General features: G+C 54.4%; 55 protein-coding genes (2 of these 55 only partly in view). 6 read left to right on the top strand and 49 right to left on the bottom strand.

The features are described from left to right. From ACFSW5_RS23050 to ACFSW5_RS23060, 3 genes are all read right to left on the bottom strand, one after another. Positions 1–8: the 5' portion of an SMI1/KNR4 family protein gene (locus ACFSW5_RS23050; protein WP_379278568.1), read on the bottom strand. Its footprint begins 514 nt before the window's first position; only the first 8 of its 522 coding nucleotides appear in the window; it begins with the start codon at positions 6–8; its stop codon lies beyond the left edge, outside the window. A 72-nt stretch (positions 9–80) separates the two neighbouring features. After that, entirely contained in the window at positions 81–650 is a 570-nt protein-coding gene (locus tag ACFSW5_RS23055; RefSeq protein WP_379278570.1) for an HNH endonuclease signature motif containing protein, read from the bottom strand. After that, positions 631–939: a hypothetical protein gene (locus ACFSW5_RS23060; RefSeq protein WP_379278572.1), complete on the bottom strand. Its 309-nt coding sequence runs from the start codon at positions 937–939 to the stop codon at positions 631–633. The genes ACFSW5_RS23055 and ACFSW5_RS23060 overlap by 20 nt, the downstream gene beginning before the upstream one ends. 486 nt (positions 940–1425) lie before the next feature. Here ACFSW5_RS23060 and ACFSW5_RS23065 point away from each other — a divergent pair, with 486 nt between their 5' ends. After that, positions 1426–2142: a hypothetical protein gene (locus ACFSW5_RS23065; RefSeq protein WP_379278574.1), complete on the top strand. Its 717-nt coding sequence runs from the start codon at positions 1426–1428 to the stop codon at positions 2140–2142. Between the two features lie 167 nt (positions 2143–2309). Here the strand turns inward: ACFSW5_RS23065 and ACFSW5_RS23070 are convergent, their stop codons facing one another. The 29 genes from ACFSW5_RS23070 to ACFSW5_RS23210 all read right to left on the bottom strand — a co-directional run bounded on the left by ACFSW5_RS23070 (position 2310) and on the right by ACFSW5_RS23210 (position 34205). Beyond that, positions 2310–3824 (bottom strand): MDR family MFS transporter, encoded by a 1515-nt coding sequence (locus ACFSW5_RS23070; RefSeq protein ID WP_379278577.1) that lies wholly within the window; start codon positions 3822–3824, stop codon positions 2310–2312. Beyond that, positions 3815–5098, bottom strand: coding sequence for a macrolide family glycosyltransferase (locus ACFSW5_RS23075; RefSeq protein WP_379278580.1), 1284 nt, complete (start codon positions 5096–5098; stop codon positions 3815–3817). Before ACFSW5_RS23075 ends, ACFSW5_RS23070 begins: the two co-directional genes overlap by 10 nt. Positions 5099–5135: 37 nt before the next feature. Beyond that, positions 5136–5843, bottom strand: coding sequence for an NAD(P)-binding domain-containing protein (locus tag ACFSW5_RS23080; protein ID WP_379278582.1), 708 nt, complete (start codon positions 5841–5843; stop codon positions 5136–5138). Further along, on the bottom strand, positions 5840–8335 hold the full coding sequence (gene uvrA, locus ACFSW5_RS23085; protein ID WP_379278584.1) for an excinuclease ABC subunit UvrA: 2496 nt from the start codon (positions 8333–8335) through the stop codon (positions 5840–5842). The genes ACFSW5_RS23080 and uvrA overlap by 4 nt, the downstream gene beginning before the upstream one ends. A 14-nt stretch (positions 8336–8349) precedes the next feature. Further along, a complete protein-coding gene (locus ACFSW5_RS23090) occupies positions 8350–8985 on the bottom strand; it encodes a hypothetical protein (protein ID WP_379278586.1) in 636 nt (211 codons plus the stop codon). Position 8986: 1 nt separating this feature from the next. After that, the gene (locus ACFSW5_RS23095; RefSeq protein WP_379278588.1) at positions 8987–9670 is read right to left on the bottom strand and encodes a class I SAM-dependent methyltransferase; all 684 of its coding nucleotides are present in this window, start codon (positions 9668–9670) and stop codon (positions 8987–8989) included. 36 nt (positions 9671–9706) lie between these two features. After that, positions 9707–10807, bottom strand: a complete 1101-nt coding sequence (locus tag ACFSW5_RS23100) for a BtrH N-terminal domain-containing protein (protein ID WP_379278590.1) — start codon at positions 10805–10807, stop codon at positions 9707–9709. Between the two features lie 13 nt (positions 10808–10820). Continuing rightward, entirely contained in the window at positions 10821–11909 is a 1089-nt protein-coding gene (locus ACFSW5_RS23105) for a BtrH N-terminal domain-containing protein (protein WP_379278593.1), read from the bottom strand. A 13-nt stretch (positions 11910–11922) separates the two neighbouring features. Further along, positions 11923–12177, bottom strand: coding sequence for an acyl carrier protein (locus tag ACFSW5_RS23110; RefSeq protein WP_379278595.1), 255 nt, complete (start codon positions 12175–12177; stop codon positions 11923–11925). A gap of 21 nt (positions 12178–12198) precedes the next feature. Then, a complete protein-coding gene (locus ACFSW5_RS23115) occupies positions 12199–13230 on the bottom strand; it encodes a beta-ketoacyl synthase N-terminal-like domain-containing protein (RefSeq protein WP_379278598.1) in 1032 nt (343 codons plus the stop codon). Further along, positions 13231–14427: a beta-ketoacyl-[acyl-carrier-protein] synthase family protein gene (locus ACFSW5_RS23120; RefSeq protein ID WP_379278600.1), complete on the bottom strand. Its 1197-nt coding sequence runs from the start codon at positions 14425–14427 to the stop codon at positions 13231–13233. After that, the gene (gene fabZ, locus ACFSW5_RS23125) at positions 14420–14866 is read right to left on the bottom strand and encodes a 3-hydroxyacyl-ACP dehydratase FabZ (RefSeq protein WP_379278603.1); all 447 of its coding nucleotides are present in this window, start codon (positions 14864–14866) and stop codon (positions 14420–14422) included. The genes ACFSW5_RS23120 and fabZ overlap by 8 nt, the downstream gene beginning before the upstream one ends. A 16-nt stretch (positions 14867–14882) precedes the next feature. Further along, on the bottom strand, positions 14883–16373 hold the full coding sequence (locus ACFSW5_RS23130) for a class I adenylate-forming enzyme family protein (protein WP_379278606.1): 1491 nt from the start codon (positions 16371–16373) through the stop codon (positions 14883–14885). A 13-nt stretch (positions 16374–16386) separates the two neighbouring features. Then, entirely contained in the window at positions 16387–17415 is a 1029-nt protein-coding gene (locus tag ACFSW5_RS23135; RefSeq protein ID WP_379278626.1) for a zinc-dependent alcohol dehydrogenase, read from the bottom strand. Positions 17416–17500: 85 nt separating this feature from the next. Further along, complete coding sequence (locus ACFSW5_RS23140) at positions 17501–18820, bottom strand: TrpB-like pyridoxal phosphate-dependent enzyme (protein ID WP_379278628.1); 1320 nt, start codon at positions 18818–18820, stop codon at positions 17501–17503. Between the two features lie 142 nt (positions 18821–18962). Next, positions 18963–19796 (bottom strand): carbon-nitrogen hydrolase family protein, encoded by an 834-nt coding sequence (locus ACFSW5_RS23145; RefSeq protein ID WP_379278630.1) that lies wholly within the window; start codon positions 19794–19796, stop codon positions 18963–18965. Positions 19797–19831: 35 nt separating this feature from the next. Next, positions 19832–21202, bottom strand: coding sequence for a phenylacetate--CoA ligase family protein (locus ACFSW5_RS23150; protein ID WP_379278632.1), 1371 nt, complete (start codon positions 21200–21202; stop codon positions 19832–19834). Beyond that, positions 21199–22386 carry a tyrosine decarboxylase MfnA gene (mfnA, locus tag ACFSW5_RS23155; RefSeq protein ID WP_379278634.1) on the bottom strand — a complete coding sequence of 396 codons (1188 nt, stop codon included), beginning with the start codon at positions 22384–22386 and terminating at the stop codon, positions 21199–21201. The genes ACFSW5_RS23150 and mfnA overlap by 4 nt, the downstream gene beginning before the upstream one ends. Continuing rightward, positions 22383–23474 (bottom strand): BtrH N-terminal domain-containing protein, encoded by a 1092-nt coding sequence (locus tag ACFSW5_RS23160; RefSeq protein ID WP_379278638.1) that lies wholly within the window; start codon positions 23472–23474, stop codon positions 22383–22385. Before ACFSW5_RS23160 ends, mfnA begins: the two co-directional genes overlap by 4 nt. Then, entirely contained in the window at positions 23471–24211 is a 741-nt protein-coding gene (gene fabG / locus ACFSW5_RS23165) for a 3-oxoacyl-ACP reductase FabG (protein ID WP_379278640.1), read from the bottom strand. The genes ACFSW5_RS23160 and fabG overlap by 4 nt, the downstream gene beginning before the upstream one ends. Then, a complete protein-coding gene (locus tag ACFSW5_RS23170; RefSeq protein ID WP_379278643.1) occupies positions 24204–25076 on the bottom strand; it encodes a class I SAM-dependent methyltransferase in 873 nt (290 codons plus the stop codon). The genes fabG and ACFSW5_RS23170 overlap by 8 nt, the downstream gene beginning before the upstream one ends. Next, entirely contained in the window at positions 25073–25903 is an 831-nt protein-coding gene (locus ACFSW5_RS23175) for a sugar phosphate isomerase/epimerase family protein (protein WP_379278647.1), read from the bottom strand. The genes ACFSW5_RS23170 and ACFSW5_RS23175 overlap by 4 nt, the downstream gene beginning before the upstream one ends. Continuing rightward, the gene (locus ACFSW5_RS23180; RefSeq protein WP_379278649.1) at positions 25887–27050 is read right to left on the bottom strand and encodes a 3-dehydroquinate synthase family protein; all 1164 of its coding nucleotides are present in this window, start codon (positions 27048–27050) and stop codon (positions 25887–25889) included. Before ACFSW5_RS23180 ends, ACFSW5_RS23175 begins: the two co-directional genes overlap by 17 nt. Positions 27051–27468: 418 nt before the next feature. Further along, positions 27469–27918, bottom strand: a complete 450-nt coding sequence (locus ACFSW5_RS23185; RefSeq protein ID WP_379278652.1) for an RDD family protein — start codon at positions 27916–27918, stop codon at positions 27469–27471. Between the two features lie 322 nt (positions 27919–28240). Beyond that, complete coding sequence (locus ACFSW5_RS23190) at positions 28241–29881, bottom strand: S-layer homology domain-containing protein (protein ID WP_379278655.1); 1641 nt, start codon at positions 29879–29881, stop codon at positions 28241–28243. A gap of 17 nt (positions 29882–29898) precedes the next feature. Then, on the bottom strand, positions 29899–31995 hold the full coding sequence (locus ACFSW5_RS23195; RefSeq protein WP_379278657.1) for a choice-of-anchor I family protein: 2097 nt from the start codon (positions 31993–31995) through the stop codon (positions 29899–29901). Between the two features lie 251 nt (positions 31996–32246). After that, positions 32247–32690: a cupin domain-containing protein gene (locus ACFSW5_RS23200; RefSeq protein WP_379278659.1), complete on the bottom strand. Its 444-nt coding sequence runs from the start codon at positions 32688–32690 to the stop codon at positions 32247–32249. A gap of 93 nt (positions 32691–32783) precedes the next feature. Next, positions 32784–33758: an aldo/keto reductase gene (locus ACFSW5_RS23205; protein WP_379278661.1), complete on the bottom strand. Its 975-nt coding sequence runs from the start codon at positions 33756–33758 to the stop codon at positions 32784–32786. Between the two features lie 63 nt (positions 33759–33821). Beyond that, positions 33822–34205, bottom strand: a complete 384-nt coding sequence (locus ACFSW5_RS23210) for a DUF2255 family protein (RefSeq protein WP_379278664.1) — start codon at positions 34203–34205, stop codon at positions 33822–33824. A gap of 204 nt (positions 34206–34409) precedes the next feature. Between ACFSW5_RS23210 and ACFSW5_RS23215 the strand changes: the two genes are divergently transcribed. Next, positions 34410–34955: a TetR/AcrR family transcriptional regulator gene (locus tag ACFSW5_RS23215; RefSeq protein WP_379278666.1), complete on the top strand. Its 546-nt coding sequence runs from the start codon at positions 34410–34412 to the stop codon at positions 34953–34955. A gap of 234 nt (positions 34956–35189) precedes the next feature. On the opposite strand, the gene ACFSW5_RS23220 is transcribed toward ACFSW5_RS23215, so the two are convergent. Next, positions 35190–35978, bottom strand: a complete 789-nt coding sequence (locus ACFSW5_RS23220) for a TrmH family RNA methyltransferase (RefSeq protein WP_379278670.1) — start codon at positions 35976–35978, stop codon at positions 35190–35192. 6 nt (positions 35979–35984) lie between these two features. After that, positions 35985–36650 carry a potassium channel family protein gene (locus ACFSW5_RS23225; protein ID WP_379278673.1) on the bottom strand — a complete coding sequence of 222 codons (666 nt, stop codon included), beginning with the start codon at positions 36648–36650 and terminating at the stop codon, positions 35985–35987. A gap of 268 nt (positions 36651–36918) precedes the next feature. Between ACFSW5_RS23225 and sspI the strand changes: the two genes are divergently transcribed. After that, a complete protein-coding gene (gene sspI, locus ACFSW5_RS23230) occupies positions 36919–37146 on the top strand; it encodes a small acid-soluble spore protein SspI (RefSeq protein WP_379278676.1) in 228 nt (75 codons plus the stop codon). 131 nt (positions 37147–37277) lie between these two features. Here the strand turns inward: sspI and ACFSW5_RS23235 are convergent, their stop codons facing one another. The 10 genes from ACFSW5_RS23235 to ACFSW5_RS23280 all read right to left on the bottom strand — a co-directional run bounded on the left by ACFSW5_RS23235 (position 37278) and on the right by ACFSW5_RS23280 (position 50575). Next, positions 37278–38882, bottom strand: a complete 1605-nt coding sequence (locus tag ACFSW5_RS23235) for a response regulator (protein ID WP_379278678.1) — start codon at positions 38880–38882, stop codon at positions 37278–37280. Next, positions 38857–40782, bottom strand: a complete 1926-nt coding sequence (locus tag ACFSW5_RS23240) for a histidine kinase (RefSeq protein ID WP_379278680.1) — start codon at positions 40780–40782, stop codon at positions 38857–38859. Before ACFSW5_RS23240 ends, ACFSW5_RS23235 begins: the two co-directional genes overlap by 26 nt. 203 nt (positions 40783–40985) lie before the next feature. Further along, a complete protein-coding gene (locus ACFSW5_RS23245) occupies positions 40986–42659 on the bottom strand; it encodes an extracellular solute-binding protein (protein ID WP_379278682.1) in 1674 nt (557 codons plus the stop codon). 27 nt (positions 42660–42686) lie between these two features. After that, positions 42687–43568: a carbohydrate ABC transporter permease gene (locus tag ACFSW5_RS23250; RefSeq protein WP_379278685.1), complete on the bottom strand. Its 882-nt coding sequence runs from the start codon at positions 43566–43568 to the stop codon at positions 42687–42689. 121 nt (positions 43569–43689) lie between these two features. Next, entirely contained in the window at positions 43690–44757 is a 1068-nt protein-coding gene (locus tag ACFSW5_RS23255) for an ABC transporter permease (RefSeq protein ID WP_379278688.1), read from the bottom strand. Positions 44758–45905: 1148 nt separating this feature from the next. After that, complete coding sequence (locus tag ACFSW5_RS23260) at positions 45906–46367, bottom strand: GNAT family N-acetyltransferase (protein ID WP_379278690.1); 462 nt, start codon at positions 46365–46367, stop codon at positions 45906–45908. A 20-nt stretch (positions 46368–46387) separates the two neighbouring features. Beyond that, positions 46388–47488 (bottom strand): Gfo/Idh/MocA family protein, encoded by a 1101-nt coding sequence (locus tag ACFSW5_RS23265; protein ID WP_379278692.1) that lies wholly within the window; start codon positions 47486–47488, stop codon positions 46388–46390. Positions 47489–47600: 112 nt separating this feature from the next. Then, the gene (locus ACFSW5_RS23270) at positions 47601–48332 is read right to left on the bottom strand and encodes a ThuA domain-containing protein (RefSeq protein WP_379278695.1); all 732 of its coding nucleotides are present in this window, start codon (positions 48330–48332) and stop codon (positions 47601–47603) included. Between the two features lie 50 nt (positions 48333–48382). Then, positions 48383–49543 (bottom strand): Gfo/Idh/MocA family protein, encoded by a 1161-nt coding sequence (locus tag ACFSW5_RS23275; protein WP_379278697.1) that lies wholly within the window; start codon positions 49541–49543, stop codon positions 48383–48385. Between the two features lie 15 nt (positions 49544–49558). Continuing rightward, a complete protein-coding gene (locus ACFSW5_RS23280; protein ID WP_379278699.1) occupies positions 49559–50575 on the bottom strand; it encodes a LacI family DNA-binding transcriptional regulator in 1017 nt (338 codons plus the stop codon). A gap of 356 nt (positions 50576–50931) precedes the next feature. Between ACFSW5_RS23280 and ACFSW5_RS23285 the strand changes: the two genes are divergently transcribed. After that, the gene (locus tag ACFSW5_RS23285; RefSeq protein WP_379278702.1) at positions 50932–51273 is read left to right on the top strand and encodes a TM2 domain-containing protein; all 342 of its coding nucleotides are present in this window, start codon (positions 50932–50934) and stop codon (positions 51271–51273) included. 9 nt (positions 51274–51282) lie between these two features. After that, complete coding sequence (locus ACFSW5_RS23290; protein WP_379278704.1) at positions 51283–51672, top strand: TM2 domain-containing protein; 390 nt, start codon at positions 51283–51285, stop codon at positions 51670–51672. Positions 51673–51802: 130 nt separating this feature from the next. Here the strand turns inward: ACFSW5_RS23290 and ACFSW5_RS23295 are convergent, their stop codons facing one another. The 3 genes from ACFSW5_RS23295 to ACFSW5_RS23305 form a co-directional block, all read right to left on the bottom strand. Further along, on the bottom strand, positions 51803–53389 hold the full coding sequence (locus tag ACFSW5_RS23295; RefSeq protein WP_379278707.1) for a peptide chain release factor 3: 1587 nt from the start codon (positions 53387–53389) through the stop codon (positions 51803–51805). A gap of 224 nt (positions 53390–53613) precedes the next feature. After that, on the bottom strand, positions 53614–55170 hold the full coding sequence (gene zwf / locus ACFSW5_RS23300) for a glucose-6-phosphate dehydrogenase (protein WP_379278709.1): 1557 nt from the start codon (positions 55168–55170) through the stop codon (positions 53614–53616). Positions 55171–55302: 132 nt separating this feature from the next. Then, positions 55303–56103: a YwmB family TATA-box binding protein gene (locus ACFSW5_RS23305; RefSeq protein WP_379278712.1), complete on the bottom strand. Its 801-nt coding sequence runs from the start codon at positions 56101–56103 to the stop codon at positions 55303–55305. Between the two features lie 113 nt (positions 56104–56216). Here ACFSW5_RS23305 and ACFSW5_RS23310 point away from each other — a divergent pair, with 113 nt between their 5' ends. Further along, positions 56217–56879 carry a hypothetical protein gene (locus ACFSW5_RS23310; RefSeq protein WP_379278715.1) on the top strand — a complete coding sequence of 221 codons (663 nt, stop codon included), beginning with the start codon at positions 56217–56219 and terminating at the stop codon, positions 56877–56879. A 53-nt stretch (positions 56880–56932) separates the two neighbouring features. Here ACFSW5_RS23310 and ACFSW5_RS23315 read toward each other — a convergent pair whose 3' ends face one another. Together ACFSW5_RS23315 and ACFSW5_RS23320 are read right to left on the bottom strand one after the other, a co-directional pair. Next, positions 56933–57607 (bottom strand): response regulator, encoded by a 675-nt coding sequence (locus ACFSW5_RS23315; protein ID WP_379278719.1) that lies wholly within the window; start codon positions 57605–57607, stop codon positions 56933–56935. Between the two features lie 24 nt (positions 57608–57631). Further along, a protein-coding gene (locus ACFSW5_RS23320; RefSeq protein WP_379278721.1) for a sensor histidine kinase crosses the window boundary here: on the bottom strand, positions 57632–57671 show its end. It continues 959 nt past the right edge of the window; the window shows 40 of its 999 coding nt (coding positions 960–999); its start codon lies beyond the right edge, outside the window; it ends in the stop codon at positions 57632–57634.

A 57671-nucleotide genomic window follows, 5' to 3' on the forward strand; every position in this document is an offset into this window, starting at 1 on the left:
GATTTCAATCATATCACACCTTTCTATAAAACAAACGGACAACAAGAGAAGTTGTCCGTTTATTATATCATAAGTTTTAATTAATAGCTGTTCCACCACGGGGTTACTGTATAGATGTGGAAGTTTGCAGGCAATGGAATCAAGTTACTAAAGGCATTCGTTCCTCCGTAAATCAAAGGCCTAATGTGATGAATATGAGTCACAGAACCTGACCAGTTGTACCCATTATTTGGGTATAGCTCACTGTATTTTTTTATGTAAGCCGCTCTATCTGTTGAAGAATCCCAAGTAACTGGATCAGTAACTTTAGTCCAATTAGCGGGCGGTTCCGTCATAACTTTAAGTGAAACCGGATCACGATAATATGGGTATATCATTGCCTTTTTATTAAGCAACGTCTGATTTGTTTGCGCATATTGATCGATATCAGAATACTTACTGCCCCAAAAATCGTAAGCATCTAATCCGAGTTCAGTAAAATAGTACCCAGTTCGGGAGATATCAAAGGTATGTGCTACCTCTTTACCTTCTTGGACACCCAGGATACCTTGTAACGTAATATCTACTCCAGTTAGCCAAGTGCCACTTCCTCTTGTATTTCCCCTAAACACAGCAAATTCAAAAACTAGTTTATGGAGTACTTCCTTCAATATCTAGTATTTTCGATCTAACTTCTAATTCAGAAGCTCCTTCGATTGGAACTTGTATCAAACTTACAAGAACTGAACCTGCTGCCGCTGCTGCTGTAGCAGCAGGTTGTATACCTTCAATATTTTGAATTTTCGAATCTACTTTTTTAACATCAGTTTTACCTGTCGCTTCATTAAAGGTGAAAATGTAATGAGATTCCTCGATTTTATTCGGATCTTCTGCAGTTGTAGCATATGAAGACTTAACAACCTTCGTAATATCCCATATTGCCGGCCACGTCCCAATCAACGACCATCAACCGGTAGCGCTGACCGGTAATCAAACCATTCACCGTATACGACGTCTTCTAGTTAAGCAACGTAATACTTTCCTCGGCGTTCCATTGCTGTTCAAGTCAATCGGCGAGACCGCCCCGTCGGCGTTTACCTTCTGCATATAGAAAGCCCGCATTGCATTTCCGAAGGACGGCTCCGGATTTTTGAATTTATTAAAGGTGACGGTTACGGACGTTGGTTTCCAGCCTTAAGTAACGGGAATAACCCCATAAAGAGTCTGGCCGCGTTAGCGGCAGGCTCTTTTTTTGTAGCCTATGCAGGAATACCTTGAGGTTTCCGCCATCCGCTCGAACTTGAACGAAATCATTCATGTACATGACGGGTTTCCGCCTGCCGCATCCCCCCGTACAGCAGGACGTTGTTTCAAACCTTCTCATTTGCATCAATGTTGTACGATAAGGTTGCAAGCTCATCAAACGACAAAGGAGTTGAACAACCCTTGAATCAGATCATCCCGATTTTGCCGTGCCCGGCCGTCAAGGAGCAGGCCGCCTTTTACGAGCAATTAGGTTTTGAGACGGTTCGCATTTACGTCCGTCCCTATCCGTACGCCGTTTTAAAATACGGAACGCTGGAATTTCATTTTTACGGAAACAAAAGAATTGCGCCTGACGAAAATCCGCAAATGTGTTATGTACGAACCGACGATGTCGATCGCGTATACGAGGAAATGACTTCGAGGCTGAAGGAGAAGACCGGAAAAATCCCGCGTTCGGGCATACCCCGGATTTCAAAACTGAAGGACCTGGCGGACGATAGAAGGTTCTACATTACGGATATGGGCGGAAATACGGTTATTGTCGGGATGCCGAACTCCAAGCTGTCCGATCCTCCTTTCTTCAGAACGATCGAAAGCAAGGAGCATTCCGGCAATTTCGAAATTCTTTATGACTTGCTGTACTCCAAAGAAGACAGCCGTTCCGCGTTTATCATGCTTCAAAAATTGTTCCCTTCCGATTTCGATTCGATCGACGTAGGCGATTTGGACATGGCCAAGCTATTGCTGCTTGCATGGGATATCCACCGGCAACGCAATATTGAAGTAGATCCGGCCATAAACGGAAAACTGAAACAGTTATTGGACGCTTACGATACGCAGCATCCGGATTGGAATAAAATCAAGCAGAAATACGACGAAATGCTAGACGGCGAATAATACGGAAAAGCGAACGAACCCCGGAAGGCGTTATTTGCCCCAAATCGGCAGAAAAACGCGACGAAATGGGGAAATAACATATCCGGGACCGTTCATTGGGGCTGGGCCGATTATGGCAACATAACGGCTATCCGTTCGCCAGCCGGTCAACCGGACGCCCGCACGCTCTATCGCGGCGTTTTTTTGTTGGCGCGGCGGGCTTTCGCTTCGATCAGCCTCTCGTTGCCCATCATGCCTATGGCCAGCAGCGCCAACGCCGCCGGGACGATATCCCACAGAAAGATTTGCGATATCGAATCGGTTAACGCTTTAACGGCGGTCTCAAGCTGTTCCGCTGGAATCGATTGCCTTGCTTCCGGATTCAGCAGTCCGCGGGGATCGTCCAGCAGATGCTGCGGAACGTTCGCCGACTCCTCCATCCTCTCCGCGAAGAGATGCCGCTGTATAACGCCGAACAAGGATACGCCGACCGTCATTCCGAACAAGCGAAAAAAGGATAAAGAAGAATTCGCCGCTCCGCTTTGCCGGACTCCGAAATGATGAACTCCCGCAAGGCTCAGCACGGAGAACGACGCTCCGATGCCGAAGCCCGCGATAAACATGTACAGAATCAATAACATTTGCGGGGTGTGCGCGTCGGAGGCCGCCAATAACGCCACGCCGGCGATAAAAATAAGCGTAAACCCGAACATAATGTTCCGGTAGCTCGTCAGCTTCGTCAAATACCCGCTCACCTGGCCGGAAATAATCGTCGCCAGCATCATCGGCAGCAGCACCAGGCCGGAGTTTACGACCGATCCGCCCATCCCCCCTTGCACGAAGATCGGAATGTACACCGTAAGGACGATAAAGGATGTGCCGCTTAAAAAAGCCGCGATATTGCTCATGGCAAACAACTTTTTCCCAAACATGGAAAACGATAAAATCGGCGCCGGAACTTTACGTTCCACATAGAGAAAAGCGGCAAAAAGCACCGCGAAGCATCCGAACAACGTGAGAATAAGCGGCGAATTCCACGGGTATAGATGGCCTCCCATCTCCAGCGCGACCATAAAGCAGCCGATCGCCGCCACAAACAGGATGCTACCCTGCCAATCGATCGGCTCCTTCTCGTGGAAGGGCGATTCGCGGTAAAACTTTGCGACCAGAATAAGGGCGGCGAGCCCGAGAGGAATATTGATCCAGAACACGCTTCTCCAGTCCAGCCAATCCGTAATAAAGGCGCCGATCAGCGGGCCGGCAACCGTCGCAAGGCCGTAGACCGTCCCCAGCATCGCCCCGATCTTGCCCCGCTGCTCGAGCGAAATGATATCGAACATGATCGTGAGCGAAATCGGGGCGAGCGCGCCCCCGCCGATGCCCTGTATAACCCGGAACAGGATCAGCTGCTCCATGCTTTGCGCCATCCCGCACAGAATGGAACCAAGCATGAACAAGACCAAGCCGAATATAAAGAAACGTTTTCTCCCGAAAATATCCGACAGCTTCCCGAATATCGGCATTCCCGCGATTTCCGCCACCATGTAGGCCGACGTGACCCACATGAGCTTGTCGAACCCGCCGAGGTCCGAGATGATGCTCGCCATGGCGGTTGCGACAATGGTGCTGTCCATCGAAGCGGTGAGCGTGCCTAACATCAATCCCGCAAAGATGAATTTCATGTTCTGCTTTTTCAGAGCCAAGTGTACTGACCTCCCAGGCTTTCTCCGGCCGAAGGGCCGGCTTTCCCGACCGGCAGCTTGAATGTCGCCGCTTCGGCCGCAAGGAACTTCCGCTTAAAGGCTCCGATTTCACGGATCGCCTTATCGATGCCGCCCGATTGCCGCAAGCTCTCTCCGACCTTCGCCGCTTTCGTTCGGTAGGACCGGTCGTTCATGATCGCGTCGACAGCCTTGCCCAGTTTGTCGGCGGATACCTTCTCCTTCGGAATGGCTATCCCGCATCCCAGCTGTTCGACTCTTGCGGCGACGATCGGCTGATCGGACGATTGAGGCACCACGATAACCGGTATATCGTGATATAAAGCTTCCATCGTGCTGTTCATGCCGCCGTGGCAGATCATAATCTGCGTCTTCTTCAGCAGCTCCAGCTGGGGAACGTAGTGCCGGATTATAAAATGCGAAGGCGCATCGGCGAAACGGCTTAAATCCGTTTGCTTGCCGACGGACATGACGACTTGGTAAGGCGCATTGCGAAACGCCTCGATGCATTGGCCGAAGAACGCTTCCTTACCGGCCAAAATCGTTCCCATCGAGATATAAACGAGAGTTCTTCCGTCCAATCGTTCGAACGGGAACGAAACCGGCTCCCTTCTCTGCGCGGCGGCCGGCCCGATAAACACAAACGATCGATCCAGCCGTTCGCTGTAAGGTTGAAACAAGCTGCTCGTAAACGCGATATTCAGATCCGCCTTCTGGTAATAAATATTTCCGAAATCGGGAACGGGAACGCCGTGTCTTTCTCCCAGCTCGCGGAACAGCCGCTTGGACTCCCGAAAAAACGTTCCGCCCTCGATAAAATTTCTCCATTTCGTCGCCCAGGTTTCCCCGAACGTCGGCGGCTTCTTGCCCGTATAAACAAAGCCGACCGATACCGAAACCGAAGGGATGCCGAGTTTCTGCGCAATCGCCCTTCCCCAGCCGAATAAAGAATCATGGATCGCGTAATCGAAGGTTTCCCCTTTAATCCGCTCCATGACTCCGGGAATGACGATATCGGCCGAATCCAGCAGCAACCGGATGAACTGCGTGAAATGCCCCAGCTCCTCGGCGCTTCTTCCCGCGAGAAAATTAGCGTAAGCGCGGAACTCCGCTCCGGCTTGCTTAATCTCTTCCTCATATGGCTGCGAGCAAAAATAGACGACCTCTTCTCCGAGCCTTACCAATTCCCGAACCAAAGGCAGAGTCGGATGCACATGGCTTTCCGCCGGTCCGCCTATAAACAGCACCCTGGCCATTAACGGCTTCACCTCCGTCGCCGTAGCTTTAACATCTTCACGGGGCAACTGCTGCCTGCAAATCCGACTTGATCCGCCGGATAAAAATATCGTCTTCGGCCCACGGATACGTCGCGCACGTCCCTTTCATCACATTGCCTACGACCTTCTCGATCACGACGGGAGGAAGCCCCTTGTCCTTTAACGCTTGCTCCAGCCGCAGGATGGATTGAACGATTTGCTTCGCGCCTAACGCGTTTAACTGCTCGTAAATGGGGTCGGACGAATAGATCAAGTCGCCGAACGGGCCGAATAACGCGGACATCAGCGCTTTTTCTTCCTCGTCGCAGCCTTCTTGCTGCACGACCAGCAGCGGCCGATTTCCGTTGCGGATTTCCCCGGCTTCTCCGATGATTTTCAAATAATACGGAATCATATTGCCTTGCAGCGCCGCTTCAAAAGCCTGCTTATCGATAAACGTTGCGATATTGACGACGCGGACGGCTGGGTTGCCGCATTGAAGCTGCCGGACGAGCTCCACCGATAAGGCCGGATCGAGCGCCAGAATAATAACGTCCATATCGTGCAGCTGTCCAATATCGGAGGCGAGAACGGCCCCCTTCGATCGGGCGAGCCGCTCCATCCTTTCGTCCGGCCGGTTGTCTACCAGAACGAGCTTCTCCGCTTGCGGCAGGGCGGCCGTGATGCAAGAACCCATTTTGCCGATGCCGACAACGCCGATTTTATAAGGTAGTACGACGCTCATTGCACTTTCGCCTCCCGGTCCGCCCATTCTCTTAAACATTTCGCGGTGTGCGAGTTCGAGCGCTCGATCACATCCGCAACGGTGCCGGCCGCAACGACCTCGCCTCCGTTCTCCCCGCTGTCCGGCCCGATGTCAATGACATAATCCGCCCTCATGACCATATCGAGGTTGTGCTCAATGACAATAACGCTGTTGCCCGTCTCGACCAGCCGCCGGAAGATCGCGATGAGCTTCTCCGTATCGTAGAAGTGCAAGCCGCTCGACGGCTCGTCGAAAATAAACAGGTTATCCGTGTTGTTCTTCTTGAACAATTGGGTCACCAGCTTGAGCCGCTGGCATTCCCCGCCGGATAACGTGCTGACGCTTTGGCCGATCTTGATATACGAAATGCCGATATCGGATAACGTTTCCAATATCGTCCGGATGGCCGGACGGTCTTGGAAAAGATGTCCCGCCTCTTCGACGGTCATATCCAAAATTTGCGAGATGTTATACCCGTTATATTGAATTTGCAAAATTTGTTCGCTGTATCTCGCGCCTTGGCACATATCGCACACGACTTCGACGCTCGGCATAAAGTACATATCCTGCTCGACGAATCCGAGGCCGCTGCACTTCTCGCACCGGCCGTTGCCGCTGTTCGTGCTGAAATCCGCGTATTCGACTCCCGCTTCCTTCGCTTCGGGCAATTCGCTGAACAGCTTTCGGATTTTGTCGAACAGCCCCGTATACGTGGCGATGTTGGAACGCTGGCTGCGGCCGATCGGGCTTTGGTTGATCGAGAACACTTCTTTAATCGTTCCCGGACCGACAAGCTCCACGTTTTTGGCCGACCGTCTGCCATGCTTCAGCATCCCGTCCAGCTGCTGATAGACGACGTCGTAGATTAACGAGCTTTTGCCCGAGCCCGATACGCCGGTAACCGCTACGAAGCACTGCAGCGGAATATCGACGTTAAGCCGCTTCAGATTGTGCGCCGCCGCGCCGCGCACTTGCAGGAACGTCCCGTCTTTCCGCATCGGACGGTCCGGCGGCAGAACCGCTTTTTTGAACAAGTATTTCCCTGTCAACGACTTCCCGTTGTCCGCGATTTGCCGCGGCGTGCCGCTGGCGACCAGCTCTCCTCCGTGAATGCCCGCACCGGGACCGATATCCACGATATAGTCCGCGCTTTCGATCATTTTTTTGCTGTGCTCGACGATGATAACGGTGTTGCCGTGATCGCGCAGCTTTCGGAGCGCCGCATAAATGACGTCGATATCTTTATGATGCAAGCCCGAGCAAGGCTCGTCGAATATATAAAGCACGCCCGTCAAATCGGTGCTCAAATAGTTGCAAAGCCGGATGCGCTGGGCTTCCCCTCCGGATAAGCTCGGCATCGAACGATCCAACGTCAAATACTCCAGACCCACCTCGATCATATTTTGCAGGCGGGCGGCGACCATGGAAATCACTTCGTCGAGCTGGGGGTTGGAGCTGCTTGTCACTTCGGGGCTCCGTTCAATCTGCCGCATCAGCTCGATCGCGTTCCGAACGGGCAGCGTCAGCAGCTCGGAGAAGTCCATTCCCATCACTTTGACGCTTAAGCTTTTTTTGTTCAGCTTTTTGCCGCCGCATTCCTCGCATACCGTAATGTCCATGAACTGCTCTTCGATCCACTTCCGCCTTCCCTCCGACGTCGTTTCTTTATAGATCCGCTCGACGTGAGGGATGAAGCCCGGGTATCGAATTTCGGCCTCTTTCCCTTTAATCCCGGTCTGCGAGCCGGGAAACTGCACCTTGATTTTCTCCTGGATGCCATACATGAGCCGATTCTGGAGCTCGTCCGGAAGCGACGAAAAGACGGTCTCCGGCGGCAGCTGCAAATAGTCGTAGACCGTATCCAGTATATATTTGCCCAGATACGACAAGGCGTTGTTTTTGGCGCAGTAGGTTTGGATGTCCCGAAGCGACATTTCCCGGTCGGGCAGCACCCGCTCCTCGGTCACCTTTAACTCGACGCCTAACCCGTTGCAGCGCGGACACATCCCGTTGACATGGTTAAAGGAGAAATGGTTGGGCTGCTTCTTCAGGCTCATGAACCCGCAGCTTTTGCAGCGCTTTCCGTCCTCGACCTTGATCTGGCATTTCGGGCATATCGTTTCGCCTACAAGAGAAAACAGGAGGCGCAAATAAGCATTAATTTGCAGCGCCGTGCCTACCGTGGAGCGGGGGTTGCTGTCCCTGTTCATCTTCTGGCTGATGGCGATCGGCGGCATCAGGCCGGTAATTTGGTCGACTTTGGGCCTTGCAAAGCTTCCGTTCTTGGAAGAGAGAGCCTCGAGATAGATCGCTTTCCCCATCGAAAATAGCGTATCGAAAGCAAGCGACGTTTTGCCCGATCCGCTTATGCCGGTTACCGCCGTAATTTTGTTTTTGGGAATGGAGACGGTAATGTTTTTGAGATTGTGCTCTTTCGCTCCCTTAATGACGATCCATTCATTCTGGTTCACAAGAGCTCCTCCTGTTAGTTGGATGATGAATAGACGATTTCGACGACCCGGTTCGTCCGGTTGTTGCGAATATGGCCGTACGTATGGCCAACCGAATCTTCTTCCGTTAACTTGAGAATCTCGTAACCTTCCGTACCGCGATAACGGTCGACGAAGCGGAATACGTCCTCCTTGCTGCCGACTCTGTAAGCGGGATGAGACATGAGGCTCAGCCGCTTCGCTTTCGGATATCTGAGCCACGGTCCGAATTGCTTGCAGGCGAACAGCTCGACGGCCGTTCCGTCGTTTAAGCCGATCGAGAGCCACCACCCTTGCGTGCCGTAATGAAGGGGAACGATGTACGAAGGACCGTAGTCGAGCGAACGGATGCGCTCCTCCTCCATCTCCCGGTACATAAATTCGATCCAGTCGAAAACCGCCTTATCGTTGCGGTATTCCCCGATATAATAGGCAAAATGGTCGATCGGCAGCGGGTCTTGGGAGTCAAGCGCGCCGCCGACCAAATCCAAGCATTCCGCCAGAAGCTTCGCCGGCTGTTCCCGATGCATCTTTTCGTTCAAGGAGAGCAGGCCGCCCCACAGGACGGAAGGATCGGCCTCTTCGATCTCGAATTCGTTCGTTTCCAGCAGATTATATAATTGCTCGTACATCCTATACCTCCTCCGGTACGATCCGTTTGGACGCAATCATATAGATGCCGAAAAACTTCTCTTCGACTTCCGTCAGTTCGACATTGGGGACTTGCTCGAACATCTCTTTGATCTCGGCGCGCGTGTAGCTGGCGTTAACCGAGTTCAAAAACCCTTCCCGCATATATTTGTCTTTCTGCGAGTGCATGATGAAAGACAGCTCGTGAGGTTTCATATCTCTTCGCCAGTCCAGAATAAAGAGGGAGCCGTTCTCCTTCAACACCCGGCCGATCTCCTGCAGCACTTGCAGCGGGAACTCCCATTCGTGCAGCGAGTAACTCGAGATGGCCAGATCGAAGGCGTTATCGGCGAATTCCATCTTCCCGGCGTCGCCGACCCGGTAATCGGTGCGGCTCCCGAACCCGTATTCCCGGCTGTTCTCCCGCGCCAAGTCGGCCATCGCTTTGCTAATATCGAGTCCGCATAACGACGTATTTTCCGTCGCTTTCAGCCATTCCAAGCCGAAGTAGCCGGGTCCCGGACCGATTTCCAGCGCCGTGCCGCTGCACAGTCCTTTCTCGATCATCAGCTTGATTTTTTTGTCCAGCCATCCGGAGTCTCTGACGTCCCGCTGCATTTTGTCGTATTCCCGTACGATATGCTCGTCCTGCAGCCCTTCCGTCGTTTCGATGATTCTTTCTTCCATTACGCCCTACCTCCCCATAATTTAACAGATTAAGAGTTAAGATGTAAATTGCACCAATTTCCTAAATACATCTCCTTCAATCGCAATAATATGTTCCAGCAGGCCGGTAAAAACTTTTGACATCGATCCCCAGTTTTCCGCTATCGAATTCTGGTTCTCGTCGATCAGGTTCGACATCCGTTCCCAACATTGGGCGGATTGAAGCAGCGTCTCGGAAGCTTGCAGAAGCCTGTCGTCGTTCAAGATCGAAGCGGCGCGGTTCAGAAACCGGCTGTAGAGAATCCGGAAATTCCCTCCGCCGCCTGCTCCTCCGGTATGAATCGTTTTGGACATAATCATCATTTGATAGCTAAGCGCATCCATAGCTTTGCCGCTGCGGGTGCTCTTAATCTTGAAATCGAGCTCCTTGTCCCAGCCGCCGATCTCGTCCTTCAACCGGCGCAGCCCCTCGATCCCGGTATTGATCGTTCCCAGCTCGCTTCGGTTCAAATAACGTTCCGCATTGCTTGCGATCGCCGTCTTCACCATATCCTGCAGCGAAGGCATCCGTTCCGGGAGCTCGAAGCTGTACCAGGCGTTCTGCGGCGGGTTCCAATACATCTTCGAGTTCCGGGAGCTGCGGAGCTCCTCGTGCGTAATGTAATGGAAGGGCGCCGGATCAAACGGGCAATCGTCGGATATATAGACGCCGTTCTCGTCGTAGGCGACGGCTACGATTAAATGGCCTCCGACATCCATATAACCGACTACCCGGTTCCAGTGATCGATCTCGAACTTATCGACTTCGATCATGACGGGAATGCCTTTATCCAATTCGGCCTTCAGCGCAAGCCAGGCCGCTTCTTCATCCTCCGTCGTATGGCGGGTGTACCGGATGCCCGTAATCCGCGAGAAATCTTTCACCCAGTCGTAATAGCGGCCGCCTACGAAATAGGGGGGATACTTGTCCGGGCCCATCTTGTGGTAAACAAGATCGATCCCGCAATCCAAACCGAAAAACATCGATTCGTCAAAGTCGTTTTCGATAAAATAGGGATAGCGGTTGATCAAGCTTTCTCCCAGCGATATCGAGATGCAGTGCCGGCCTTTCACTTTTTTGTAACCGTCCAGCGCACGCACGGAGTTTTGAATAGCCAAGCGATTCCCTCCTTTATTTCGTTTCGTGTAGCAGCGCTTCGAACGCCCGCTCCTCGAGACGGCGGATTTGCCCGAGATCCCGATCCATGTCGCGGTTAAAAGACTCGAAATCGCCAGGCGCCGTTTCGCCCGATAGGCCTCCCGACATCTTTGTCAAGCGGCCGGCGATGCGGCTCCAGAGCCGCCCCGATTCCTCGAACCGCCCGCTTGCTTCGTCATAGGCCGCGCTTAGTCCGTATTCCCGGCGAGCAAACGCAAGAAAAGCGGCGTACATCGACCTGAACAACCCTCCGCCCGTTCCGTTCGTTTCGATATTGGCTGCGAGCATTAGCAGCTGTTTTTTGATTTCCTTGACGGCTCGCTCTTTCGGCAGCCCGCCGCCTAACAGCTCGTCGACTCGCCGGCTTAAGGATGGCCGCAATCCGGCGATCCCGGATACGCCCGACAGCTCTCCCGAAAGGTTCAGATACGATTCCGCATTGAAGCGGACCGCCTTTTGTACGGCCGCCGAAATGTCGACCCTCGATAATTCGCGGTCGAACCGGAATACGTAATATTTCCGGTCGGGCGAGAGCGGGTCTCCCTCTATCGGTCCCCGGGCTTGCCGAAGCCGGTCCATCGATAAACGGTAGAACGGGCCTTCCTTTTCTCGGAGCAGCGGGTCTTGGCGTTCGGAGACGTATACGATTCGTTCCGCCTCGTCATACCCGGTCAGCACAAACATATGGCCGCCGAAATGGAAGGCGTTCGACCGAAAGTAGTCCAAGTAATACATGTCCGCCTGGACCATGACGGGAACGCCGCTGTCGAGATAGGCTTGGACCTCTCTCCAGGCCGCTTCGTCGTCCGAGGGTTTACCCTCGATTAACGTAAGGCCAAGCGAGCGGCAGATCGAACCGTCGAACGTCGTTCTTTTCCCTCCGAGAAACAAAGGCTGCAAGGCCGGCTTGTCATGGCCCATCAATTCGAACCCAAGCGAGCTGTCCAGTCCGAAAATAAATTCCTCGGGGAAATCGTAACCGTTAAGTTCGAAAATATCGCGAATAGCCGTGCTGATACAATGCTTACCGGGTTTATTGGGGAAATCGGCAATCCGTTTCATCGTCGTCTCCCCGCTATATCAGCTGCCTGATTTTATCCGCTACGGTCCGAACGCTGTAGAAATCTTTCGCAAGCTCCGCATCCCCCAGCTTCACCTGGAACTCTTCTTCCAATTGAAGCACCAAATCAATCGCATCGATGGAGTCGATGCCCAAGTCGTCGTAGATGAGAGCATCGTCCGGAATGTCCTCCGCTTCCCGTTCCGCGTTCAACACGTTAGCGATCGTCTGTTTCACCCGAGCCACAACGTCCATTGTTTCCGTGCTCATCTTTGACGCCTCCTCCTCATCTCATATGAAAGGTTTCTCCAGCAACACGGCGCTAAACGATCCGTCGTTCTGGTCCATATGGACAAGCACCCGGGACTTGCCGGCCTCCGACAAAATAGTCCGTTCCGCTCCGGGTGCATCCGGGTCGGACGCTGCCGTCAATAAAGCGCAGCCAAGCGCTACGGCCGCTACGCTTGCCGCTCCGATCTGCGGGCCTAGCCGGATATCGGCCTGAAGCCCCGCACCGGCGGCGGGCGAATTGCTTATAACGAAGGTTTGCTTCCGAAATTGTTCGTCGTTGTATACATCCGTATGGTCGACGGCGGAAATCCGGGCGATCCCACGCTTGAATCGGCTTTGGGCTCTGTCCCCGGTTTCCAATACGAGGACGCCCGCCCCCTCCTGCCGCAAAACGCCCTTCGGGCCGTAAACCGATTCCATGCCGGGAAAATAACAGTCGGCTTCTCCCGCCAGCATATAAGGCATCTCCCGGGAAAGCAGCCATTGCCGCGCGACAAGGACGCACTCCGGGATCGCGCCGTTTCCGGCCGACACCGTCATGGAAGGTCCGGTTAAACCGAGCTCCGCCGCAACTTCTCCGGAAGGGGCGCAAAAGGACGAATGGGCGAACTTATTGGCCCGCACCCGCCCTCCGTGACGATAGGTCATCGATTGCAAGCAATCGACAACCATGTCCATGACCGAGTTGCCGGAACTCATGACGATGCCTGCGGACGAAGCCGATTCCGTCGGGATGTCCGCCATCTCGAGCGATTGCTTCGCGGCAACGATCGAAGCGGCGGCGGCTCTTCCGATTTTCCCAAGCTTAAGCCGGTCCACATAGGCCGGATCGATCCCGATCATGCGGCAATCGGAGGAGCTTTCGGGCTTGGCATGGCGGCTTTCCCCTAAGCGAAGCTCATCCTCAAGCTCGGCAATGCTTCTGCTGCGGCATGCTTCAAGCAGCTCGCGGTACGAGGAATAAGGCGGCAAGAGGACGGCGATTCCCGTAATGAGCAGCTCGCCGTCGGCATGTTCGGCATGTCGTTCCATTTAATGTCCTCCTCTGGAAAGGATCACGCTGGAACAATGTCCGCCGAATCCGAACGAGTTCGACATGACGTGGACGAGCTTGCAATCCCTGCCGCGGTTCGGCACGTAATCCAGGTAGCACGCTTCGTCCGCCTGCCGGTAGTTAATGGTGGGCGGAGCGAACTGATGGCGCAGCGCCTGTACGCATACGACGGCTTCGACGATACCGGAGGCGCCCCGCGTATGGCCCAGCATCGATTTCGAGGAGCTTACCGGAATGTCATAGGCTTTGTCTCCGAATACGCGATGGATGGCGAGCGTCTCCATGCTGTCGTTTAATGCCGTGCCCGTGCCGTGTGCATTGATATAATGAATTTGCTCCGGCGACAGGCGGGCGTCCCGCAAAGCCATGTTCATGGCCCGGATCGCCCCTTTCCCTTCCGGATCGGGCGTAACGAATTGGTTCGCCTCGTTGCTGATGCTTGTTCCGGCCACATAAGCATACGCTTCCTCCTCTCCGGCGGAACGGGCGTTTATCCCTTTCAAATAAAGAGCGGCCGCTCCTTCGCCGAGTGCGATGCCGTCCCGGGACGCATCGAAGGGCCTGCAGGCGCCGGAAGATAAAATGCCTAGAGACCGGAACCCCAAAATGTCGTATACGGACAAGACGTCCACCCCGATCAGAAGCGCCTCTTCCAGTATTCCTGCGCGAATGTACTGCGAGGCAACGCTGATCGCAATATTGCCGGAGGCGCAGGCCGAAGTGACCGTCATCGTCTTGGCGAAACATCCCTTGTACGATTCGGTCATATACTCGCCGATTCCGCGAATGATGGAATACCGGGGCGATTCGGTTCCTTCATCCGAATAAAGCCTCGACGCTTCTGGATCCGGGATGAAGTGCCTTTCATAAAACGGGATGCTTCCGGTCGCCGTCGCAATGAACAACCCGACTTTAACCCCCCGTTCCGGCTCCCTTCCAAGCCACGGAGCCGCCTGCAGCGCGGCGTCCTCCGCCATTTTGTACACCCGGTCGCGCATCCCGCGCGGGTATTCGCCGACCTCGGCGCACAGGACATCGACCTCGCTCCCGCCGATTGTGACGCCGGCCGTGCGAATGCCGTTATAACCGGCTTTTAAACGTTCCGTAAATAAATCGATATCCGATCCAAGGGATGTAATCGCGCTTACCCCCGTAACGCCAATCCGCTTACTCACGGCGATCATCCTTTACAACCACTGTAAATTTGCCTTTGGCCACGACGACATCCCCTTTGCGGACCGTACTGGAAAAGAACAGAAAATCCCCTAATACCCGCTCCAAATAAACCTCGCATTCCAACCGGTCTCCCGGCTTCACCGGAGCTTTGAACTGCATGTCCTCCACTTTCGCCAGATACCCCGTCTTGCCTGCGCTGTATCCTTCCATTCCCGTAAACACGGCGGCCGTCTGAGCGGCGGCCTCGATGAGGAGAACGCCGGGAACGACGGGATGTCCCGGATAATGTCCTTCGAAGAAGGACTCTTCCGCCCGGAACGTGATTTCCCCCGCGATACGCGACTCTTCTTTGCGGACAATGCGGTCGACGAACAGAAACGGCGGCCGATGCGGCAGGTAGCGGCAAAGCTCTTCCCGTTCCAACGGATAAGTATTCATCGTCATATCCGCTCCGCTAGACGAACGTCTTCTTCCAAGACGCCGTTTGTTCCAGTGCCGAACGGAATACGATCCTCCGCGGAACCTTGTGGGGAGCGGCTATGCTTCTGCAATAGGTCAGGACGTCCGCTTCGGTAAGCTCCGCCCCTTCCTTCGGCACGATTTCCGCTATCAGCTCGTCTCCCCGGGACGGGTCGTGTTCGGCCCGAACCCGCACCTCCTGAACGTGACCGCAGGACATAATAATTTCTTCGATATCTTGACGGAACACTTTTTTCCCGCCGACGATAAACATGTCTTTCTTCCGGCCGGTAATGAACAATTGCCCGTCCTCCGACACATACCCGATATCGCCGGTCCGGTACCAGCCGTCCCGCAGAACGGCCGCCGTCTGCTCGGGCATCCGGTAGTAGCCCTGCATCATCTTGGGCGTGCGCAGCATAATTTCTCCCTCTTCGCCTCGAGGCAGCGGCTCTCCCGCTTCGTCCGTAATCTTCGCCTCGAACGACGGCAGCAAGCGGCCCACCGAATATTTGGGCGCGTTATAGCAATCGTATTGAATCGCCGTCGTATTGGCCTCGCTGGAGCCGTAAATGTTAATGATCGCGATATCCAGCTTTTCCTTGTAATATTGGACCAACGAATAAGGGAGGGGGGCGGCGGACGAAATAAATTTTTGAACCGTACGAGGCTTCTCCGCGTCCAGCACCTTCTTCATCTTCTCGTACATGACCGGAATGCAAGCGAATATCGTCGCCCCGGTCCGGTTTAATTCCTGTACGACCTCCCTTAAGGACAAGCTGCCGTGAAGAACGACCGTCGTCTTCAAAATAACCGGCAGCAGCAGGTTAATGCTGATCCCGTACGTATGGAACAAAGGCAAAATATTAAAGAAAATGTCATGCTCCGATGCGTTCAACGCATTCCCGAGCTCTCTCGAGTTAAAGACAAGCGTATAATGGGTAAGCATAACGCCCTTCGGCTTCGATACCGTGCCGGACGTAAAGCTGATGCAGGCCAGATCGCCTTCTTGCACCAGGCCCACATAGTCTTGCAAGTCCCCCCGGCCTTGACTGAGCAGCCGTTCGAACGAAATGAAGTCCGGCCGCTCGTTATGCTTGCCGGAGACGATGACGTGGCGCAAGCTTCGAATTGGCTTGATTTGAGCCTGCTCTTGATCCGTCAAGCCGCCGGTAACGAAAAGAAGCTCCGCGCCCGTTTCTTCCGCCGCGCGAGGCAGTTCGTTCTTCATGTTCCGATCCATCGGGACGACGATGCACCCGAGGCTTGCCAGCGCATAGAACGCATAAATATATTCCGCGCCGTTCTCCATCATGAGGATGGCTTTCGTTCCTTTGCCCGCCCCTATCGCCGACAGGGCGCCGGCCAATTTCGAAACGTTCTCGTACAGCTCCCTATAAGCGATGGGCCGGCCTTTTTCCTCAATAGCCGTCTTGTCCGGCGCTGAGCGATAAGCATCCCGCAGCACTGCCGGTATCGTTAACATCGTTTTCACCTTCTTACCCTTGTAAGTCGATCACGACTTTAATATGTTTGGAAGACTGCACGCCCGTCTGAAAATAACGCGGAACGTCGCGCATCGGCACGACCTTCGAGATGAAGGAGCGGATATGGGGCTCGTACTTTCGGATCAGCTCGATCGCTTTATGAAACCCTCCGGTGCCGCCGATGCTTCCGATTACGGTCAGCGACTTCTTGACGATTTCGCCGTATGGAAGCTCGATCGGCCCTTGATGCCCGATATTGACCAGAATCCCCCGCGGTTTCAGCAGCTCGATGGCCTGCTTCAACGCTTGTCCGCTGCCGGACGCTTCCACGATCAGGTCGAAGCCGTTCCGCGGATCGTCCCTGCCGTTCAAGTCCGTATGCAGCGTTCGAACTTCAGGGAAAGGCAGCCTGTCGATGACCGCCAGCTTGTCCGCTGCCGGGTCGGCAATAACAATCTCCGGAATGCCCAAATCCAGGAAGCTGAACAGCGATAACGCGCCGATCCCTCCCGAACCGATAATGAGCACGCGCCGTACGCCGCGCATCGCTTCGGAAGGGATGCGATCCTGCAGGCTTTGAACGACGACCGCCATCGGCTCCGCAAGCGAGTACACGATCGGATCGGCCGAGGGAGGACATAAATAGAGATGCTTTTCTTTCACGAGAATATATTCGGCGCAAGCGCCGTCTACGGTAATTCCGCGTTTTTCCACATGGAGGCAGTGGTTTTTGTCCGTCCGGCAAGCTTCGCATTCTCCGCAAAACAACGAGCAGTCTCCGGTTACGGCATCCCCCTTTCTCCAGATGGAGCCGGCGCGGGATCCGATTCGCTCGACGGTTCCGACCCATTCGTGGCCGAGAATGACCGGATAGGCATGCGGAGCCGTATACGTCCCTTGATACAGCTTATAGTCGCTTCCGCATAAAGCCGCGTACCGGACGCGGATTAACAGCTCGTCGGGCTCCGGCTCCCGCAAAGGCACGTTCGTCAGGCCGAGATCGTTTTTGTTCTTTAACAGCAGTGCTTTCGCCGCATTCATATCGCGTTTCTCCCGTTTAAAAGTAAGGCTGCCGCGCGGAGCCCCTTCCTGCGGAAGGAGCCCGGAGCGTGCCTGGCTATTGCCTTTACTTGCTCTTGTTCAAAATTTCGCTGTAGCCGGACAAATCGAGAAGACCGTTGCCGCTGAAGCACATGACGATCGTCTTCTTCTCGTTGTTCCGCTTCGCCTCCAGCGCCAAATCGATCGTAGCCTTAATGGCGTGGCAAGTTTCCGGCGCCGGAATGATCCGGTAAAGCTGGATAAACAGCCGCCCGGCTTCAAAGATTTCCTCTTGCGTATACGGGCGCGACTCCAGCAAGTCCTTATGCTTCAGCATGCCGATAATCGGCGAGCCGTTATGCTGCCTTAATCCTCCGACATGAACGGGAGGCGGCATATAGTCCATGCCAAGCGTATACGACAGCACTTGCGGAGTGAGGCCGACGGGATCGGAATGATCGTACATGTAACGGCCCCGGCTCAGCCTTGGCGCCGCCTCCGATTCCGCCGCGAACAGGCGGATCGTATCCGGACGCTCCGATTTGGTCCGGACCCATGGGGCTATAAGCCCTCCGAGGTTGCTGCCGCCGCCGCAGCAGCCGACCAGAATATCCGGCTGCTCCCCGGCCAGCTCCAGCTGCATTTTCGTCTCCAATCCGATAATCGACTGGTGCAGCAGGACATGGGAAAGGTTGCTGCCTGAAGCGTATTTGTAGCTATCGTGCTCCATGGAGAAGCTGATGGCTTCGCCGATCGCCGTGCCCAGCGAGCCGTAATGGTCCGGATTTTTGTCCAAAATTTCTCTGCCGGCTTTGGTCATTGTGCTCGGCGAAGGGTAAACCGTGGCGCCCAGCATCTCGCTGAACGCTCTTCTAAGCGGCTTCTGGTTGACGGACACTTTGACCCAGAAGACGATCGTTTTCAGATCGAACATGTTGCACGCGTACGAAAGGCTGACGCCCCATTGTCCCGCTCCGGTCTCGGTAATGAGGCCTTCCGCGTTTTCCTTCTTGGCGTAGTACGCTTGTGCGACGGCCGTATTCAGCTTGAAGCTGTGCGAAGGGAGGAGATCCTCCCGCTTGATATAAATTTTGGCCGGCGTGTCCAAATACCGCTCAAGCTCGACCGCCCTCATCAGCGGCGTAGGACGGCCGATCTCGACGAACTTCTCCAGCACTTCCTCGGGAATATCGATCCATTCGTCGTTCGTTTCGTCCTGCTGAATCATCGCCTGCGGCCTGATTCTTCGCATGATTTCGACGCGTCCGTGCTTATCGTCGTCCGGGTCGAGCACGGGAGGAAGCTTCTCGGGCAGGACGGCCCGCATATTGAGCCATTTCGTCGGCAGGTCGTTCGGATTGAGGGCAATCAGATGTTTGCGGCCGCGCAAAATTTGATTTGTCATATTACGTCCTCCTAAAAGTTTTGTGAGCATTAACTTCTTGAGCTGCTTCGAACAAAACTTGCTTCGGAAGCATAGACCTAGTTTTGTGAGCATTAACTTCTTGAGCTGCTTCGAACAAAACTTGCTTCGGAAGCCTGCCGCTCTATACCGTTTCGGCGTATTCTTTATTGGCGCAGCTGGAAAACTTTCTTCCCTTCGCAAGCTTCTTCATATCGACATCGCAATAATAGATGCCTTCCTTGTCTTCGGCTTTCGCCATAATGACCTCGTCTCTTCCTTCCACCGGTCCGCTGCTTAACAGCAGCGGGTTGCATACGACGCGGCTGATTCCTTTAAAATGCGATCTCGCATACTTGTGGTAGCCGACATTCGAGACGACGACCACGACGGCGTCCATATCGATGCTTCTTGCGTCGGCCGTGCATTCGAAGACGAAGGCATATTCTTCGGGAATCGACACCATGTTCAGGACGATGTCCACTTCCCCGTTAACCGCCTCCTGGCAGAGCGCAAACGAGGACAGATCGTTTCCGAGCATCAGGGCGATCCTTCCGAGCTTCGTGTCGATGACGCGAATGCCGCTCCCGGCGCTGATGAAGCTTTTCTCGAAGATGTTCAAACAGACTTTGCGATGCTTTCCGATCAGGTTGCCCGCCGGATCGATCAGTACCGCGGCGTTGTACACCTCGTTGTCGTCCGTCTCCAAAAGACCGGAAGCGATGTATACCTGATGCTCCCGCGCCTTATCCGCAAGAAACTCCGTAAACGGGCCCGGAACGGGTTCCGCCGATTCTTCCACATTGTTGATGCTGAGCGGCGTCGCGCATAGCTCGGGCAAACAGATGAGATTCGCCCCGTTGCCTGCGCACTCGTCGATCCATTCGGAAAGCGTGTCGCGCATATCTTCGTTTCCTTCGACAGGCACATGGGATTGAATCATGCCGATGCGCACTTGATTGGACTTGAACAGACCCATCTTCTCACTCCTCCGTTAGATGTAGATGCAGATTCTTAGGCTTGAACGGTTCTTTGGCTAAAAAGCTTGCCGAACGGCTTTAAGCTGTTCTTCAAGCCGTCGAGCAACCGGGCCCGCTCGTACGGCGTAAACGTTCTAGCCGTAAACCGGTGATGAATGGAGAGCGGCAGCTGCTCTTTCATCTCATCGCGGAACTGGTCGATGGTATATCCCGGCTTCAGATCGGCGATAATTTCGAAGCTTTCCGCATCCAGCTCGACCTTAAAGAACTTGTCGTAGCTCTCGCACTTCAATATTTTCTCTTCCAGCTTCGGATACGAAATCGCGACTTGCTCTTTCTCGAACCGGATTTCTTCCCCGATCCGCCCGTAATGCTCGAGGATCGGCGCGCGGTCGCCGCATGGGCAGCCGCTTTCCGAAATGCACACCAGATCGTTCGTCCGGTAACGGATCAGAGGCATCGATTGGTTGGATAACGACGTAATGACGAGTTCCCCGACCTCGCCTTGCGGAAGCGGCTGCTTCGTAACCGGATCGATCACTTCGAAATAATACCGCTCCTGAATCAAATGAATATGCCCGTGCTTGCATGAAATTCCCATCGCGCACGATTCCGTCATCCCGTAAGCGTTATAAACCTCGGCTCCCCATACCTCGGATATTTTTTTGGACTTCGGCTGGTTGGCCGTTTCGCCGATATTTAATATTTTCCGGATCGACAAGTCCTTGACCGGATCGAGGCCCATCTGGACGGCCGTCTCGGCAATGAGCAATGCACGGGTGGCCGAGCAGACGAGCGCGGTCGGTTTCACATGCTCGATAATATGCAGCAGCCGGTCCCAGTTGCACACCTCGTTTAACACCCCGCAGGCGATGGTCGTCGGCCCGATCATCTCGAAGATCCGCTCCAAGTCCTGCGCCGGAATCGACAGCTCGTACGGAGCCGCAATGACGACAACGTCGTCCGGGGTGAACATGTCGAGCAGCCGGTAGCCGACGAACACGTTATTCTCGAGCCAATCGTTCCGGGAGAAATAAGCGGAAGTCGGCGTTCCCGTCGTTCCGGTGCTCTCCGCGTAACGGCCGACGTCCGCCATGCTTCCGGCAAGCAGCTTCCACGGATAAGCGTTGCGGATATCGGCTTTGGTTATGAACGGAAGATCGCGAAAGCGGTCCGGCGACAGCTGCTCTTCCGAGGTTATGCCCGCCTCGCCGAAATGCTGCCTGTAGTATTCGGAGTTGCGAAACGCATACTTTAACTGTTCCGCCAATTTCCGCTCGATCTCGCGCCGCTTCTCCTCCCCGCTCATGGCAAGCAGCTTTTCCAGTCTGGATATGGCCTGCAGCTTATACTGCGGCACTTGCTTCAAAGCATCGAGCTTCGCATCGGTACTGATCACGTTCATGAACTCGGTACTCCTTTCGCGGCTGCTCCCGCGGATTTGCGGTCCTCGACGAACCGATCCAGGAGAGACAGGAATTGGTTGATCATGCCATGGGTCACATGGCGCTGAATGACGATCCGGACGGCGTCCGGAAATCGTTTGGACACGGAGACGATCCAGCCCCGTTCTTCGCAATAACGGAGAAATTGCGCGGCGCCGTCCATCTCGAAGAGGACGATGTTCAGCTCCGGCTCAAGCGGCAAACGCAACCCTCTGTCCTTTAACTGCCGAACCAAATAGCGAGTCAATTCGAAATTTCTTTCCGTAATTTCCATATAGCCGGACAATCCCAAATGCTCCATGACCGCATAAGCGGCGGCCGCTCCGGCTCCGTTTCGCGTGCCCAGCATCGTCATATGCCCGGGAATCCCCATAAAATAGGAATCTACCGACACCAACTGCTGAATGTGCCGGTCCCGGAACAAAATGCCGCCGGCCGGAATCGGCGCCAACCCGTATTTATGCGGATCGACGGTAATCGAGCATACCCCTTCCAGGGTAAAATCGAAGGCCGGCAAATCCATTCCGAGCTTGCGGGCAAACGGGATAATGAAACCGCCCGTCGCCGCGTCCACATGGAGGTAAACGCGATGGCGCAGCGCCACCTGGGCAATGGCTTCGATCGGATCGACGCTTCCGAGCTCGCTCGTTCCCGCCGTAGCCAGGATCGCGACGGTATTATCGTTTATAAGCGCCTCAATCGAGGCAGGGTCGGCTTTAAACCGCGAATCGACCTTGGCGATCCGATACTGAAGGCCCATGAGATGAATGGCTTTGAACAAAGAGAAATGCGCCGTTTCGGGAATAATAATTTCCGGGCTTGCGATGTCCGGCCTCCTCTTCTTTGCCGCAAGCAGGGCGAGGACATTCGCTTCCGTTCCTCCGGACACGATATTTCCCGGACTGTCGCCGCCGCCCAGCAAAGAAGCGAGAAGCCGAACCGCTTTATGCTCCAGCTCGCTGCTCCCCCGGAAGATGCGAACGTCGCCCAGATTGGTATCTATGCTTCGGATAAAAGCTTCCTTGCCGATCGCAAGCGGCTCGGTACAGATCGAATTGAGCACTTTATTCCAAGCTGCATCTTTAGCCAGATGATCTTCAATGTTTTGCAAGACCGAGTCCTTGTCCAATCCGTGTTCTCTCATCTTATCGAACTCCATGCTCTCAGTTTCTCGAAGGCCCGCTGCTCCGTGTCGAAGCACTGTTGCAGCAAAGCCCGTATTCGCTTTAATCCTGCGCTTATTTCGCCCTCGCCCGCAATGCTCAGCTTTTCGAATTGCTTCCCCGCTTCCGCCCATATGCAAGCGGATTGACGAAACCGTTCTCCGGCGTCATGAAGGGAAGCGTCATCCCCGTAAAGGCTGGCCGCCTCCCGGATGAAGCCGGCGTATAAATACCGGAAGTTGCCGCCTCCGTTGCCGACCTTTCCGAGCATCATTCCCGTATAATACAGCTGGGTTCGAAGCGGCAGCGCCTTCTTCCCGGTCGCTTCGTCGCGCATTGTGGACGGAATGATGTCGGGCCAGTCCGCAAGCTCGCCCAGAAATTGCGCAAAGGCCTTCACGCCGCACTGCTCCCGGTCGTCCAAATAGTTGTCGGCGTTTAAACGGATAGCCGCGGCAAAAGCCCCCTTCAGATCCAGCTCGTACCGGGCCGGAATGTCGATCTTATGCCAGGCGTTCTCGATTTCGCCCCAATGGTAAGGCTTGCTTCTCGCGTCCAGAAAGGCGGACAGCGCCGTTTCGTGCAGGCGGCTGTCCAGTCGCTCCCGGTCGATGGCCGGTTCGTTCACGTCTCCAAGCCACACCCGCTCCTCTTCATCGTCGTAGCCGGCTACAATGACCAAGTGGAACGGATTCGCCCTAGTCGCTTTCCGCCAATAGGGCAGATGCGCCAAGCTCACCTCGGCGATGACCGGCTTGCCCTCTACCGCAAGCAGCCGCTTCGCTTGTTCCCATGCCGCAGCGGTATCCTTCGTTGCGATCCGCTCATGGGGCAGACGGAGCGTGCGGCACATATTGCGGAAACAAATAACCGACCGGCCTCCCGTATGAACAGGCGGCATCTTCTCCCGGACATCATGCTTCTCGTAATAGAATCCGAGACATGCATCGAGCCCGAAAGCCGCACATTCGGATAGGGCAATTCCGCAATAGTTCAAATAGTTACGGGCTGCGGAAGAGATGCAGTGGAAGCCGGGCGAATGCGAATAGCGCTCGAGAAACGCCCTCATGCAAGCATTCCTCCATCGACCGGTATAACCGCCCCCGTCATATAGTCGGCCCCTTCGCCGGCGAGAAACATCGCCGCATGGGCGACATCCTCCGGCTTCCCGGCGCGGCTGAGCGGGATCTTCGCGAGCTCGCCGTCCAGGGAGTTCTCGATCAGGCTCTCCGTCATATCCGTTGCGATAAGACCGGGAACGATACAATTCACTTGAATATTCCATTTCCCGACCTCTTTGGCCAATACTTTGGAAAAGGCGACCAAGCCCGATTTGGCGGCTGCGTAATAGCTCTGGCCGATCCCGCCGGCATAAGCGCTGACCGAAGAAACGTTAATGATCTTGCCCCGCTTCTGCCGCATCATCGGCCTTATCGCGCGATGACAGCAATTCATGGCGCCGACGAGATTGACTTGCAGGTTCGCTTCCCAATCTTCCGGTTTGCTGTTGAAGAAGAGCTTGTCGTTGTTAATGCCCGCATTGTTAATGAGAACGTCGATCCTTCCCCAGCGGCTCAGCACCTCGTCGAACATCCGGCCGACCTCGTCGGCGCGGGACACGTCGGCCCGGCATAACAAAGCTTGATCGGTCAACTCCGACACCTCTTCGAATACGCTTCGCCCTGCCGCTTCGCTCCGGTTGTAGTTGACCGCGACCCATGCCCGCCGGCGGGCAAACTCCAAAGCGATCGCTCTCCCGATGCCTCGGGAAGCCCCCGTAACGACAACGACTTTGTTGTCAAACATCCGATTCATCTCCACACGTGGTACCGGAATATCGTAAAACCAAAAACGTTGAAACGTTCTCCTCCTCCAAATTGCCGTACTTCCGGTAAAGCGCCGCCAGCTCTTCGGCCACATCCCGGTAAAAGTCGTCCGGCAAGCCGTCCAGGCAGTTGCCGAACACGCCTCGGGAAATGGCGCTGTGAAGCAGTTCTTCCGGTGAAGCATATGAAAATACGCGCGTTAGCGTACGTTGTTCAACGACATGAATGCCATGCTGCTCAAACCTTTCGATCCATTGCTTGACGGTTCGGAACCTCCGCCACAGATCGATAACCGGCTTCACGATGCCTCGCTCTAATTCCGCTTCGTATGCGGGAGCTACTCGGCAGACGCAATCGAGCAGCTTGTTGCCCGCCCTTGTCGCCGCGCCCGCATCGGAACGATGCGGTTCGCCGTGGCTGGGCAAAGCGGCGGCAATATAACCGCCTTCCCGAAGGCGCGCTCGCAACGTGTCAACGACGGACGGAGACAACCATTGCAGACCGTAGTTGCACGCAATCAGATCGTAGGGGCCGGCAGCCGCGGCCAACGTATTCGCGTCGTCTCGAACGAACCGGATTCGGTCTGCCGGAGTCGCTTTGCTAGAGGCCGCATCCAGCATGTTTTTCGACGCATCAACCGCCACAATAGCCGAGTTCGGATACTCCCTTGCCAAAGCAAAGGTCAAAATTCCGGTTCCGCAGCATAAATCCAAAATATCGGCTATGCCCGCCGGAACGCGGCGGCGGACGCTGCGAACCGTTTCCTCGGCCAAGTACCGGTAAAGCGGCGAATTCATCGCTTCATAACGGTTCGCCAAGGAATCGTAGTCGACCGTCCTCATCATTGCCGAACCGCTTGTCCGCTTAGGAAACGAAGGAGATAGCTGCGGCTTTCTTCCAGCGCCCGGTCGGATACGTCGGCATGATGATACAGTTCGATGCTGATATAATGCTTGTAATCGCCGATCGCCGAGAATACTTGCTCGAAATCGATATCTCCTTGCCCGGGAATTTCGTGATAATGAATGCGGTTTTTAATATCTTCGATATGAATATGCCGCGTATACGGCACAGCGTCTTGAATCGCTTCGATAAAGTCGTCTTCGCAGCAGTACACATGCCCGATATCCAAATTGAGCATAAAGCGCGGATGATCGATATCGCGGATAAGCCGTACCGCTTCGCGCGAGGTGCCGATGAAAAAATCCGGTTCCGGCTCGACCGCGAGCACGGCGTCGCCGGTCTCCTTCGTCAGTTCGCCGATGCCGGTCAGCAGATACTCGTAAGCGCGTTCCCGCTCGACTTCGGGCTTTAGCTTGCCGCTTGCCAAATTCATGACCGGTATATCGAGCAGGTTGGCGATTTCGACGGAACGTTTCAGAACATCGATTCTTCTTTGCCTTTCCTTTGCATCCGGATGAATAAGGGAAGGCTCGTATGGTTCGCCGCCAAGCAAGCCTTCGGCTCCCGTGGCGAGGCATGCGATTTCAAGTCCGATCTCGCCGCAGCATTCCTTTACCGAGCGAAATTCGTCCAGGCTTGTTTTCAACGGGTGTACATGATTATCGTGGAACGACAACTCCACGCCGTCATAGCCATAGGCTTTAATTTGCTTGACCGCGTCCAGCACGCCCACGTTGCGCAAACCGTTGGAATTATAGCAAAGCTTCATTACGGATCCCCCCGTTTTTGGTCATATACTCGCCCAGCACTTGCTCGACCGTCTCAGGGTCGACGAACACTTGGTAGTCGCCGTCCGGATTGGAACAAGCTCCGATCTCCTCGAGCAAAATATATTTGATTCCGGAAGCTCCTTTCTTATTGTCGGAATGGATGACGTTTAAAATATCGCGCGGGGTGATGCCCTTCGGAATCGACAAGTCGAGGCCAAGCCTTCTTCCGAGCAAATGGTAGTGCTTCTCTACCCCTTCCTCCGGCAGCATGCCAAGATGACGGGATAACTCAGCCGCAATGCACATCCCCTTCGCTACCGCCAAGCCGTGAATAACGGCTCCTTTGGTCAGCCATTCGATGGCATGTCCGAACGTATGGCCGTATTCCAGAATCATCGCGTACGATTTCTCCGTCGGGTCCCGGCGGAGAATGTTCAGCTTCGACTGAATGATGTTCAAGGCGAGATCGTACAATTCGTCAAGGGTAAAAGCCTCGCGTTCGCTCTGCAGCTCGGAATCCAAATAGTCCAGCAGGCTGCCGTCGGAGATGAACCCGTTCTTGATTCCTTCTACGATAGCCGCTTTCGTATTGATCAGCTTCTCCGTCTGCAAATATTTAATATCCGACCATATAAACAGCGGACGATAATACGTTCCGAAATGATTTTTGCCGAATTTGCCGTTTACCGCTTGCTTGTTGCTTAATGTGCTGTCCGTAATCCCCATTAAAGTTGTCGGAATCTCCACATAACGGACTCCCCGGTATATGAGGCTTGCGGCCAGCCCAACGATGTTGCCCAGGCAACCTCCGCCGAAAGAAACGATAATCGAGCCTTTCGTAACTCCCCGTTCTACGAGGCTGTCGCATAATTCCTCCAGCGACCGGAAGCATTTGTCCTCTTCCCGGTCTCCTATGGCGAGAACATCATATGGAATGCGTTCTTGATTGAATATTCGGACAAATTCTTCGCCATACAAGCGGAACAGCGGTTCGGCCGTCACGAAGAAAATTTTGTCGAAAGGATATTGTTTTAACACATCTGCGAACCGTTCCGTTATATCCATTCCGTAATAATAGGGTGAGCTTTCCGACAATTCGGTCGATAGCGTGAGGAGATCTTTTCTTGCAACATGGCTTACTGACAAAAGGAATAACCCCTTTCATAGATGGTCGCGTAATACGATAATGAAAGCCGGTTTACCAATCAGGTTGCATCCGTTGAAGAACGATTAAAAAAGTTGTGATAGCAAGCTTGTTCCCAATCGCTTGTTGGAATGGAGCAGCTTGCAGAGGGGTGCGGCAAGGAAACTTCCTCCTATTGAATCCAATTAATCTCATTCAACCACCTTCCTTCCATCATAGTAAATATTTCTCGTTGATTATTCTACCATAATTTCCACAAATCTTCCACTTTCGATTCCGTTTTTTTGCTAGACTCGCGAATCGACGGCTAAATCCGCATCAGCGAACGCTGCCGCTCCTCCGGAATCGAACGAATAAATAAAAAAGCCCGGGGAATAAACGCGTTGCGCCGTTTATATCCCGGGCTTATATCCTTTCGCTTCAATCGCGTACGACTACCGTGCCGGCTATAAAATCATGAATCGACCGTTTATCCTCGCGGACACCGACCATTATTGCACTTACGATCAGGGCGATCCCGAAAGTTAGCGCGTACAATAAACCCGCCGCCAGATTGCGCAGCAGCATCGTCCCGATACTCGGCGGCATTCCGTCTCGTATCTTCACGATGCGAATACCGCAAATCCGTTTGCCGACCGTATAACCGTTCCAGAAGACAGGGATGAGCAATCCGTACAAAAATGAAACAATATCGGTGAAATACCCGTCCGCTTTCCCGGTGATCGCATATGAGATTTGGGCGAGCGGTATGCCTATGATCACTCCGTCAAGGATCAATGCTCCGAATCGAATCCAAAAGCCGGCAGGGTCTTTTCCGTTCAAGAGTGTCCCTCTTCCCTTCTTCAAGTTGTTTGGGTGAGCTTTAACCATCTTATGCACGGCATCCCGGTCCTATTACCCGAATTGCTGGCGGCCAATCGTTAGGGTTGTCTTTTTAAAAGCCGAAAGGGTACCTGAATCACGAGTCTCGTGACAAGTACCCTTTCGGAAACGAGCGGCTGTTATAGAAGCACGCAAGCATCCCGGACTAAATTTTCGGCTGATTCGGGGCTGTTACGTGCTTCCCTGTTTGAATCCTGTTTGAGTCCCTTTTGAGGCCTTTGCCGCCAGACTGTCCGCCGATCCCGCGATTATCGCTCCAACCCCGGTTCGGCGAATCGATAACGGTATCGGTCGCAGCATAAAGGTTTCTTTAATCGATAAACCCGACATGTACCAGCAAGCGTTTCAGCATGGCGGCCGCTTCGGCGCGGGTGGAATTCGCCGCCGGATCGAAATATCCGCCGTTTCTCCCTTCGGAAATCCCCGCTTCCGCAACGTTCGCTACAGCCGTCCGAGCCCAAGGCGAGATTGCCTCTTGATCGCGGAACCGCTCCGGCGCGCCTGCCGCATTCTCGGTCTCGCCGCCGCTCGCAAAGCTTACGGCGTTGTCGATAAGAACCGCCAGCTCCTGCCGGGTGATGCGCTCATTCGGCCGGAACGTGCCGTCTTCGTACCCGGAAACGATCCCCGCTTCATAAGCGGCTCCGACTGCGCCGGCATACCATTCGCCAGCCGTCACATCGCTGAACGGAGCGGTTCCTCGTTCTTGCAAACCGAGCCCGCGAACGATCATCGCGGCGAACTGCGCACGGGTCAACGTTTCGTTCGGGCCAAACGTATCCTCGGTTAAGCCATTCAGAACGAGCTTCGACGCAAGCTGTTCGATGTCCGCCTCGCCCCAGAAGCCCGCGGGAACGTCCTCGAACGATTTGTCGCTTTCGATGACGGCATACAAGCTGTTGCCGGTGCTTTTCAGCGTGGCGGCCGCGTAGCCGAACAAGGCGGGGACGAACGCCAAAGCGCGCTTCGTTTCATCGAAACGGACCCCGGCCGCGCGATCGGGATTCACCTGTCCGGATAAAGGAATCGACCGCTCCACGTAGTTGTTTCCGAAATCGATCGGAGCGCCGGACCCGCCGGTGACGGCTTCCGCTTGAAAGTCGATAACGTCGGATATAAGCTCGGCTCCGTTGGCATCGGCCCAATCGCGGACGGCGTCCGCCTGATCCGCAGTCGCTTTTCCGATCGTGATGCGCAAGTCCGCGTCGGCGAAATCTTCTTCTTCGGGAGCGGATAACGGGAGCGTATAAGTTCCAAGCGAAGTGACGATTTGCACAACCATGTTATGGTTCGTTTCGAGCAGCAGCCGTACCGCCTCCGACTGCAAGGTCGATTGGAAGACCTCGGCGTTGTCCGCCTCGATGCGGATCTTCAGGATGCCGGCGTTGTCCGCCAATGCGCTTCGAACCTCCTGCTCATCGATAACGACGGAGGCTTGAGCGCGTCCGTCGGCGTTATCCGCCGCGGTCGCCCGGTACGTGATGCTTCCTTCGCCGGTTCCCGAAGGAACGTTTCCTTGCGAAGCGCCGGATCCGCTGTCGTTGCCGTCGTCATCGTCGTCGTCGTCATCGTTGCTGCCCGAATAGCTTCGTACTTGAACCGAGGCATTCGCCACATCGTCGCCCGAACCGGCGTATAAGACCAACGTTCCGGGAGCCGTGTCGAACGGGACGTCGAACGTAAACCGGTATTCCCCTTGCTCATTCGTCCGCGTTGCGTCAAAAACGACGAGATTGCCGGCGGCATCAACCGCCCGGAGCGAAATCCAGGACGACGCGTCGTACGTTCCCGTAACGGCGACCGGGCTTCCCGGCGTTACGCTCGTCCGGTCGACCGCGATTGCGGGAGCGGCTGCCGAAACCGTATTGGCGGGTATCGCGAACGCCGCCGCCGGAACGGACGCCGTCAACAAAGCCGCGCTCAACATGAGGCATTTCCATTTATTGGTCATATGCTGTGCTCCTATCTTTATTGCAGCACAATCGGCTGTTGATCTGGATCGTTGGAGAGACCGTCGACGACGTATATTTCAACGGTATCGCCGGCCTTCACGTTAAACTGGGCTTGCACTTCAAGCGGCGCGGAATCGAAATCCGCCCGAACGGCGCTAAGGCCCAGCTGCTGGTTGCCGCGGCTATGCTTAAACAATACGGTTTCGCTGCCCTCGTGTCCCAAATCCGCCGTAACGGTCGCGCCGAACGTTTTCCAGCCGGTAACTCCGGCCTTGACCGTCATCGCGACTTTTCCGTCTTCATTCGAGACGGTATAGGTGGTATCGTCCGCCACGGCGTTCAAGGCAAAAGGCTTTCGGTCGGCAAGCTCCGAAATTTCGAAAACGGCCAGCGTGCCCGAAACTTCGTTGCCCGTCAACAACAGCGGCTTACCGGTCGGGCTGTTCGCCGCTGGGATAAAGTCAAGCCCTTCCGGACCGAGATCGCCCGCTCCGCTTTCACCCACATCCCTCATATTGACGAAGGTTACGAATTGCGGGTTGTCCGGGTTCGAAACGTTGTAAACCATCAGGGCGCTTTGGCGTTCCAAGCCGACAAACGCGTAAGTTTCGTCCCCGACGACGCCGATTTCGACGTATTCCGGTTCCGGACCTTTGTCGTCGCTTCGGTCGTCCTTGGCGTTCGAGGCATGGTCGCTGTTAAAAAGCTCAGGCAGCTCTGCGGCCGCGATCCGCTCGAAGTCGTCCCCGCTGTCGTACACTTGCCGCCCCGTCTCGGCGTCCCAAATCGAGAATGAACGGCCGCCGTACGTATAGAGAGCGCCGAAATAGTGAACGTCCTCGGCCTCGTCCTTGTAAACCGCATCGGACACGGAGCCGATGATCTTCAGCCGGCCCAAATATTCGTCTTCCGAAAGCTCTCCAAGGTTAAGCGCATCAAGCTCTTCCTGGCTGGTGCCCGGATAGTATTTGGCGTCCAAATGAACCGCGTACCCCTCTTCCGGACCATCCTCCGTCATAATGTCCTTAAAGCGATATTCGTCCGTAACGCCCCAATCGCGGCTGTCGCCTTCGTTTGCCGTAAACAGATACGTCTTTCCGCCTATCGTTTTCAGCGCCATTCCGTCCGGCATATAAGCGCCGAGGACCGGGTAACCGGATTGAATGTTGATTTGCGGATCGTCCTCCGGGTCACGGTCCGACGGATCGAGTGCATTATCCGGCAGCATGTAATTTTTATAGCCGAGGCCCGATACTTTGGTGAACTTCATCGTCTCCAGATCGAGCGTGGCGATGGCGTTGCTTTCTTGCAAAGCTACGTAAGCGGTTTGGCTGTCTTCGGCGACGACGATATATTCCGGCTCGAAATCGGCCGCCCATTGCTCCGGCGTCGGCTCTTCGACATAGCCGGTTTTCAGCGAGCCGTAGCGCACATTGTCGTCGATCGGGAGAGACTCGTCCGCGAAGTCCGCCGTCGTGACATCGAAGCTGTACTTCCCGTCGGTTTTCGCAATGCCGATAATCGAAACGGAGCCTTCCGGATCGATCGAGTAGTCGTCGTTCGGCTCGCCTTCGTTGGCGACGAGAAATTGGGTCCCGTCGGGGGTTACGGTAATCATGTCCGGCAGAGCGCCAACTTCGACATAATCTATGTATGCTCCGTCTTTCGTAAAGAAAACGACGCTGCCGTTGTCCGTCTTCACGGAATTCGGCACGGCGACCGCGATCAAGTCCTCGGTCGGATGCACGGCGACGCTGGTCACGTCGCCGAACAAATCCGGACGGTCCTCGGGGCTAAGGGCGGGGATCGCAATTTTGGCGCTGGCGTCAACGTTCAGCGCTTGATCGGCAACGCCGGTTTCGAGGGCCGAAAGATCGACGATTTCGAGCGAGCTCGCAGCGCCGTTGATCAAATAAACTTTTTGGCTTGCCGCATCGTACTGTACGATTTCCGCTCCGGCTTCTTCAAGTCCCGCGCCGGTACTGTATCCCGCAATCTTACGAAACTCGAGTTCTCCGGTTGCCTCCGGCGCATTCGCGCTGACCGGCAGGGCAAAATTCACGGCGGCCACCGCCAGTGCGGATATCCCGGTCAATGTTCTCCAAAGCTTCACTTCTGCTCCTCCAATATAAATAGAATAGTTACTATCTTAATAGTACTTTTGGATTATTAATGGAGTGTAAGCGGAGCGTTAAACTTGTCTCAACGGGCGGCAGGGCGGCAAGCGCGATCGCTTGAAGAAGAGGGGAGAATGGCAGAATAAAAAGAAGGCCTATAAGCCTGTAAACAACTTCTCCGGACCGAGCTTTGTCTACAGGCCGACAGGCCGAGCCCCGTATAACAGGGCAAATCTTATCCTTTAAGTTATTTCAATTTGTTATATTCCTCATCGGTTACCGGTTCCAACCATTCCGGTTTACCTGCGGTAATTGCGATATGTGCAAACCAGCTGTCCTTTGCAGCGCCATGCCAATGTTTTACTCCATCATGGGTGACAATAACGTCGCCGGCTTTTAAAAATTGAGCAGGTTTTCCTTCTTCTTGATACCAGCCTTCGCCGCCGGTTACTAATAAAAGTTGAAATCCATCACGATGAATGTGCCAGTTATTTCTGCATCCCGGTTCAAAAGTTACATTCCCGACACCAACATTCACTTTAGGATCGGCAATTAATGTTTTCAGATAACTCTGCCCCACAAAGTATTGGGCAAAGGCATCATTTTTTTCGGGATCGGTCGCATATGCCGCCGGCACTCCATCGCCAAATAGTTGTTTGTACGTCTTTTGGCTCTTTTCGATTCGGTTCATAACTATACCTCCGTACAACTCTGGAACATCCATAAACGACGACTGCGTCCTGCCATTTTTTCAATCATGAAGGCGCACTGTACCCGTAAGAAGTTAAAAATGCCCGACCACTTGGTGCGGCACATACGGTTCTTCCAAAAACTCGATTTCTTCAGGCGCTAATTTAATGGAAAGGGATGCTATCGCATCTTCGAGTTGGGAAATTTTTGTTGCACCAACGATAGGGGCGGTTACCGGTTCTTTGTGCAAAAGCCACGCAAGTGCGATGTGGACGCGGCGAACGCCATGTTTTTCCGCAAGATTCGCAACCCGGTCGACCACCAATTGATCCAAGTCCGCTGCGGCATCGTATTTCTGTTTTGCAATTTGATCGGTTTCGGCACGATGAGTGGATGCCTCCCGCGCCAATCTTCCTCCTGCAAGCGGGCTATAAGGAATTACTCCGATTTTTTCCTCCTTGCAAAGAGGCAGCATCTCCCGTTCCTCTTCCCGGTAAATAAGGTTGAAATGATTTTGCATGGAAACGAATCGTGTCCAGCCATTTTTCTCCGCTACATGCAATGCCTTTTGGAACTGCCATGCCCACATGGCGGAAGCGCCGATGTATCGTGCCTTACCAGCCTTAACGACGTCATGAAGTGCCTCCATCGTCTCTTCGATGGGCGTGTTGTAATCCCAACGATGAATTTGATACAAATCGACGTAGTCCGTTTTCAATCTTTTAAGGCTCTTGTCGATTTCGCTCATGATCGCTTTGCGGGAAAGTCCGGCTCCGTTAGGTCCTTGATGCATTCGTCCGTGAACTTTAGTCGCAATGACGACTTCATCCCGGTTGGCATAATCCTTGAGTACCTTTCCAACAATCTCCTCGCTCGTTCCTTCAGCATAGACATTAGCCGTATCAAAAAAATTGATCCCAAGCTCCAAAGCTTTTTTTATGATGGGACGAGCATGCGCTTCATCAAGCACCCAGCGATGATGCCCTTTTGCAGCGTCGCCGAAGCCCATACAACCCAGACAAATCCGGGATACATCCAAACCAGTATTCCCAAGCTTCGTATAATCCATTTCGCAGTTCCTCCCTTTTTTCCCTAAAAATAATGGTCAAACATGCGACTTTATTGATGTACATCAGACGTTGGTTTCGCGCGGCGCAACTTTGACTGTCGCCGAGCGGGCTTGCGTGCTGATCATCGAGTTCAGGTAAGGGCTTCCCTTGTATTTCGCACGGTAAGCATCGTCGATGAGGTCGTCCATCTGCCCGGCGATCGGTTCGAAAGATACCTCCTTCGTCATGCCGGCGACAGTAATTCGTCCCGCTCTCTGCCGTACTGCTGCCTGATACCAACGGGAATTGTGCCCGTAGTAAGCGCGTACATAGAGTGAGTCGCCAACCACAACGGACCAAATCCAAGTCGGAGTGCCGTACGTTACTCCATCTTCACGGAATGGTGAAATGTGAAGGTCATCAGCTTCAGCGATCCTGCGCAGTGCTTCTTTCGACCATGTGCCCATGAATTGCATCCTCCTTACAACTTGATATTGATATAAAGTCCAACACTTCTACTAACAAACGAAATGAACATTGATTGTTTAATCAACTCACGTTTATAATTCTAAACAGAATCAACATACTTACAATAATCAATTCCTTGCGATGTGTCGCTTAACCAACAAACCGTCAATAATTGCCGATTATCTAAGAAGGGTGACTTTAGAATGACTAAATTGGATAGAAGGGTACTTAAATCTCAAGAAGCAATCAAGAAAGCAATTCTTGAACTGATGACTGAAAAAAACTTCGAGGACATCACAATCCGGGATATTTCCGAGAGGGCAAATGTGAATCGAGGAACAATTTATCTCCACTACATGGATAAATATGACTTGCTTGATAAAATTATCGAAGAACACATAAGCAATCTCCGCGAGCTTTGCCATTCTGCGTCTGAAATGACTTTTCAAGAAGGGAATTATGTCTGGTTCGAATACTTTGCGGACAATCATTTGTTCTTTTCAACGATGCTTAACACGAAAAGCGCAGCTTATTTTCGCAGCCGATTCCTTGATTTAGTCATCCAAGAGTACAAGGTTGAAGTGAATGTAATCGAAGGAAAAAATCAAGGACTAAACGAAGATGTTATTCTTCAATTTTTTGGGGCGGCTGTCGTTGGTGCAGTGGAATGGTGGTTCAGAAATGGCATGCCTTTGCCGCCGCGTGTCATTGCAGAACAAACAGGGAAATTGTTGGATAGAAATTTTTAGCCTAACCGATAAACATACAGAGAGTCGCGCCGAAGGAGACTGCAATGACCGGCTTCTTTGTCCTAGTCTAGATATAACGATAACATCCTAATTAAAACCAAATGGCAGCAAATCCATGTACGATAAGGATTCGCTGTCATTTGGCAGTTTCACTTTGATGGGTATAAATAGCCTTAAACGATCTTAAAATCAGTCTCAAATTACGTCATAACTGACAAGTTGCTATTTCCTTCTTTAAAACTCCCGCTGCCGTAGCGCTTCGTACAGCAGCACCGTCGCGGCCATCGCGACGTTCAGCGACTCGGCTTTCCCTTTCATCGGGATAATGACCGCCTCGTCCACGGCTTCGAGCGACGAAGGCGATAGCCCGTCGTTTTCGCTGCCGAACAGCATCCAGCTCGGCTGCTTCCAATCGTAGGAGTAACACGTATGCCGCGCCTGCAGGCTGGTGCCGACCAGCTTGATGCCGCGCGCCTTCGCTTGCGGCAGCAGCTCCGCAAGGTCGGCTTCGACGACCGGCAAATGGAACAACGAGCCCATCGTCGAGCGGACCGTCTTCGGATTGTACAGGTCGACGCAGCCTTTGCCCAGCACGACGGCGTCCGCTCCCGCGGCGTCGGCGCCGCGAATAATGGTGCCGACGTTGCCCGGATCGCGGACGCCGTCCAATACGACGACGAGGCTGTTCTCCGCGAACAATGCGGCATCGTCACGCTGCGGCTTGTCCACCGCGGCGAACACCGGCGGAGGCGAGTCCGTGCCCGTGCATTTCGCCATTACAGCCGGCGAAGCCGCAATCCATTCGCCTTGGCCGGCGAAGCTTTCCAGCTCGAGAGGCACGCCCCTGTCCGCGTCGTAGACGATGGCGCGAATCGCAGCGCCGGCGAGCAGCGCCTCCTTGACGAGATGAATCCCTTCAATCAGAAATTGCCCGGTGCGGTCGCGGTATTTTTTGTCCAGCAGAGAAGCCCATTGCTTCACCCGCTCGTTATGTATCGAAGTAATGATCATTGGCTGTTTCATCAATGTTTAACCTTCCGAATAAGCTTGTTCGAGTTGGGATAAATCGCTGTTTTTGCCGACGATGACAAGCGTGTCTCCTTCACGGATAATATCGTCCGCATAGGGGGCGATATTCATGTTGGAGCCCGTCTTGATCGCCATGACGTTGCATCTGTATTTGGCGCGCACGTCCAGCTGCTTTAAGCTGCGGCCGACCATTTGCGCCGGCGCTTTCAGATCGACGATGCTGTAGTCCTCGGACAGCTCGATATAGTCGAGAATGTTCGGCGACACGAGATGGTGCGCGACGCGGAGGCCCATATCCCGCTCCGGGTGAATGACCTGATCCGCTCCGATTTTGGACAGCACCTTGCCATGCAGCTCGGTTTGCGCTTTGGCGACGATCGTAGCCACGCCAAGATCTTTTAATATAAGCGTAGACAAAATGCTCGCCTGAATATCCGTGCCGATCGCGACGACGGCGACGTCGAAATTGCGGATGCCAAGCGCGCGCATCGCCTCTTCGTCCGTCGAATCGGCTACGACCGCGTGAGTTACGGCCTCCGACAATTCCTGAATCCGGTCCTCGTCGGAATCGATGGCGAGCACTTCGTAGCCCATTCCCGTCAACTCTTTTGCGATGCTGGACCCGAACCGGCCCATTCCGATAACGGCAAACTGTTTTTTGGCCATGGTTGCATTTCCTCCCGGCTTTTCGAAATTGTCCGTTCCTTGTATGTGAAGTTTCTCGCGGCGATAAGCTAAATTTCATTATAGCATACCCTTCCGGCCGGCATGAAACCGCGTCAAACGGGAAATAGTAAGCGAGTACGAGCCGCTGCCCGCGGGAGCCTACATTGGGGCTTTCTCACGATGGGCGTGCGCGTTTGCCGTCAGACTATTCGGTAAATTCGAAAGCCGTTCGAACGCCAACCATCTCATGTCAGGAGGAGACATATCCATGGTAGATCTTGATTTGCGACAAGCGATAACGACGATTGTACAAAATAAATCGAACAACGAGCTGAACGAAATGATCGAAAACTCCGTTAACGGAGACGAACAAGCGCTTCCCGGCCTCGGGGTCGTATTCGAAATGATCTGGCAGGAAAGCAGCAAGCCGGAACAAAACAAGCTCGTCGATACGCTATACAACCACCTCCACTCGAACGGCTCGCGGCCGCAATGACAAAAGCTTCTCCCGCAGTCTTGCGAGGACGACCGACCGCGTTGCGGCGGCGGTAGAAGCAACTTTCGCATCCGGAGCAGCTTCGCTTGCCTGTACCGATCAGGCTGCGAAGCTGCTGCCGGACCCGCGCATCATGTCCGTTCGGCCCCGCGCATCTCCCGCAGACGTTCCGCGTCGGCTTCAGCCTTCAGCCGGTATTCATGCGGCGAGACCCCTTCCAATTCCTTGAACACCCGCGAAAAATGCTTCACGCTTTCGAATCCGACGGCGCTGCCGATGTCGGCCAGCTTCATGCCGCTTTTTTGCAGCAGCTCCTTGGCTTTGGAGACCCGAAGCTTTTTTAAATAAACGACAAAATTGTCGCCGGTATACGCTTTAAACGCCTCGCTGAAATACGAATAATTAAGCGAAACGTAATTGCTGACTATCGCCATATTGAGCGGCTTGCCGTAGTTTTGCTCCATGTAGGCGACGGCCGCCTTCATCTCGTGATGTCCGCCGTGCGCCGAGCGAATGCTTTGAATATATTCGTCCACGCTGAGCAGCAAGTGCTCCAGGCTCCGGAAATAGGCATGAAAGCTGCCGAAATTGTCCATCGAGCCTGCTTTGCGGTACAGCTTCAAGATTTCGACCATCGAATCCCCGTACATGCGGAACACTTCGTCGAGCACCCGCTCGTTCATCCGCTTGCCGGCCAGCTCCAAGTAACGGACATCGACATGCGGCATATCCCCGATATGAAAAACCTGCTGCAGCAGCGCTTTTATTTCGCGCCCGCGCCCGGTGCCGAGCAAGTTGCCCAGCTTCTTGATTTCTTCATCCGGCATCGGATACATGCGGGGTTCTCCCTGGATATCCGTATAATTCATCAGCCGAACGCTCGGAAGCATAAAGGTGTAGCTTAACGCCAAGAGCGCCTGGCGATACCCGGCCCGGATATCTTCGATCCGGGAGCCCTCTCCGCTTACGCCCATGTACAGGCCGTCCAGCTCCCGCTCCGCAAACAGGCGAACCAGCTCTTCGAATGGGCCGTCCGGGCTGCCGAGGAGCACCAGCTTTCCCCCTCCGTCCCGAACGCAGGCGCTGATTGTCCCGTTCGCTCGGACTATCCCTTTCTCCACGAGCCGCTGCAATTCATCCTGCGGCATCGAATGGCCGTCTTCGTCTTTATATTTCAGCACGGCTACCCGGAACGGCTTCACATACGATTCGAAGCCGATCGCTTCCGCAGCGGACCGGACGTCTAGAGGCATGTCATCGGGCTGCTCCAGCAGCTCCTTAAGACGGTGGGATTGCAGCTGCCGAAGATACAGATCCGAAGCGGCCATGCGGCTGTTCAAGTCGGCTTGCCGAAGAAGCGCCTCTTCCGTTTTCCGCAGCGCCGCGAACAGCTCCTCCCGGCGGATCGGCTTCAGCAAATATTCCTTCACCTGATATTTGATCGCCGCCTTCGCGTATTCGAAATCGTCGTATCCACTCAAAATGAGAACAACGGGCTTGCTGCCCTCCGACCCCTCCGATTCCGCGAGCGCTTCGATGAGGCGAATGCCGTCCATGACGGGCATCCGGATGTCCGTCACGACAATATCGGCCGGCTGCTCGCGGTAACGGTCCAACGCCTCCTGCCCTTGCGCGGCCGTGCGAATTTCGTACATGTCCGGAAACTCCCGCTCGATCATCGTTTTCAGGCCGTTCCGGATATTTTTCTCGTCATCCACAATTAACAAGCTTCTCAAGTCCGCCGCCTCCTCCCGTCATGAGAACCTTCGGGTACGTGATCGTTACCCGCGTATACTCTCCCTCTTGGCTGCTTAGCTCAAGACCGTAATCGCTGCCGTAAAACAGCCGGATCCGCTGATGCACATTGCGAAGCCCGATGCCTCCCGCCGGCCGCTCGCCGGGAGCGTTGACGGCAATCGATACATCCTCGTTCTTAACCGAGCGGATCCATTCGTTCAATCTGCCAAGCCGGTACGGCTCGATCCCGATTCCGTTGTCCGCGACCTGGATCGTCACCCGCTCCTCCCCGCAGTCGGCAATGCCGATGGCAATCCGCTTCTCCCGCTCGGCCGCCGTGTCCGGCCAAGCATGTTTGACCGCGTTTTCCACGACGGGCTGAAGCGACATCTTCAGCACTTCAAGCTCCATCCATTCGGGAGGAATATGAAGCTCGAGCCGGACCGGTTCGTCAAACCGGATGTTCATCACATCGATATAATTGCGGATATGCCGTATCTCGTCCTTCAGCTTCACATATTCGCCGGACCACTTGAAATTGTAGCGCATCATTCCGCCGAGCGAAGTGAGCGCGTCCGAGATCGCCCGTTGACCTTCGATTTCGGCCATCATTTTAATATTTTCGAGCGTATTGTACAGAAAATGCGAATCGATCTGGCTGTGGAGCGTCCGCAGCTCCGCTTCCTTCGTCACCGCTTGCTTCCGGATGCCCTGCGCGATCAGCTCGTTGATCGTCCGGATCAGCTTGTTGAAATGATGCGCAAGCTCGCCGACTTCGCCGCCGCCATGGATGACAATGCCCGACGTCGCCTCTCCTTTGCGCACTTTCTTCATCGCTTCCGTCAACCGGCGCAAGTTTTTCAGAATAAAGGAGTTCATATAATACGTAATGACGGACAAGGCCATGATGAGCGCGATGTTGGCGGCGATAATCTGCTTCTGCGCTTTCGAGACGTTGTTTAACGCCCCTTCGAGGGAAACGACGTTCAGCACATGCGCATGAAGCCTTTCCATCGGCGCGGCAATGAGCAGATAAGGCGTTCCGCCGACATCGAATCGGGCATGGATCGTGGCATCCGGTTCCTTGCCGCCGGCCTGCCGCAGCAGCTTGCGGAATTGCGCTTCGACCTCTTCCCGAAGCCCTTCGTGGCCCGACATGAACGTCTGGCCCCGGTCCATGAAAAACCGGCCGTCGCGGTCCGCGATAATCATCTGGGAGCCCGTATCGCGAATGCCCGCAAACGTCTTGGGGGCAAAGTGCTTGAGCGGCATATCGACTTGAATGATGCCGCCGTAATCGATTTGGCGTATGAGGGATATTTTGGGCTGCTCCTCGGATCCGTCCGCAGCGAAACGCCGCAGGATATCGGGATCGCGCTCGCTGAACACCCACAATTCCTTTCCTTCCAACGCTTTCGCTTCCCGATACCACGGCTCCCCTGCGATGCGGCTTTCCTTGAACAGCACCGGCCACATCTCCGTGACGCGCTCATTATTCGAGTACATCCGGAGGTGGGCGATGTTCGGATTGTTCGTTTGAATAAGCTGAATATCCTTGATCGGCCCCCAGGCCAAACCGATCAAAGCGGCCGGGTCAAGCTCCTCCTCGACCTGAAAATAGTCCCGGATCTCCTGGTTCGATATCGCCAGCTGGGCCGCGATTTCGATCGCTTCGATCTGGCTGAGCATGTTCATCCTTTCGATTTCCAGCAGGAACGTATGCTGCTTGAGCGCATCGCGAATATACGTGTCCCGGATTTGCTGAAAAAAATAATTGGACACAAGAATGCTTGGAATAAGCAAAATGACGATATAAGCGGCGACCAGCCGGCTTTGCATCGATCTGCGCCCGAGCCAGTACCGAAAGGACGAACCTATCGACTTCAATCGTTTCCGCAAGCTGCAACCCTTCCCCCGGATACGCCAAAAGGCACCCCGCAAACGGAAATTCCGCATCGGGGTACCTTTGGCCATTTTTGCCTGCAATATAAGTTGAACTTATGATCAATAGCCATTTCATTCTCGCTCGCAAGAGAATTCCCTTTCTCCATTTCAATAGGCTATGCCAAGATGTTTATTTGTTCAACTTATATTTTTCTCTTCTATTTAATAAACTCCGCGAGCTTTGCGACGTTCTCCTCGTATTGCTTCTGCCGGTACGCCTCCACCTTCGCGAAGCCGAGCGACTCGCGTTTGGCGAGGTAATCGTTCCATATTTCGTCGAACTCGGCCTCGGATTTGGCGAGAAGCAGCTTCGGCAGCACTTTGCCCCACTCGGTTTTCACCTTGTCGTTCATAATGCCTTCCTCGGAGCTTCCGACCGGATCCAGCTGGTCGAATTGCGAGAAGCTGTGCGCCTTGCCGCGGGTCCAATCCTCCATTTGCTTGAACGGCTCTACCGCCGGAGGGGCCCAAGCCGGGGTGACGTTCGTATCCATCAGCATCCAGAACGTATGCGACGCGCCGTATTTTTTATCGAACGAGCCCCGGTCGCTGTTCAGCAGCGCCGCCACTTCCGGAAGGAACTGGTCTTTCCCGTCGATCGTATCCCAGGTGACGCCTTTTTTGCCGAGGAACGTATCCCGCTGTCCTTCTTCGGAAATGAGATAATCGAGGAAGCGGATTGCGCGCGCTTTGTCCTTGACGTTTTTGGAAATTAACGTTACCGTCCAGCCGGAGATGGAAGGGCCGGACAATGTCGGCTGATCCAGATTGGCGTTGGCCGGTCCGTCGACCGCGATATAAACGGAATTCGGATCGTTAGCGTACAGCACGTTCTGCTGGTTCGCCATGTCGCTGCGCTGGTACAGCATCGCGAAATACCGGCCCTGTGCGATTTTCTCCTCCATTTGCGGCCGTTTGTCGACGAAGATGTCCTTGGACAGCAGCCCTTTTTCGTTCGCGAGGCGAAGCGTCTTCAGCCATTTCACGTATTCGGGATCGGTCGAACGGTCATACAGCTTGCCGTCCTTCTCCTGCGGAATGGCCAGGAAGTTCTGAAGATAACCTTCCAGCGAGTAGTTGCCCTTCTCGTGGAAGTCGTGCAAGCCAAACGGAATAAGCGGCTGGCCGTTGACGTCCGGAAACTTTTGTTTCGCATCCTCAAGCGCTTTCAGAAATCCTTCCGGCGTGCGCATATCCGGCTTGCCCAGCGCCTCGTACATATCCTTGCGGACGAGGAACGTTTGGTTCGACGTAATGTTGTCGCCGAATTTCTCGTAATCCTTCGGCGACGACGATGCGTTCGGATAGCCGTAAATATTGCCGTCCTCCTGCGTATACCACGATACTTTCGCCGGATCGGTCACTTTGTAGAAATAGGGGTCGTATTGGTCGGCCAGCTCGTTCAGCGGAAGCACGAGGCCGCCTTCGATCATTTTTTTGACCGCGTCCTCGCTCCAGCCAAGCGTGATGAAATCCGGCAAGGAGCCCGAAGCGATCATCGTGTTCATCTTCTCCGTCTCGTTGCCTGCCGGCACGATGAAATTAACGTTAACCCCCGTCTTTTCCGTTACGTATTGGGAAGTGATGTCTTCCCCCCATTTGTTCGGGAACCAGGCGAAGTTGATATACCAGTCGAACGTAATAGGCGAAGTGTCCGCTTTCCAGCCCGGATCGTCCTGCGTCAGCTTGGCGGTTTCGGCGGGAGGCGATTCCTTCGGCGGTTCGCTCTCCGCCGGGGCGTTATTGCCCGCGGACGAGCAAGCCGCCGTTACAACCATAAGGAGAGCGAGCAGGAACGGCAGAACGTTTTTGGCCTTCAACAATGAACTCATTTGATTATCCCCTTTTCTCATCGAAATTTAGCCTTTGATCGAACCGATCATCATGCCTTTCACAAAATAACGCTGCAAAAACGGATAAACGAATACGATCGGCAATGTCGTTACGACCATGGTCGCCATTTTGATCGATTGCGAAGTGACCGTCTTGGCGATGCCGCCCGGCACCTGCGCCATCATCTGGTTCGAGCTGGACTGGGCGATCACCTTGTACAGATACGTTTGAATCGGCTGCTTATCCGCATTGTTAATGTAAATGACGCCCGTGAAATAATCGTTCCATTGATACACCCCGTGAAACAAGGCGATAGTGGCAACGACCGGCATCGATACCGGCAGGACGACCTTCAGAAAGATGGACCAGTCGTTGGCGCCGTCGATTTTGGCCGCTTCCTCCAGACCGTCCGGAATATCGCGGAAGAAGGTCATGAAGATGATCAGATCAAAAAAGCTGAACATGACGGGAACGATATAAACGAGAAAGCTGTCCAGCATATGCAAATCTTTGATGAGCAAATAGGTCGGAATAAGGCCGCCGCCGAAAAACATCGTAATCGTGCCCAGCAAAATGTACAGCTTGCCGCCGATCAGCCCTCTGCGGGAAAAAGCGTAAGCCACCATCGCCGTAAACAAAACATGCACGACGACGCCGATAACCGTCTTGGCCGCCGTTATTCCCATCGCCGTCATAATGCCGGAGCTTTGGAATACGGCCTCGAAGTTCTGGAGGCTGAATTGCCGCGGCCACCAGTAAATGCCTCCGCGCATCGCATCCTGCCCGTCGTTGAACGCGTTGACAAGCACGAACCAGATCGGGTAGAGCATCAGAAAGCAGATGACCAGCATGCCGAAGCCGTTAAATAGATCGAAGAGCGCTTCGCCTTTTGTTTTGCGTTTGAACATGTTCGTTTCCCGGCCCCCCTTCTGTCAAGCTGAAACGACTTTGTCGTCCTGGTCATAAGACGAGCCGTTTCGGCGAGAAATATAAACGATTTAACCAGGCAAATTTATAAATCCTTATCGTTTAAAATAACGAGGTATCGTTCAGCTTTTTCGTTACCCGGTTGGCGATGAGCAGCAATACGATGGCGATGACCGACTTGAACAGGGCGACGGCCTGCGCATAGGAGTAACGCCCGTTCTGCATCCCGGTATGATAGACGTAAATATCGATGACGTTGCTAGCGCTTTCATTCAGCGAATTGCGGAGCACCAAAATTTGATCGAAGTTGGAGTTCAGCACGCCGCCGACGGCCAAAATAAACAGGATGGAAATGGTCGCCTTAATGCCCGGCAGCGTAATATACCACATCTTCTGGAATCGGCCCGCTCCGTCGATGGTTGCGGCCTCGTACATTTCCGGCGAGAGGCTTGCGATGGCCGCCAAATAAATGATCGCGGACCAGCCCAGTTCCTTCCAAATATCCGATGCGATGACGATGCCCCAGAAATATTTCGGCTCGGCCAAATACGTGATCGGCTCGTCGATAAGATGCAGGGCGAGCAGCAGCTTGTTGATGACGCCGACATCGGCCAGCCAAGTCATCAGGATGCCCCCGAGAATAACCCAGGAGAGGAAGTGAGGCAAATACGAGATCGTCTGGATCGCTCTCTTATAGCGGAACGACCGGATTTCGTTCAGAAACAACGCGAACAGGACAGGGAGCGGAAAACCGATGAACAGCTTCAGCAGGCTGATGCCCAGCGTATTCCTCATCACGTTCGCAAACGCTTCGTCGCCGAAAAACTCCTTGAAATGAGCCAGTCCAACCCAAGGCGCTTCGCCGATGGACCGGATAATGTTGAATTCTTTAAAAGCGATAATGACGCCGTACATCGGAATATAGTTGAAAACGATCATCCAGGCGACGCCAAGCAACGCCATCATTTGCAGATGCCGCTGGGCGTAAAGCTTGCTCAGCCACCTCCTTCGGACAAGCTTATAGGATGGATGCGGCTCTGCCGATGAGCCGGTTCCGGCACCGGCGCCGGCGGCGGCAACACCGGTTCCGGCTTTGGCAGCGCCGGCTTTAGCGGCAGCGCCGGCTCCGGCATTAGCGGCCGCATCGCCATGGTTGGGCGGAATGGGCATAACGTTGACCTCCCGGCTGTTGTCTCAAGTTTTGTAAACCCTTTCATCTATAGCTCTATTGTAATGGCGGTCGATGACATTGGTAAGGTTTCAAATTTCGTATCCGGGGGATAAATTTTCGGGTCAAAAACGGGGCAAGAAAGTTTTTCCCTTCTTCCCATCGATATCCCAACTGCTCAGGAGCCTTTCAAATTCTCTCGGCCGTATGTCAGCTGCTCAGAACTTTTCACGTTCTTCTCTGCTGTATCCCAACCGCTCAGAACTTTTCACGTTCCTCTCATCCATATCCCAACTGCTCAGGAACCCTTCAAATTCTCTCGGCCGTACCCCAACCGCTCAGAACTTTTCACGTTCGTCTCATCCATATCCCAACTGCTCAGGAACCCTTCAAATTCTCTCGGCCGTATCCCAACCGCTCAGAACTTTTCACGTTCTTCTCTGCCGTATCCCGACTGCTCAGGCCCTTCATGCTCCTCTCTGCTTTATCCCGACTACTCAGTCTTTCTCTTTTCCTCGCTTGATCTCACGATCCCTATTCGCTCAAAAAGTTTTTATTCTCCTACTTCCCAATAACCGTTTGATCTCACCACCCCACGCTTCTCCTGAGCGAATGGGATATTGACCAAAAAAAACGCTGGAAGGGCTGTTGGCTTACGCTGAGCCTCACCAGGGCTCCCTGAGCTAGTGGGATATCGACCAAAAGAACGCAGGAAGGCTGTTGGCTTACGCCGAGCCTCACCACCGGCTCCCTGAGCTAGTGGGATATCGACCACAAGAATGCAGGAAGGCTGTTGGCTTACGCTGAGCCTCACCAGGGCTCCCTGAGCTAGTGGGATATCGACCAAAAGAACGCAGGAAGGGCTGTTTACTGACGCCGAGCCTCACCAGCGGCTCTCTGAGCTAGTGGAATATCGACCACAAGAATGCAGGAAGGGCTGTTGGCTTACGTTGAGCCTCACCAGCGGCTCTCTGAGCTAGTGGGATATCGACCACAAGGAGCCGCAAAGGCGGTGTTGCTGCAGGATGACTCTCCTTCACCACTTCTGCCAAGCAAACGAGATTCCGCCCTAAGCAGTAATAATATCAGACAGCCAATAAAAAACCGGGGCAACGGCTAAACAGCCGCTGCCCCGGTTTCATGCGCGCATTTATTGGGTTACCTCTTTCTCCATGCATACAAGCCATATGCCAGGCCCGACTTCCATTCTTCCATTCAACTGAAAGCCGTAGCGTTCATATAGCCGAATAGCCGGCACGTTCCGCTCGCCGGTCGTTAAAGTAAACCGTGTCGCGCCCGTCTCTTGCCTAAGCGCATCTTCCAATAAAGCGGACCCGATCCCTTGGCGGATAAAAGCGGGGTCCACGGCCAAACGGCTAATCGTTACTTCGCCGGAGCCTTCGCCTTCCAGAGCGATAATGCCGGCTAGCCGGTCCCCGGCGTAATATCCGCGGAACCGCTCCTCGCTTTGCTGCAGCTGCTCCTCCGTTTCATGCAGCGGCGGAATGCCGTCGAAGCCGATTAAGTCGGCTTCGATCCGGTATGCGAGCCGCTGCAGCCGGACGACCGCTTCGGCGGTTGTCCGGTCCTGTACGTTTAAATTCGCAATCAAATTTCTTCACCTATGTTTCATTAATCTAGTTGGAGAGGCGCAAGGCCTAACGGCAGCGGAGCCGGCTTGCGGCAATCGCTCGTCATAACGTACCGCTCGCCGCTTTCCGCCGCTACATGGATGCCGACCATCGCCTCCAGAACATGGTACGCCAGTTCTCCGCTGGCCCGATGGGCTCGCCCTGTCATAATGGCCTTGGCCATGTCCGCCGCTCCGATTCCCCGCGAGTTTTCCGTATTCGGGAAAGCCGGAGGAACGTCGAACCATTCCTTGGAGCCCGCCCGCCTTAGCCGGACATTGCCGCCGAAATTGTTCGGGTTCGGAACTTGAACCGTTCCTTCGCTGCCGTGAATTTCAATCAAAGGCAGCTCCGAGCCGCCTTTAATGTCGAAGCTGGTCACGATCGTGCCGATCGGCCCCTCGGCAAATTCCAGCAATCCCGCAACGTGGGTCGGCACCTCCACTTGAATCTTTTCGCCGTATTTGGGCGCGCTTGTAATCGTACGCTCCGGGTACGAGATGCGAGTCGATCCGCTAACCTTGGCGATCGGTCCGAGCAGCGCGACAAGCGCCGTCAAATAGTACGGCCCCATGTCAAACATCGGACCGCCGCCGCGCTGATAATAAAAGGCCGGATCCGGATGCCAAGTCTCGTGGCCGCCCGACATCATAAAGGCCGTTGCGGATACCGGCGTTCCGATCCAGCCGTCCGCAATCACTTTAATGGCGGTTTGAATGCCGCCGCCGAGGAAGGTGTCCGGCGCGCAGCCGACACGAAGCCCTTTGGCTGCCGCAAGCTCCATCACCTTGCGCCCCTCTTCCAGCGTAACGCCAAGCGGCTTCTCGACGTATACGTGCTTGCCGGCCTCAAGCGCCTGCATGCTGACCGACGCATGGGCTTGCGGAATGGTTAAATTGATAATCATGCCGATCTCCGGATCGGCAAGCAGTTCCTCTACCGAGCCGCCGCGTATGCCGTATTCGTCAGCTTTGGCAAGCGCCCGCTCCACATTCAGATCGGCACAAGCGACAACCTCCGCCGCCTCGAATTTCGAACCGTTCTGCAAATAAATCGAGCTAATATTGCCGGTGCCGATAATCCCAACCTTGATTTTATCCAACCTGAATCGCTCCTCGCTCCAAGTACTGTTTGCCGTCTGCATGCGTCTTTATTGATGGCGCGCAATCGCCCGCCGACCTTCCCCATACGCTCCCGTCTTTTGCCGTGCGGCGCTACAGCTGGCTGTCGCCCATTCCCGAATAGGCCGGTTGGCCGGAAGCTCCGCCCGCAAGCCGCGCAGCGGCTTGCTTGCCTTCCGCGCACCAGAGGAACCCTCTCCGCATCAGCTCCGTAACCGAAGGCATTGCAATGATGTTCGCCTGATGTCCCAGCGAGTTGTAATAAACGCGGCCAAGCCCCCACCGCTTCGTCCATACGACCGGCATATCTACGGGGCCGTTCGGGGAATGAGGTCCCGGGACAGTTGGAAATCTCGTTGTAGCCAGCACTTCAATAGCCGGATCGACATGAAGGTAATATTGCTCGGAGTGAACCGTAAAGTCTTCGATCCCGTCCGTCAGCGGGCTTGAGCCCTTCTTGACGTTTACGACATATTCCACAAGATCGTTGCCCGGATGAGCGACCCACTGCCCGCCGGTCATAAACTGCCAGTCGACGTTCTCGCGGAACGCATCGCACATGCCGCCGTGGCAGCCCGCGATTCCGACGCCGCTTTGTACGGCCTCCGATACGTTTTTGACCAGCTCCTTTTCGATCCGTCCCATCGTCCATACCGGAACAATCAGATCAAGCTGCTTCAGCTTCTCCCCGTCCGCGAACGCCTCCAGCGTATCGGACACTTCAACCTCGAAGCCTTCCTGCTCCAGCGTCTGGCGGAACAGCTCGCTTACCTCCTTCGGCTGATGGCCTTCCCAGCCGCCTTGCACGATCAAAGCTTTGCGCATCCTGCTGCAGCTCCTCTCTCGTCATCCATTTTTATTGTTACAGCTCCATATTACAGCTCCGACACCGACACCCAGCGCCGTTCGGCGATGGACCGGTCAACCGCCTCCAGCACCTCCTGGCACCGGACGCCGTCAACGAAGCTCGGCGTAGGCTGGCGGTCTTCCGCGAAGGCCGTCATCAGTTCCAGCACCTCATGCGTAAACGTATGCTCGTAGCCGATCGTATGCCCGGCCGGCCACCAGGCATCCATGTACGCGTGCGCCGCATCGGTCGCCAGCACCCGGCGGAAGCCCTGCACGTCGGCGGCGTCTTCCGTAAAGTACACCTCAAGCTCGTTCATCCGTTCGAAATCGAACTTGATGCTGCCTTTGCTGCCGTTAATTTCAAAAGCGTTCGTACACCGGTGTCCGGCCGCAAACCGGGTGGCCTCGAAGCTGCCCAGCGCGCCTCCTTCGAAACGGGCCATAAACAACGTTGCGTCGTCGACGGTTACGGGCCCCCGCTCTCCGCCGGCGCTGCCGCTTGCGCTCAGCCCGGTCATCGAACCCGGAAGCGGACGTTCCTTGACGAACGTTTCGTTCATGCCGATAACTTCCTTGAACTCGCCGACCAGGAACCGGGCAAGGTCGATCGAATGCGCGCCCAGATCCCCTAGCGATCCCGAGCCCGCCACATCTTTCTGCAGCCGCCATACAAGCGGAAACTCCGGATCGATAATCCAATCCTGCAGGAACACCGCCCGGATGTGATAAATCTGGCCGATCCGCCCTTCCGCGATAAGCTTCTTCGCAAGCTGAACCGCCGGAGCGAAACGGTAGTTGAAGCCGATCATATGCTTTACTCCCGCGCGTTCGGCAGCGTCCAGCATCTCTCTGGCGTCCGCCAAAGACAAGGCCAGAGGCTTCTCGCAGAACAGATGCTTGCCCGCTTCCGCCGCCGCGATCGCAATCTGCTTGTGCGCGTCGCTCGGAGCGTTAATGTCGATCAGATCGATGTCGTCTCTTGCGATCAGCTTGCGCCAATCCGTCTCGGCATCCTCCCAGCCGAATTGCGCGCGCGCCGCTTCCAGCGCCGCCGCATCGCGGCCGCATATCGCCTTCATTTCCGGACGGAGCGAAGCCGGGAAGAACATCGGCAGCGCCCGGTACGCGTTGCTGTGCGCCTTGCCCATGAATTTGTAGCCAACCATGCCCACTCGAATCGTGCTCATCTTTATTCCGCCTTTCTATTTATTATTTATTGAACCTGAAGTACAGGATGAATCGCGAATGACCAGCGATACGGGAAGAACCGCCGATTCCGGACGGCCCGCCTCCTCATCCAGCAGCAGCTCCGCTGCCTTTTGCCCCATCTCGTAAAAAGGGACCGATACCGTCGTAAGCCGCGGATGTACGATGCGGGAGCCGTCGGAATCGTCATAACCGACAACGGCAACGTCGCACCCCGCCTCGACGCCATGCTCGCGCAAGCCGTTGACAAGCCCGATCGCCATCCGGTCGTTGGCGGCGAAGACGGCGTCGATCCGTCCGAGCTTCACCTGCTCGGCGATCGAAGGCGATGCGGCGTAGCCGCTTTTGCTGCTGTAGTTGCCTATGAACAACCGTTCCCGGTCGATTTCCAAGCCGCCCTCCAAATGCGCTTTGACATAGCCGGCGTAACGGTCCCCGCTGTTGGAATAGGTCTCGGGTCCGTTCATCATCGCGATTCGCCGGAACCCCCTGACGATCAGATGGCGTACCGCCTCATAGCTGCCCGCCCGGTGATCCGCGTCGACGGACAAATACCCTTCCTCGTCGAACCGCTGATTGACCAGACAGAACGGGAAGCCCTCCGCATGAAGCTCGGCAAGCGCCTCCCGCTCTTCCGGGGTGTTCTGCGCGCCTAATATGATGCAGGCGTCGATTTTCCGCATCCGAAACAGCTTCGCATAATCCGGAGGACCGTTCCTGTCCCGGAAAATTAGAAGCAGATCATAGCTCAAGCGCCCTGCCGCCTCTCCGATGCCGCTTAATATTTCAGAAAAATAATAGGTAGAAAATAGATGAACCTTCGGTACAAACGGCAAAATAACGCCGATGTTGCCGCTCTTGCGTTTCGCGAACTGCCGCGCGATCGAGCTCGGCACATAACCGAGCCGCTCCGCCGCCTCGCGGACCTTGCGGCGCGTTTCCTCTTTAATCGGGCCAACGCCGTTTAACACCCGCGATACGGTCGCTTCGGAGACGCCGGCAAGCTTCGCCACTTCTTTTCTGCTCGTTATTTCGGAAGCCTCCTTTATGGATCGTATAGTTGGCTCATCGCCACGAAAAGCTTTATTGTCAATCCGTTAAGACAGCGCTTTCTGTACACGCGTACATTATGGCATGGAAGCCGCTTCCTGTCAATCGAGATTCATAATCGAATTTTTTTATCGCGGAGCCGGCATGGAAAGCCGGTGCACCTCATAAGGTGTAAATGTGAATGAAAAGGAATGAAAGAATAACTAGGTACAAAGAACCAATATGGGAATTATCCAATAGAATTAACAAAAATTCGTTGTCAAAATAGTAAAAACTATGTAGAATGACGAATAGAAATCGAACAAAGGAGAATCAATGGATGGAATTCAACATCGGACAAAAGAGCCAGCTTGACGCGCGCGAGCTGCTGCTTCTTGACCAGGAAGTCAAACACCGCGGAAAAAACATGGTCATCGCTTATGTGCTGTGGTATTTTCTCGGCATCTTAGGCGGTCACCGTTTTTATATGGGGCGTATCGGTTCTGCTGTAGCGCAGCTGATCCTTTCTCTGACGGTAATCGGATTAATTGTAACTTCCATTTGGTGGATCGTAGACGCCTTCCTTCTTCATACGATGGTTAAAGACAAGAACCGTGAAGTCGAGCAGCAAGTACTGCATGAAATTTTCATCAACCGTCCGCCTGCGCCAAACTCTTTCTAGAGGTAAGCCATGAACAAATCGGATTTGACGTTAAACGAATTAATGGTATTTAATTCGGAACTGCGCAATAACGAGAAATCGGCGGCGGTTGCCTATTTGCTTCTGATAGGCGGTCATCTGGGCGCCCATCGCTTCTACTTAAAGAGAACCGGCACGGCCATCGTGCAGCTTATATTGTTCGTCGTTGCGACGCTCGGCTATTTCTGCATGGCGATCGCATCCGAATTCGACAATATCGCGGCGATAGCCGCAAGCGTCATCTTATTTGCCGTTCCGGCACTGATTTTGTTCGTTTGGGTAATCGTGGACCTGTTCCTCATGTCCAGAATGGTGCGGGAATACAATCAGAAAATAGAAGACGATCTGCTGAAGCAAATAATCGCCTATCGCCGCAACTAATCGCGAAAGCACAGATCATACAATTCAGTTGCTTTTAAAAAAAGCCGACCCTTTCGGGCCGGCTTTTTTTCGTTTATGTTACCAACGCGCTGTAAGCGCTCTGAGATCGTCGATCCGAAGCACGCCACCTTTAAGGCTGCGTCTCCAAAAATTTTGCCGTCGGATTTTTTTCCATGGCCGTCCGCATAGCGTATTCGTTCTCGAACAACGCCACATAATTGCCTTTCTTGTCTTTCACAAGCGTGGAGTTGATGCGGAATTTGCCCGGATCGATCTGTTCGTCCACGATCCATCTCGCCGCCTGAAAGCTCATACGCTGCAGCTGGATTTCGACGCCGTATTCGGCGCGCATCCGATGCTCGAACACTTCAAACTGCAGCTGTCCTACGACGCCAAGAATCGTTTCCTCGATGCTTCCGATCGAATGGAACACTTGGATCGTGCCTTCCTCCGTCAGCTGATCGAGCCCTTTTTGATATTGCTTGTGCTTAAGAGCGTTCTTCACCGTCACCTTGGCGAAAATTTCCGGCGGGAACGTCGGAAGCTCGTCGAACACAATGTTGCCGCCTTGCGCCAGCGAATCCCCGATCCGGAAAATACCCGGGTCAAACAAGCCGATAATGTCGCCCGGATATGCAACGTCCACAATATCCCGGTCTTGCGCCAGAAACTGCTGCGGCTGCGACAGCTTAATCTCTTTGCCCGCTCTTACATGCCGAACGCTCATGCCGCGTTCGAACCGCCCCGAGCAAATCCGGAGGAAAGCGATCCGGTCGCGGTGCGCCGGATTCATGTTGGCCTGAATTTTGAACACGTATCCGCTGAATTTATCGCTCGTCGGCTCCACCGGACCGTCCAGGCTGTTCCGCGGCGTCGGCTTGGGAGCGAGCTGCAGGAAGTTCTCGAGGAACGTCTGAACCCCGAAATTGTTCACCGCGCTCCCGAAAAAGACAGGCGTCAGTTCGCCGGCCCGCACTTTATCGAAGTCGAACGGATCGCCGGCCACGTCAAGCAGCTCCAAATCCTGCACAAGCTGGTCATGCAGAAACTCGCCGGCCATTTCCCGAATGACGTTGTCGTTGTAATCCTCTACCGGGCGAACTTGGATCGTCGTATGGTCGTCGCCCTGAAACAGCTCGACCTGTTTTTTCATCCGGTCGTATACGCCGCACAAATCGCGTCCCATCCCGATCGGCCAGTTCATCGGCACGGACCGGATGCCCAGCACCTGCTCCAATTCTTCCATCAGATCAAAAGGATTTTTCCCTTCGCGGTCCAGCTTGTTGATGAACGTAAAAATCGGAATGCCGCGTTTGCGGCAAACTTGGAACAGCTTGATCGTTTGCGCTTCGACGCCTTTCGCCACGTCGATCAGCATGACCGCGCTGTCGGCTGCCGTCAGCGTACGATACGTATCTTCGCTGAAGTCTTGGTGGCCCGGCGTATCGAGAATGTTGACGCGGTGGCCGTTATAATCGAATTGCATTACGCTGGACGTAACCGAAATGCCGCGCTGCTTTTCGATTTCCATCCAGTCGGACGTAGCGTGCCGACTCGCTTTCCTTGCTTTGACCGTGCCCGCCAGGCGAATCGCTCCGCCGAAGAGCAGCAGCTTTTCCGTCAGCGTCGTTTTGCCCGCGTCCGGGTGAGAAATAATCGCGAAGGTACGTCGCTTGTCGACTTCCTTCTGAATTTCGGTTTGCAATGTTTGACTCATTCTAGACTTCCCTTCTATCATAGCTGTCCTGATTATATCAGGACATGAACTTTCTTGTTAACAGCAGTGTGCCGGCTTCACCTAAATCGGCGAGCCGGCTTCCGCGATGCCGCTGTACGGACGAACGATTGCCCGTTAACGGCGTATTCGGTTTCACTTCAACGTTGCGACCGCCACCTATGCGGTCGCTCGTCCTCGTAAAGCGTGCATCGATGGAGCATTGCTCATTTTCCGCTGTTGGAAACCCAAATTACATTGTCTTCTTCCTGACCGTTAACCGGCCACCAATGAAAGCCGTCGGCTGCAAGCAGCTTGTCGGCCGCTTCCGGCCCCCAAGAGCCGGCCGGATACATATGCAGGTCGTCCTGCGATTCCTTCCATGCCGCGGCGATACGGTCGACGAATTCCCAAGCCTGCGCCACTTCGTCCCAGCGCGTAAAATAAGTCGAATCGCCGCGAACGGCGTCATGGATCAGCCGCTCGTAAGCCTCAGGCGTATTCAAGCCGATCTGGCAGCTTTGGCAGAACTCCATCGCGACCGGCTGAACTTCATTGTCCGCCCCCGGCGTTTTGGCGTTTACTTTAATATATATGCCTTCCATCGGATTGACGCGAATAACAAGCAAATTCGGCGAAAGATCGTGCCGCTGCGCGAAGAGGACGTTCTGCGGCATCGACTTGAACTCGATGACGACTTCGGTCGTTTTGACCGGCAGCCGTTTGCCCGTGCGGATATAGAACGGCACGCCCGCCCAACGGAAGTTGTCGACCGCTACTTTTGCCGCCAAATACGTTTCGGTGGTCGATTCCGGATTGACCGAATCCTCCTCTCGGTAGGCCGGCAGCTCCGTGCCTTTCACCACGCCGCTCGTATATTGGCCGCGAATGACGTTCGCCCGCACTTCCTCGCTTGTGGCGTAAGGGCGCAGCGACCGCAGCACCTTGACCTTCTCGTCGCGGATATGCTCGCCGTTCAAGCTGCTTGGCGGCTCCATCGCGATCATCGTAAGCATCTGCAGCATGTGGTTCTGCGTCATATCGCGCAAAGCGCCGGATTTATCGTAATAACCGCCGCGGTCCTCGACGCCGACCGTCTCGGACAACGTAATTTGCACGTTGGCGATATAATTGTTGTTCCACAATGGCTCGAAGAACGCGTTCGCGAAACGGATGACTTGAATGTTCTGCACCATTTCCTTGCCCAGGTAATGGTCGATGCGGAATATTTCTTCTTCCTTGAAAACCTGGCTTAACTCATTGTTCAGCTCTTGCGCGGATGGAAGATCGTAACCGAACGGTTTCTCGATGATGACGCGCGTCCAGCCTTTCGCTTCGAGCATGCCGCTGTCCCGCAAATTAAACGAAACCGGGCCGAATAACGAAGGGGCCAGCGCCAAATAAAACAGCCTGTTGTCCGGAATGTCGAATTTCCGGTTCAGCTCGTCCGTCAGCTTGTTCAGCTCACGGAACGCATCCACGTTATTGATATCCAGGGGCATGTATTCGAAATGCTCGGCAAAACGGTTCCACAGTTCAGTGTCGTCCACTTTATATCGGCAAAACTCGACGATCGACTCGTATACGTCCTGGCGGAACTGCTCGTTCGCCCGGGAACGTCTTGCAAGTCCCACGACGGCGAAGTTTTCCGTCAGCTTTCCTTCTTTATACAGACTGAACAGGGCGGGAAACAATTTGCGTTTCGCCAAATCGCCTGTCGCTCCAAACAAATAATAAACTGCACCTTGCGCGGGTATCAATTCCGATTGGATGGCCTGGTTCATCTCTTCCATCTTCCCCTATTTTATTATTGTTTTTTCGAAGGCATTGTCTTATGTAGTGTAGCATATCCATTTTGACTTCGCTATTATCGGCCCCATAAAAAAAACTAATCCTTTTCCAAAAAAGAGCTGATTCTACGGCGCCTCAACCGTACTGTAATCTCCCGTTATAAGGGGGACGCCGACGATGATGCTCCATTCCCCGTTATCGGTTCGTTGGTATCGGGCGATTTGCAGATTGGCGGCCCTGCCTTCGCCCACCTTAACGTACGATTGAAGCTTGGAGGCGTAATAAACGACGCTTTCCGTGCCGTTGTCCTCGTACCGTTCGACCTCGCGCGCCTGAGCGAGAGCGGCCGCTTTATCCGCCGCCCGCTTCTCCCCGGATGATCCTCTTGCCGATACCGTGCCGGTGTAGCTGACCCCCTGCTCGCGAAATCCAACGGCGGCCTGTTCCACGGCGTCTTTAAACGCTTCGCCGTCAACGTTGCCCGCCGCAACTGTCCGTAGCAGGACAAGAAAGCGGCTTGCTTCGCCTTCTTCCGGCTCCGGCAAGGCATGAATGGATAGCTCGGCCGTTCCGTCCAGCACGGACACCGTAACGGAATCGCCTTCTCCTGCATATAGGTTATCCGTTTTGGCGCCGTTATTGCGTATCAGCAGGCCCAATATTTTTTCCAGCGTCAATCGGCTGGTTTCATCCGTAACGTCAAAGCGTACGGTCCACTCGGCGTTACGGGCTCCGCCGGCGTAGATTTGATCCGCCCACTCCAACAGCAAGGCCGTATCATGGGACAGGGAATCGGCATAAGCGTTCGCTTCCTTTTCCGCATTCGGCTGAATTAACGCCCATCCGGCGCACACCGCCAGCAAAGCTGCGGCGATCAGTACGGCAGCGCGGTTCCGGTTCGCGGCGGCGGCTTTAAGCTTGTCCATCGCGATTCGCTCCTTTACGAACAAGGTTGGGTGTTTGACCATACGCGAAAGCCTGTGGGTGAATAGACTGTTGGAAGAATAAAGCAACCATTGGTGGAGGTGTGTTCGCCTGTATGCTTGAATACCTGTTTCCGCTTGAGGACTGGATTGTCAGGCGATATATCGGGCGTCCCGTTAGAGTAACCATGCAGGACGGCGCCGTCTATTCCGGAATATTGACCTATGCGCGCAACGGCGTCATAGGCTTGAACGGCGGAGGCGAAGAATACGAGCGTGAAGAAAGGCGGGACGTTTTCATTCAAAATGCGAAACCGTCCTCAAGGAAGAAAAAAGCGTTCGCTCAAGATAAGAAGAAGAAGAAAAAGAAACAAAATAAAGAACAGGAGCAGGCGGACGTTAAGCGGTTTTACCCGTTTGACCCTGCCGATTACGAATCTCCGCTCGCTTCGGAAAACGAAAGAACGTCCGGAAGAAGACGCCGTCGCAGACGATCTGATGCATCTTCCGGCGGAAGATCCGGCGAAACGTCCGGAAGAAGTTTTGACGTAATGTACGGAAGAACATCCGGAAGAGTCGGAGGCAGAACGGCTCGCCGCTCAAACGGAAGCTGCATCGGCTGCTCCGACGGCATTCCGACGGAAGCCGCCGCCAACGCGGAACGCAACCGGCGCCGCAACCGCCTGAGGCCGGACCGGCCGGCTCCGTGGAGGCATCCGTTCCGCAATCCCGTGACGCTGCGAACGGAGGACATCGGCTTTTTGCTTGTTTTCGCTTAGTTACTGCCTAGTTTACCTGTTAAGATCGAGCAGGCGGACCGTACGGCACTTTCTCATTCCGCAAGACCGTGCTTATGAGCATAGATGGCCGCCTGCGTTCGATCCTCTACCCCCAACTTATTAAAAATGTTCGTAATATGGAACTTGACTGTTTTCACGCCGATAAAAAGATTATCCGCAATTTCCTGGTTGGACATCCCTTTGGCGACTTGCTTCAACACGTCCATCTCGCGTTCGGTCAGCACTTCATGCGCAGCCGCTTGGCGCGTTTCCTTCGGCTGGCGGAGCCGGTTCATCATTTTGGCCGCCACTTGGGATTCCAGCACCGATTGTCCTCTCACGGCCGCTCTTATTGCCTGGGCAATTTCCGCTGCGCGCGAGGTCTTCAGCAAATAGCTGAACGCTCCGGCTTCAATGACCGGATACAGCTTGCTGTCGTCGATGAAGCTCGTCAGTACGATCACCTTGCAATCGGGCAAAATTTCGAGCAGCTTTGCCGTCGTTTCGACGCCGTCCATCCCCTCCATAACCAGATCCATTAAGACAACATCCGGTTTATAGGCTTGCGCCAGTCTAAGCCCCTCATAGCCGTTGCTTGCTTCGCCGACGACCTCTATGCCTTCCTCCGTATCCAGCACGGCCGCGAGGCCGATCCGAACCATCTCGTGATCGTCAACAAGCAGCACCTTAATAGGCTGTTGACCTTCCGTTCCGTTTGTACCGCTCAATTTTAAGAACTCCTTTCTCTCACATTATTTTACCGCAGGCCCGTCCAGGGGCAATCTGATTTTA

Origin of the sequence: Paenibacillus thailandensis (assembly GCF_042685365.1) — a bacterium.
GTDB classification, from domain to species: Bacteria; Bacillota; Bacilli; order Paenibacillales; family Paenibacillaceae; genus Paenibacillus_AP; species Paenibacillus_AP thailandensis.

Excerpts from the sequence above, each read along its gene's own strand:
- ACFSW5_RS23075 (WP_379278580.1), bottom strand. The coding sequence starts at position 5,098 with ATGGCCAGGGTGCTGTTTATAGGCGGACCGGCGGAAAGCCATGTGCAT.
- ACFSW5_RS23080 (WP_379278582.1), bottom strand. The coding sequence starts at position 5,843 with ATGAGCGTCGTACTACCTTATAAAATCGGCGTTGTCGGCATCGGCAAA.
- ACFSW5_RS23090 (WP_379278586.1), bottom strand. The coding sequence starts at position 8,985 with ATGTACGAGCAATTATATAATCTGCTGGAAACGAACGAATTCGAGATC.
- ACFSW5_RS23095 (WP_379278588.1), bottom strand. The coding sequence starts at position 9,670 with ATGGAAGAAAGAATCATCGAAACGACGGAAGGGCTGCAGGACGAGCAT.
- ACFSW5_RS23105 (WP_379278593.1), bottom strand. The coding sequence starts at position 11,909 with ATGAAACGGATTGCCGATTTCCCCAATAAACCCGGTAAGCATTGTATC.
- ACFSW5_RS23110 (WP_379278595.1), bottom strand. The coding sequence starts at position 12,177 with ATGAGCACGGAAACAATGGACGTTGTGGCTCGGGTGAAACAGACGATC.
- ACFSW5_RS23115 (WP_379278598.1), bottom strand. The coding sequence starts at position 13,230 with ATGGAACGACATGCCGAACATGCCGACGGCGAGCTGCTCATTACGGGA.
- fabZ (WP_379278603.1), bottom strand. The coding sequence starts at position 14,866 with ATGAATACTTATCCGTTGGAACGGGAAGAGCTTTGCCGCTACCTGCCG.
- ACFSW5_RS23130 (WP_379278606.1), bottom strand. The coding sequence starts at position 16,373 with ATGTTAACGATACCGGCAGTGCTGCGGGATGCTTATCGCTCAGCGCCG.
- ACFSW5_RS23135 (WP_379278626.1), bottom strand. The coding sequence starts at position 17,415 with ATGAATGCGGCGAAAGCACTGCTGTTAAAGAACAAAAACGATCTCGGC.
- ACFSW5_RS23140 (WP_379278628.1), bottom strand. The coding sequence starts at position 18,820 with ATGACAAATCAAATTTTGCGCGGCCGCAAACATCTGATTGCCCTCAAT.
- ACFSW5_RS23145 (WP_379278630.1), bottom strand. The coding sequence starts at position 19,796 with ATGGGTCTGTTCAAGTCCAATCAAGTGCGCATCGGCATGATTCAATCC.
- ACFSW5_RS23150 (WP_379278632.1), bottom strand. The coding sequence starts at position 21,202 with ATGAACGTGATCAGTACCGATGCGAAGCTCGATGCTTTGAAGCAAGTG.
- mfnA (WP_379278634.1), bottom strand. The coding sequence starts at position 22,386 with ATGAGAGAACACGGATTGGACAAGGACTCGGTCTTGCAAAACATTGAA.
- ACFSW5_RS23160 (WP_379278638.1), bottom strand. The coding sequence starts at position 23,474 with ATGAGGGCGTTTCTCGAGCGCTATTCGCATTCGCCCGGCTTCCACTGC.
- fabG (WP_379278640.1), bottom strand. The coding sequence starts at position 24,211 with ATGTTTGACAACAAAGTCGTTGTCGTTACGGGGGCTTCCCGAGGCATC.
- ACFSW5_RS23170 (WP_379278643.1), bottom strand. The coding sequence starts at position 25,076 with ATGATGAGGACGGTCGACTACGATTCCTTGGCGAACCGTTATGAAGCG.
- ACFSW5_RS23175 (WP_379278647.1), bottom strand. The coding sequence starts at position 25,903 with ATGAAGCTTTGCTATAATTCCAACGGTTTGCGCAACGTGGGCGTGCTG.
- ACFSW5_RS23185 (WP_379278652.1), bottom strand. The coding sequence starts at position 27,918 with ATGGTTAAAGCTCACCCAAACAACTTGAAGAAGGGAAGAGGGACACTC.
- ACFSW5_RS23190 (WP_379278655.1), bottom strand. The coding sequence starts at position 29,881 with ATGACCAATAAATGGAAATGCCTCATGTTGAGCGCGGCTTTGTTGACG.
- ACFSW5_RS23200 (WP_379278659.1), bottom strand. The coding sequence starts at position 32,690 with ATGAACCGAATCGAAAAGAGCCAAAAGACGTACAAACAACTATTTGGC.
- ACFSW5_RS23205 (WP_379278661.1), bottom strand. The coding sequence starts at position 33,758 with ATGGATTATACGAAGCTTGGGAATACTGGTTTGGATGTATCCCGGATT.
- ACFSW5_RS23210 (WP_379278664.1), bottom strand. The coding sequence starts at position 34,205 with ATGGGCACATGGTCGAAAGAAGCACTGCGCAGGATCGCTGAAGCTGAT.
- ACFSW5_RS23215 (WP_379278666.1), top strand. The coding sequence starts at position 34,410 with ATGACTAAATTGGATAGAAGGGTACTTAAATCTCAAGAAGCAATCAAG.
- ACFSW5_RS23220 (WP_379278670.1), bottom strand. The coding sequence starts at position 35,978 with ATGAAACAGCCAATGATCATTACTTCGATACATAACGAGCGGGTGAAG.
- ACFSW5_RS23225 (WP_379278673.1), bottom strand. The coding sequence starts at position 36,650 with ATGGCCAAAAAACAGTTTGCCGTTATCGGAATGGGCCGGTTCGGGTCC.
- sspI (WP_379278676.1), top strand. The coding sequence starts at position 36,919 with ATGGTAGATCTTGATTTGCGACAAGCGATAACGACGATTGTACAAAAT.
- ACFSW5_RS23245 (WP_379278682.1), bottom strand. The coding sequence starts at position 42,659 with ATGAGTTCATTGTTGAAGGCCAAAAACGTTCTGCCGTTCCTGCTCGCT.
- ACFSW5_RS23250 (WP_379278685.1), bottom strand. The coding sequence starts at position 43,568 with ATGTTCAAACGCAAAACAAAAGGCGAAGCGCTCTTCGATCTATTTAAC.
- ACFSW5_RS23255 (WP_379278688.1), bottom strand. The coding sequence starts at position 44,757 with ATGCCCATTCCGCCCAACCATGGCGATGCGGCCGCTAATGCCGGAGCC.
- ACFSW5_RS23270 (WP_379278695.1), bottom strand. The coding sequence starts at position 48,332 with ATGCGCAAAGCTTTGATCGTGCAAGGCGGCTGGGAAGGCCATCAGCCG.
- ACFSW5_RS23275 (WP_379278697.1), bottom strand. The coding sequence starts at position 49,543 with ATGAGCACGATTCGAGTGGGCATGGTTGGCTACAAATTCATGGGCAAG.
- ACFSW5_RS23285 (WP_379278702.1), top strand. The coding sequence starts at position 50,932 with ATGGAATTCAACATCGGACAAAAGAGCCAGCTTGACGCGCGCGAGCTG.
- ACFSW5_RS23290 (WP_379278704.1), top strand. The coding sequence starts at position 51,283 with ATGAACAAATCGGATTTGACGTTAAACGAATTAATGGTATTTAATTCG.
- ACFSW5_RS23295 (WP_379278707.1), bottom strand. The coding sequence starts at position 53,389 with ATGAGTCAAACATTGCAAACCGAAATTCAGAAGGAAGTCGACAAGCGA.
- zwf (WP_379278709.1), bottom strand. The coding sequence starts at position 55,170 with ATGAACCAGGCCATCCAATCGGAATTGATACCCGCGCAAGGTGCAGTT.
- ACFSW5_RS23305 (WP_379278712.1), bottom strand. The coding sequence starts at position 56,103 with ATGGACAAGCTTAAAGCCGCCGCCGCGAACCGGAACCGCGCTGCCGTA.
- ACFSW5_RS23310 (WP_379278715.1), top strand. The coding sequence starts at position 56,217 with ATGCTTGAATACCTGTTTCCGCTTGAGGACTGGATTGTCAGGCGATAT.